General features: G+C 73.2%; 52 protein-coding genes and 2 riboswitches (2 of these 54 running past the window's edge). Of the genes, 25 read left to right on the top strand and 27 right to left on the bottom strand.

All coding sequences use genetic code 11. The features are described 5' to 3' along the window. The 3 genes from fliP to LPC08_RS21820 all read right to left on the bottom strand — a co-directional run. A protein-coding gene (gene fliP, locus LPC08_RS21830) for a flagellar type III secretion system pore protein FliP (protein ID WP_370643263.1) crosses the window boundary here: on the bottom strand, nucleotides 1-205 show its start. The gene continues 548 nt to the left of window position 1, outside the view; the window shows 205 of its 753 coding nt (coding positions 1-205); the start codon lies at nucleotides 203-205; the stop codon falls past the left edge of the window. Then, nucleotides 193-441 carry a flagellar biosynthetic protein FliO gene (locus LPC08_RS21825; RefSeq protein ID WP_230450335.1) on the bottom strand — a complete coding sequence of 83 codons (249 nt, stop codon included), beginning with the start codon at nucleotides 439-441 and terminating at the stop codon, nucleotides 193-195. The genes fliP and LPC08_RS21825 overlap by 13 nt, the downstream gene beginning before the upstream one ends. Before the next feature lie 63 nt (nucleotides 442-504). Further along, a complete protein-coding gene (locus LPC08_RS21820) occupies nucleotides 505-750 on the bottom strand; it encodes a hypothetical protein (RefSeq protein WP_230450334.1) in 246 nt (81 codons plus the stop codon). Between the two features lie 105 nt (nucleotides 751-855). On the opposite strand from LPC08_RS21820, the gene LPC08_RS21815 reads away from it, so the two are divergent. The 6 genes from LPC08_RS21815 to LPC08_RS21790 are packed head-to-tail and all read left to right on the top strand — an operon-like array spanning nucleotide 856 to nucleotide 4187. Then, nucleotides 856-1290, top strand: coding sequence for a flagellar basal body rod protein FlgB (locus LPC08_RS21815; RefSeq protein WP_230450333.1), 435 nt, complete (start codon nucleotides 856-858; stop codon nucleotides 1288-1290). Between the two features lie 48 nt (nucleotides 1291-1338). Then, nucleotides 1339-1746 (top strand): flagellar basal body rod protein FlgC, encoded by a 408-nt coding sequence (gene flgC / locus LPC08_RS21810; protein WP_230450332.1) that lies wholly within the window; start codon nucleotides 1339-1341, stop codon nucleotides 1744-1746. Then, nucleotides 1746-2042, top strand: a complete 297-nt coding sequence (gene fliE, locus LPC08_RS21805; RefSeq protein ID WP_230450331.1) for a flagellar hook-basal body complex protein FliE — start codon at nucleotides 1746-1748, stop codon at nucleotides 2040-2042. The genes flgC and fliE overlap by 1 nt, the downstream gene beginning before the upstream one ends. A 40-nt stretch (nucleotides 2043-2082) precedes the next feature. After that, nucleotides 2083-2358 (top strand): flagellar biosynthetic protein FliQ, encoded by a 276-nt coding sequence (locus tag LPC08_RS21800; protein ID WP_230450330.1) that lies wholly within the window; start codon nucleotides 2083-2085, stop codon nucleotides 2356-2358. Nucleotides 2359-2366: 8 nt separating this feature from the next. Further along, nucleotides 2367-3143: a flagellar biosynthetic protein FliR gene (locus LPC08_RS21795; RefSeq protein ID WP_230450329.1), complete on the top strand. Its 777-nt coding sequence runs from the start codon at nucleotides 2367-2369 to the stop codon at nucleotides 3141-3143. 3 nt (nucleotides 3144-3146) lie between these two features. Next, nucleotides 3147-4187, top strand: a complete 1041-nt coding sequence (locus LPC08_RS21790) for an EscU/YscU/HrcU family type III secretion system export apparatus switch protein (protein ID WP_230450328.1) — start codon at nucleotides 3147-3149, stop codon at nucleotides 4185-4187. Between the two features lie 195 nt (nucleotides 4188-4382). Here LPC08_RS21790 and LPC08_RS21785 read toward each other — a convergent pair whose 3' ends face one another. Continuing rightward, nucleotides 4383-4628 carry a hypothetical protein gene (locus LPC08_RS21785; protein ID WP_230450327.1) on the bottom strand — a complete coding sequence of 82 codons (246 nt, stop codon included), beginning with the start codon at nucleotides 4626-4628 and terminating at the stop codon, nucleotides 4383-4385. Between the two features lie 162 nt (nucleotides 4629-4790). Here LPC08_RS21785 and LPC08_RS21780 point away from each other — a divergent pair, with 162 nt between their 5' ends. Together LPC08_RS21780 and recA are read left to right on the top strand one after the other, a co-directional pair. After that, complete coding sequence (locus tag LPC08_RS21780; protein ID WP_230450326.1) at nucleotides 4791-6326, top strand: ATP-binding protein; 1536 nt, start codon at nucleotides 4791-4793, stop codon at nucleotides 6324-6326. A gap of 169 nt (nucleotides 6327-6495) precedes the next feature. Beyond that, entirely contained in the window at nucleotides 6496-7536 is a 1041-nt protein-coding gene (gene recA / locus LPC08_RS21775; protein WP_230450325.1) for a recombinase RecA, read from the top strand. A 473-nt stretch (nucleotides 7537-8009) separates the two neighbouring features. Here the strand turns inward: recA and LPC08_RS21770 are convergent, their stop codons facing one another. After that, a complete protein-coding gene (locus tag LPC08_RS21770; protein WP_230450324.1) occupies nucleotides 8010-9551 on the bottom strand; it encodes an acetolactate synthase large subunit in 1542 nt (513 codons plus the stop codon). A gap of 183 nt (nucleotides 9552-9734) precedes the next feature. On the opposite strand from LPC08_RS21770, the gene gabT reads away from it, so the two are divergent. Further along, nucleotides 9735-11102 carry a 4-aminobutyrate--2-oxoglutarate transaminase gene (gene gabT / locus LPC08_RS21765; protein ID WP_230450323.1) on the top strand — a complete coding sequence of 456 codons (1368 nt, stop codon included), beginning with the start codon at nucleotides 9735-9737 and terminating at the stop codon, nucleotides 11100-11102. Between the two features lie 55 nt (nucleotides 11103-11157). Then, the gene (def, locus tag LPC08_RS21760; RefSeq protein WP_230450322.1) at nucleotides 11158-11712 is read left to right on the top strand and encodes a peptide deformylase; all 555 of its coding nucleotides are present in this window, start codon (nucleotides 11158-11160) and stop codon (nucleotides 11710-11712) included. Nucleotides 11713-11749: 37 nt separating this feature from the next. Here def and LPC08_RS21755 read toward each other — a convergent pair whose 3' ends face one another. After that, nucleotides 11750-12265, bottom strand: coding sequence for a LysM and BON domain-containing protein (locus tag LPC08_RS21755; RefSeq protein ID WP_230450321.1), 516 nt, complete (start codon nucleotides 12263-12265; stop codon nucleotides 11750-11752). A 178-nt stretch (nucleotides 12266-12443) separates the two neighbouring features. Here LPC08_RS21755 and mobA point away from each other — a divergent pair, with 178 nt between their 5' ends. Then, complete coding sequence (gene mobA / locus LPC08_RS21750; RefSeq protein ID WP_230450320.1) at nucleotides 12444-13091, top strand: molybdenum cofactor guanylyltransferase MobA; 648 nt, start codon at nucleotides 12444-12446, stop codon at nucleotides 13089-13091. Between the two features lie 523 nt (nucleotides 13092-13614). On the opposite strand, the gene LPC08_RS21745 is transcribed toward mobA, so the two are convergent. After that, entirely contained in the window at nucleotides 13615-14502 is an 888-nt protein-coding gene (locus LPC08_RS21745) for a hypothetical protein (RefSeq protein WP_230450319.1), read from the bottom strand. Nucleotides 14503-14615: 113 nt separating this feature from the next. On the opposite strand from LPC08_RS21745, the gene LPC08_RS21740 reads away from it, so the two are divergent. Further along, complete coding sequence (locus tag LPC08_RS21740; RefSeq protein ID WP_230450318.1) at nucleotides 14616-15488, top strand: SDR family oxidoreductase; 873 nt, start codon at nucleotides 14616-14618, stop codon at nucleotides 15486-15488. 200 nt (nucleotides 15489-15688) lie between these two features. Here LPC08_RS21740 and LPC08_RS21735 read toward each other — a convergent pair whose 3' ends face one another. Together LPC08_RS21735 and LPC08_RS21730 are read right to left on the bottom strand one after the other, a co-directional pair. Continuing rightward, complete coding sequence (locus tag LPC08_RS21735) at nucleotides 15689-16012, bottom strand: hypothetical protein (RefSeq protein ID WP_230450317.1); 324 nt, start codon at nucleotides 16010-16012, stop codon at nucleotides 15689-15691. 618 nt (nucleotides 16013-16630) lie between these two features. Continuing rightward, on the bottom strand, nucleotides 16631-17557 hold the full coding sequence (locus LPC08_RS21730; protein ID WP_230450316.1) for a LysR family transcriptional regulator: 927 nt from the start codon (nucleotides 17555-17557) through the stop codon (nucleotides 16631-16633). Between the two features lie 133 nt (nucleotides 17558-17690). On the opposite strand from LPC08_RS21730, the gene LPC08_RS21725 reads away from it, so the two are divergent. Then, nucleotides 17691-18953, top strand: coding sequence for a M20/M25/M40 family metallo-hydrolase (locus tag LPC08_RS21725; RefSeq protein ID WP_230450315.1), 1263 nt, complete (start codon nucleotides 17691-17693; stop codon nucleotides 18951-18953). 384 nt (nucleotides 18954-19337) lie between these two features. Here the strand turns inward: LPC08_RS21725 and LPC08_RS21720 are convergent, their stop codons facing one another. Beyond that, a complete protein-coding gene (locus tag LPC08_RS21720) occupies nucleotides 19338-21011 on the bottom strand; it encodes a Na/Pi cotransporter family protein (RefSeq protein ID WP_230450314.1) in 1674 nt (557 codons plus the stop codon). Nucleotides 21012-21318: 307 nt separating this feature from the next. Here LPC08_RS21720 and LPC08_RS21715 point away from each other — a divergent pair, with 307 nt between their 5' ends. Next, nucleotides 21319-24453, top strand: coding sequence for a glycosyltransferase (locus tag LPC08_RS21715; protein WP_230450313.1), 3135 nt, complete (start codon nucleotides 21319-21321; stop codon nucleotides 24451-24453). 677 nt (nucleotides 24454-25130) lie between these two features. Here LPC08_RS21715 and LPC08_RS21710 read toward each other — a convergent pair. The 3 genes from LPC08_RS21710 to LPC08_RS21700 all read right to left on the bottom strand — a co-directional run bounded on the left by LPC08_RS21710 (nucleotide 25131) and on the right by LPC08_RS21700 (nucleotide 28773). Then, nucleotides 25131-27281, bottom strand: coding sequence for a malate synthase G (locus tag LPC08_RS21710; RefSeq protein WP_230450312.1), 2151 nt, complete (start codon nucleotides 27279-27281; stop codon nucleotides 25131-25133). A 183-nt stretch (nucleotides 27282-27464) separates the two neighbouring features. Beyond that, nucleotides 27465-28244: a 4-hydroxy-tetrahydrodipicolinate reductase gene (dapB, locus tag LPC08_RS21705; protein WP_230450311.1), complete on the bottom strand. Its 780-nt coding sequence runs from the start codon at nucleotides 28242-28244 to the stop codon at nucleotides 27465-27467. Between the two features lie 100 nt (nucleotides 28245-28344). Further along, entirely contained in the window at nucleotides 28345-28773 is a 429-nt protein-coding gene (locus tag LPC08_RS21700) for a PRC-barrel domain-containing protein (RefSeq protein ID WP_230450310.1), read from the bottom strand. 251 nt (nucleotides 28774-29024) lie between these two features. Here LPC08_RS21700 and LPC08_RS21695 point away from each other — a divergent pair, with 251 nt between their 5' ends. The 7 genes from LPC08_RS21695 (at nucleotide 29025) to LPC08_RS21665 (ending at nucleotide 36539) form a co-directional block, all read left to right on the top strand. Further along, on the top strand, nucleotides 29025-30176 hold the full coding sequence (locus LPC08_RS21695) for an extracellular solute-binding protein (protein WP_230450309.1): 1152 nt from the start codon (nucleotides 29025-29027) through the stop codon (nucleotides 30174-30176). A 62-nt stretch (nucleotides 30177-30238) separates the two neighbouring features. Beyond that, on the top strand, nucleotides 30239-31015 hold the full coding sequence (locus tag LPC08_RS21690) for an ABC transporter permease (protein WP_230450308.1): 777 nt from the start codon (nucleotides 30239-30241) through the stop codon (nucleotides 31013-31015). Next, a complete protein-coding gene (locus LPC08_RS21685; RefSeq protein WP_230450307.1) occupies nucleotides 31012-31887 on the top strand; it encodes an ABC transporter permease in 876 nt (291 codons plus the stop codon). Before LPC08_RS21690 ends, LPC08_RS21685 begins: the two co-directional genes overlap by 4 nt. 522 nt (nucleotides 31888-32409) lie before the next feature. Beyond that, nucleotides 32410-34278: a tRNA uridine-5-carboxymethylaminomethyl(34) synthesis enzyme MnmG gene (gene mnmG, locus LPC08_RS21680; protein WP_230450306.1), complete on the top strand. Its 1869-nt coding sequence runs from the start codon at nucleotides 32410-32412 to the stop codon at nucleotides 34276-34278. Next, the gene (gene rsmG / locus LPC08_RS21675; RefSeq protein WP_230450305.1) at nucleotides 34275-34868 is read left to right on the top strand and encodes a 16S rRNA (guanine(527)-N(7))-methyltransferase RsmG; all 594 of its coding nucleotides are present in this window, start codon (nucleotides 34275-34277) and stop codon (nucleotides 34866-34868) included. The genes mnmG and rsmG overlap by 4 nt, the downstream gene beginning before the upstream one ends. After that, on the top strand, nucleotides 34855-35703 hold the full coding sequence (locus LPC08_RS21670) for a ParA family protein (protein ID WP_304622039.1): 849 nt from the start codon (nucleotides 34855-34857) through the stop codon (nucleotides 35701-35703). The genes rsmG and LPC08_RS21670 overlap by 14 nt, the downstream gene beginning before the upstream one ends. Then, nucleotides 35700-36539 (top strand): ParB/RepB/Spo0J family partition protein, encoded by an 840-nt coding sequence (locus tag LPC08_RS21665; protein ID WP_230450304.1) that lies wholly within the window; start codon nucleotides 35700-35702, stop codon nucleotides 36537-36539. The genes LPC08_RS21670 and LPC08_RS21665 overlap by 4 nt, the downstream gene beginning before the upstream one ends. A gap of 41 nt (nucleotides 36540-36580) precedes the next feature. Here LPC08_RS21665 and LPC08_RS21660 read toward each other — a convergent pair whose 3' ends face one another. The 6 genes from LPC08_RS21660 to hemE form a co-directional block, all read right to left on the bottom strand. Continuing rightward, complete coding sequence (locus tag LPC08_RS21660) at nucleotides 36581-37231, bottom strand: DUF3060 domain-containing protein (protein ID WP_230450303.1); 651 nt, start codon at nucleotides 37229-37231, stop codon at nucleotides 36581-36583. A 61-nt stretch (nucleotides 37232-37292) separates the two neighbouring features. Beyond that, entirely contained in the window at nucleotides 37293-38330 is a 1038-nt protein-coding gene (gene holA, locus LPC08_RS21655) for a DNA polymerase III subunit delta (RefSeq protein WP_304622038.1), read from the bottom strand. 16 nt (nucleotides 38331-38346) lie between these two features. Beyond that, nucleotides 38347-38928 (bottom strand): LPS assembly lipoprotein LptE, encoded by a 582-nt coding sequence (gene lptE / locus LPC08_RS21650; RefSeq protein WP_230450302.1) that lies wholly within the window; start codon nucleotides 38926-38928, stop codon nucleotides 38347-38349. Next, nucleotides 38906-41554 (bottom strand): leucine--tRNA ligase, encoded by a 2649-nt coding sequence (leuS, locus tag LPC08_RS21645; protein ID WP_230450301.1) that lies wholly within the window; start codon nucleotides 41552-41554, stop codon nucleotides 38906-38908. Before leuS ends, lptE begins: the two co-directional genes overlap by 23 nt. Before the next feature lie 192 nt (nucleotides 41555-41746). Beyond that, nucleotides 41747-42385: a Maf family protein gene (locus tag LPC08_RS21640; protein WP_230450300.1), complete on the bottom strand. Its 639-nt coding sequence runs from the start codon at nucleotides 42383-42385 to the stop codon at nucleotides 41747-41749. 116 nt (nucleotides 42386-42501) lie between these two features. Continuing rightward, nucleotides 42502-43548, bottom strand: a complete 1047-nt coding sequence (gene hemE, locus LPC08_RS21635; RefSeq protein ID WP_230450299.1) for a uroporphyrinogen decarboxylase — start codon at nucleotides 43546-43548, stop codon at nucleotides 42502-42504. Between the two features lie 322 nt (nucleotides 43549-43870). Here hemE and LPC08_RS21630 point away from each other — a divergent pair, with 322 nt between their 5' ends. Then, a complete protein-coding gene (locus LPC08_RS21630) occupies nucleotides 43871-44785 on the top strand; it encodes a pyruvate, water dikinase regulatory protein (RefSeq protein WP_230450298.1) in 915 nt (304 codons plus the stop codon). A 100-nt stretch (nucleotides 44786-44885) separates the two neighbouring features. Next, nucleotides 44886-46490: a gamma-glutamyltransferase gene (locus LPC08_RS21625; protein ID WP_230450297.1), complete on the top strand. Its 1605-nt coding sequence runs from the start codon at nucleotides 44886-44888 to the stop codon at nucleotides 46488-46490. Nucleotides 46491-46689: 199 nt separating this feature from the next. Here the strand turns inward: LPC08_RS21625 and LPC08_RS21620 are convergent, their stop codons facing one another. Continuing rightward, the gene (locus LPC08_RS21620; RefSeq protein ID WP_230450296.1) at nucleotides 46690-46830 is read right to left on the bottom strand and encodes a hypothetical protein; all 141 of its coding nucleotides are present in this window, start codon (nucleotides 46828-46830) and stop codon (nucleotides 46690-46692) included. 263 nt (nucleotides 46831-47093) lie between these two features. Next, a riboswitch (glycine riboswitch) is annotated at nucleotides 47094-47195 on the top strand. A 3-nt stretch (nucleotides 47196-47198) separates the two neighbouring features. Further along, nucleotides 47199-47294: riboswitch (glycine riboswitch) on the top strand. A 57-nt stretch (nucleotides 47295-47351) separates the two neighbouring features. On the opposite strand from LPC08_RS21620, the gene LPC08_RS21615 reads away from it, so the two are divergent. Next, nucleotides 47352-48626 (top strand): D-amino acid dehydrogenase, encoded by a 1275-nt coding sequence (locus LPC08_RS21615; RefSeq protein WP_230450295.1) that lies wholly within the window; start codon nucleotides 47352-47354, stop codon nucleotides 48624-48626. A 477-nt stretch (nucleotides 48627-49103) separates the two neighbouring features. Here LPC08_RS21615 and LPC08_RS21610 read toward each other — a convergent pair whose 3' ends face one another. The 7 genes from LPC08_RS21610 to LPC08_RS21580 are packed head-to-tail and all read right to left on the bottom strand — an operon-like array spanning nucleotide 49104 to nucleotide 54637. Continuing rightward, nucleotides 49104-50744, bottom strand: a complete 1641-nt coding sequence (locus LPC08_RS21610) for a complex I subunit 5 family protein (RefSeq protein ID WP_230450294.1) — start codon at nucleotides 50742-50744, stop codon at nucleotides 49104-49106. Between the two features lie 34 nt (nucleotides 50745-50778). Next, a complete protein-coding gene (locus LPC08_RS21605; RefSeq protein ID WP_230450293.1) occupies nucleotides 50779-52299 on the bottom strand; it encodes a complex I subunit 5 family protein in 1521 nt (506 codons plus the stop codon). Then, a complete protein-coding gene (locus LPC08_RS21600; RefSeq protein WP_230450292.1) occupies nucleotides 52299-52616 on the bottom strand; it encodes an NADH-quinone oxidoreductase subunit K in 318 nt (105 codons plus the stop codon). The genes LPC08_RS21605 and LPC08_RS21600 overlap by 1 nt, the downstream gene beginning before the upstream one ends. Beyond that, complete coding sequence (locus LPC08_RS21595) at nucleotides 52613-53551, bottom strand: hydrogenase subunit MbhD domain-containing protein (protein ID WP_230450291.1); 939 nt, start codon at nucleotides 53549-53551, stop codon at nucleotides 52613-52615. Before LPC08_RS21595 ends, LPC08_RS21600 begins: the two co-directional genes overlap by 4 nt. Continuing rightward, a complete protein-coding gene (locus LPC08_RS21590; protein ID WP_230450290.1) occupies nucleotides 53548-53838 on the bottom strand; it encodes a monovalent cation/H(+) antiporter subunit G in 291 nt (96 codons plus the stop codon). The genes LPC08_RS21595 and LPC08_RS21590 overlap by 4 nt, the downstream gene beginning before the upstream one ends. A 9-nt stretch (nucleotides 53839-53847) precedes the next feature. Beyond that, a complete protein-coding gene (locus LPC08_RS21585; RefSeq protein WP_230450289.1) occupies nucleotides 53848-54135 on the bottom strand; it encodes a monovalent cation/H+ antiporter complex subunit F in 288 nt (95 codons plus the stop codon). Further along, the gene (locus LPC08_RS21580; protein WP_230450288.1) at nucleotides 54122-54637 is read right to left on the bottom strand and encodes a Na+/H+ antiporter subunit E; all 516 of its coding nucleotides are present in this window, start codon (nucleotides 54635-54637) and stop codon (nucleotides 54122-54124) included. Before LPC08_RS21580 ends, LPC08_RS21585 begins: the two co-directional genes overlap by 14 nt. A 299-nt stretch (nucleotides 54638-54936) precedes the next feature. Between LPC08_RS21580 and LPC08_RS21575 the strand changes: the two genes are divergently transcribed. Continuing rightward, on the top strand, nucleotides 54937-55066 hold the beginning of the coding sequence (locus tag LPC08_RS21575) for an efflux RND transporter periplasmic adaptor subunit (protein ID WP_230450287.1). Its footprint extends 851 nt past the window's final position; only the first 130 of its 981 coding nucleotides appear in the window; the start codon lies at nucleotides 54937-54939; the stop codon falls past the right edge of the window.

Genomic DNA, 55066 nt, shown 5'->3' with positions numbered 1-55066 from the left:
CCGTGGCCATCACCAGAAGCGAAGGAGCGAGCGAGAGCAGCCCGATCAACGCCGTCAGCTGCACCAGCCGCGCGGTGGCGCCGGGTTGCCCCGCCTGGCCGAGATCGAGCGACAGCGCCTGAGCCAGCGCCGCGGACGGCAACAGCAGCGCGGCCGCCAGCAGCAGCCCGGCGCCCAGCCAGCCGCCCCGCCTCACGGCAGCCACCCGACCACGGCATCATGCGCGCCGCCGGTCAGCAGCACCACCTCGCGCTGGTCCACCCGCACGAGGAGCAGGCGGCGGCGCGAATCCAGCGGCGCCACCTCCTGCACCGCCATGCGGCGCGTGGCGGCGGGCGGCGCCAGGCCGCTCCACCGCGCGCCGCGCGCCAGCAGCCAGAGGATGGCCAGCACGCCGGCGAGGCCAAGCGTGGCGAGCAGCCAGGGGGAAAGGGTATCCATGCGGTCGCGGCCTCCTGCCGGCGATGGGACCGGGCGTCTTGCCCGGGAAGCGGGACGGGTGGGTCAGGCGGGGGCCATGCGGGCCTCCAGCCCCTGCACCTGGCCGAGCAGCGTCGAGAGCTCGATGCAAAGGGCGCGGCCTTCCGCGGCGGGCAGGACGGCGACGGCGCTGCACAGCGCGGCCACCTCCCGCTCCAGCCCGCGGAGGTCGACGATCCGCCCGGCCTCCAGCAGGGCGGCGGCGACGGTCAGCGTGCCCTGCAGGCCCTGGATGGCGCGGCGGACCGCTTCGTGGTGCGGGGTGGGCATGGGCGCATGCTGCCGCAGGGCCGGTTACCGCGAGGTTTCCGCTGCGGCGGCGCAGCTGGCGGCGCCGTCAACGCGTCGTTCACCGGATGCGCGCAGGATGCGGGCATGGACGCGACACGGACGGCGGCGACACGGTTGAACGCGATGCGGGCGGGTGCCGGCGATCCGATGGCGCTGGCCGAGCAGCGGCTGCGCTGGATCGACCGGCGGCAGGAGGTGCTGGCGCAGAACGTCGCCCATGCCGACACGCCGGGCTATCGCCCGCGCGACGTGACGCCTTTCGCGACGCTGCTCGCGCAGGGGGCGGGCCCGTCGCTGTCGGTGACGGATACGCGGCACCTGCTGCCCGCCTCCGGCACGGGAGCGATGCGGGCCAGGGCCGAGCGCCGCGTGGCGGAGGTCGCGCCGGACGGCAACGCCGTCGCGCTGGACGAGCAGGCGCTGAAGATCGCCGACAACGAGACCGCGCACCAGCTCGCGAGCGGCCTGCACCGCCGCTACGTCGCCATGTTCCGCACCGCGCTCGGCCGCAACGGCTGATGCGTGGCATCCGGCCAAAGGCCACAACGCCCGACGGGGGAGACCGCCATGGATCTTGACCGTGCCCTTCGCATCTCGGCCTCCGGCATGGCCGCGCAATCGACGCGGCTGCGCGTGGTGGCGGAGAACCTCGCCAACCGCGACAGCACCGGGGAGACGCCGGGCGCCGATCCGTACCGGCGCAAGACCGTCAGCTTCGGCGAAAGGCTCGATCGCGCCAGCGGCACGCCGGAGGTGCGCGTGCGCCGCGTCGGCACCGATCCCGCCGCCTTCCCGGAACGCTACGAGCCCGCGCACCCCGCGGCCGATGCGCGCGGCTACGTCCGCACCCCCAACGTCGACAGCTTCGTGGAGATGATGGACATGCGCGAGGCCCAGCGCTCCTACGGCGCCAACCTGAGCGTGCTGGAAACCACGCGCGGCATGCTCGCCCGCACCATCGAGGCGCTGCGCTGATGCCGCTGCCGGTCGGGAACGCCAGCGCGGCGCTGGCCGCCTATCGCGCCACCGGGCAGTCCGCCACCGCCGGCGGCGGCGCGGAGTTCGGCTCGGTGCTGCAACGCGCCGTCGAGGGCGCGGTGGAGGCGGGGCACCGGGCGGACGCCACCTCCACCCAGGCGCTTTCGGGCCAGGGCAGCGTGACGGATGTGGTGCTGGCCGTCTCGCGCGCCGAGCTCGCCTTGCAGACCGCCGTCGCCGTGCGCGACCGCGTGGTCGCCGCCTATCAGGACGTGATGCGGATGCCGATCTGACAGCGGCCTTCCGCGCGCCTCGCCAGCAGGGAGAGGGGTGATGGAGAGTGACGTGCTGGGCGGCGCCCTGCGCGAATCCATGTGGCTGGCGGTGCAGCTCGCCGGGCCGCTGCTCGGCGCGATGCTGGTCGTGGGGCTGGCCGTCTCGCTGCTGCAGGCGCTGACCCAGGTGCAGGAGGCCTCGCTGGCCTTCCTGCCCAAGGTCGCGGTCTGCGGCGGCGCGCTGCTGTTGCTGTCGCCCTTCATGGCCGGTGCGCTGCGGGCCTATGCCAGCGGGCTGTTCGACCGGATGGTGGCGCTGGGCGGCGCCCCGTGAGCGGGGCCATGAGCGAGGCGGAGTTCCTCGCCGCCCTGCCGCAGCTCGCCTTCCACGCCGTCCTGCTGCTGGCGCGGCTGGGCGCGGCGGTGATGCTGCTGCCCGGCCTGGGCGAGGCGGAGGTCCCCGCGACGCTGCGCCTCTCCCTGGGCCTGGCGCTGGTGCCGCTCCTGCTGCCGGGCCTGTCGGCGGAGCTGCCGGCAGCGCCGGATGCGGTGCCGGCCATGGCGCGGCTGCTGGCGCTGGAGGTGCTGACGGGCATCTGGATCGGCGGGCTGGCACGGATCGTGGCGCTGGCGCTTTCCGTGGGGTTGCAGGCGGCGGCCAGCCTGATCGGCCTGGCCTCGGTGCTGGCGCCGGATTCCCAGATGGGCGCGCAGAGCGCGGCGCTGGGCCGGCTGGGCAGCCTGGCCGCGACGGTGCTGGTGCTGGGCAGCGGCCTCTACGCCCTGCCGCTGCAGGCGCTGGCGGAGAGCTACGCGGTGCTGCCGGCGGGCGCGCCATGGCCGGCGGGCCCGGCGGCGGAGGCGATGGTCGCCGCCGGTTCGGCGCTGCTGGAGATCGCCCTGCGCCTCGCCGCGCCCTTCGTGCTGGGTGCCCTGCTGGTGAACCTGGCGATGGGGCTGCTGTCGCGGGTGGCGCCGCAGGTGCAGATGCATGTGATCGGCGCACCGGGGCAGATCCTGGCCGGGCTGGCGCTGCTCGGCCTAATGGCGCCGCCGCTGCTGGCGGCGTTCCTGGAGGCGTTGCGCGCCGCCTGGACCGGGCTGCCGGGGCTGGGCTGAGCCATGGCCGGCGAAGGCGGCGAGGCCGAGGACCGCACGGAAGCTCCCACTCCGCGCCGGCTGGAGAAGGCGCGGGAGGAAGGGCAGGTCCCGCTGTCCCGGGAGGCGGTGGGCCTCGCGACGCTGCTGCTGGCCAGCGGGGCCGCCGCCCTCGCCCTGCCGGCGGCGGCGAGGGACCTGCTGGCGGTACTGCGCGGGCTGCTCTCCCGCGCCTCCGCCCTGGCGCCCGTCGACGCCTGGGGCCTGGCCGGCCCGGTGCTGCTGGCTCTGCTGCCGGTGGCCGGGGCGGTGACGGCCGGGGCGGTGGCGGCCACGCTGCTGCAGACGGGTGGGATGGTCAGCGGGAAGGGGCTGGCGCCGCAGCTCTCCCGCCTGTCGCCGCTGGCGGGGGCGAAGCGGATCCTCGGCCCCCAGGGCGCGGCCGAGCTGTTGCGCGCCGTGGTGAAGCTGGGCGCGGTGGCGGCGGCGCTGTGGCAGGCGACGGACGATCCCGCGACGCTGCGCGCGGTGCTGTCCCTGCCGCCCGGCGCGCTGCTGGAGGCGGCGGCGGGCCAGGCGGCGCGGATGGTGGGGGCGGTGCTGACGGCGATGGCGCTGCTGGCTGCGGCCGATCTCGGCTGGGTCCGGTTCCGCCACTGGCGGCAGCTGCGGATGAGCCGGCAGGAGCTGAAGGAGGAGAGCAAGGAGAGCGAGGGCGATCCGCATGTGAAGGCACGCCAGCGCCAGCTGCGGCAGCAGTCTTCGCGCCGCCGGATGATGGCCGCGGTGCCGAAGGCGACGGTGGTGGTCACCAACCCCACCCATTACGCCGTGGCCCTCGCCTACCAGGAGGGCGGCAACGCCCCCCGGGTGGTGGCGAAGGGGGTGGACGCGATGGCGGCCCGCATCCGGGAGGCGGCACGGGGGGCCGGCGTGCCGCTGGTGGCGAACCCGCCCCTGGCGCGCGCCCTGTACCGGCTGGAGCTGGAGACGGAGATCCCGGCGGAGCACTACGCGGCGGTGGCGGAGATCATCGCCTTCGTCTGGCGCCGCCGGCCGGGGTAGCCGCCGCCCCTGGCGGGCAAGAAAAAGCCCGCCCGGAGGACCGGGCGGGCGGGAGTTCGGGAAGCACCATCCGGGATGCTGGAGGGCTCGCTGCGGACGATGCGAAGCCCGGGCGCACCGCACAAGTGAATTCGGTGTCAGAACAAAATAAGAGATTCCGCCGCCGAATTGACGCTGCGGCGACGGGGCGGCGCCTCAGCGATAGCCGCCGCGGCGGATCGGCGGGCGGGGCTTGGGGCCCATCACCGCATCGATCTCCGCCTTGGCGCGGTTGAGCAGGTCACCTAGCGTCACGGTGGTCGAGTCCCGCGTCACCTCGCGCACGCCGCCCAGGCGGCTCGGGGGGCGGATCAGGACGGTGCAGCCGGCCTTGCCGTGATCGGTGACCTCGATCTGATGCATCCGATAGTCCCGGACCTGCACGGCAACGAATCGGGTCATCCCCGGCGCTCCTCTCCGTTCTCCAGGCCGAGGCCCGAGGTCCCGCCAACTTATGCTGCAATGCAGCATAAAGCAAATCCTCACTGGGCCCGCCTAACGTGGCGTCCGGTTGCCGCGGCCGGGACGGAACCGCACCATGGGGGAGGCAAGAGGGCGGTGCGCATGGTGCCATGGAGCACGTGGCGGCTGGGAGGCCGCCAGGAGCCGGCGGAAGCGGGCTTCAGCACCCTGTTCGAGGCGATCCGGGAACCGGCCGCGCTGCTCGACCCCGCCGGGCAGGTTGCCGCCACCAACCCCGCCTTACGTGAGCTGCTGGGCCCGGCCGTGCCGGTGACGCCCCCCTTTCCGCCGGAGCGCCTCTTCGCCCCGCCGGAGCGTCCGGGCGCCCTGGCCTGGCTGGCGGGCGGCGGCGTCACGCCCTTCGAGGCCTCGCTGAGCGGCCCCGACGGCAGCGAGGCGCCGCTGGTCGCGCCCCGCCTGCGTCAGCTTCCGGAAGGCGCACGCCTGCTGCTGCTGGAGGATCTGTCCGAGCGCCGGCGCTTCCGCCAGCGGGCGGAGGAGGGCGAGCGGCTGCGCGCCGTGGGGCAGCTCGCCGGCGGCATCGCGCACGACTTCAACAACCTGCTCTCCGTGATCGTCTCCGCGGCCGAGGCGGCGCGGCAGCAGGCGCCCGCCTTGCGCGGCGAGCTGGACCCGCTGCTGGAGGCCGCCGATCGCGGCGCCGGGCTGGTGCGGCGCCTGCTGGCCCTGGCCGGGCGGCAGTACCTGGAACCCCGCGTGGTGGTGCTGGACGAGGCGGTGATGGCGCTGGAACCGCTGCTGCGGCCGCTGCTCGGCCGTGGCATCCGGCTGGAGCTGCGGCCCGGGGCGCCGGGGCGCCGGGCCCTGGTGGATCCGGTGCAGCTGGACCAGGTCGTGCTGAACCTCGCCACCAATGCCCGGCAGGCGATGCCGGCCGGCGGGCGGCTGACCATCGCCACGGAGGCGCTGGTGGCCTTGCGGGAGGAGCCGGGCGTGCCGGACACCCTGCCGCCCGGACGCTGGTCGGTCCTCTCGGTCACCGATACCGGGCCGGGCATCCCGCCGGAGGTGCTGCCACGGGTCTTCGAGCCGTTCTTCACCACGCGCGGGGCGGAGGGTGGCACCGGGCTGGGTCTGGCGACGGTGCTGGGCATCGTGCGCCAGTCCCAGGGCGTGTTGCAGGTGGCCAGCCGGCCGGGCGAGGGCACCAGCTTCCGCATCCACCTGCCCCGCCACGAGGGGCCTGTCCCCGCGGTGGCCATGCCCCCCCCTCCCGCCCCGGCCCCGGTGGCGGAGGACCGGTCGCTGCCGGTGCTGCTGGTGGATGACGAGGTGCCGCTGCGCCGGCTGGTGGAGCGTGCCCTGACGCGGGCCGGCATGCTGGTCCATGGCGCCGGGGATGCGGAGGAGGCGCTGGCCCTGCTGGAAGATGGCCTCGTGCCGGCGGTGATGGTGACCGACGTCGCCATGCCCGGCCTCGACGGCACCGGCCTGGCGCGGGAGGCGCGTCGCCGCCTGCCGGGGCTGCGGGTCATTCTTGTCAGCGGCTATGCCGAGGCGGCCCTGGATGGGGGGGTGGAGCCCGGGACGGAGTTCCTGTCGAAGCCGTACCGGCCGCAGGACCTGATCGCCCTGATTCGCCGCGGGGCGGCCATGCCCGGTCCAGGGAATGGTTGAACTCCGACTCGAAAGTGAACATAATAGGAACTCGACAGGCTATGCAGCCGCAGGCCAGGACGTGCGGGCTGATTACAAGTCAAGCGCAGTCACCTAAAGTCGCAGAACGTCGAATACTTCGACCTTCGGTTGCAGGGACCGCCCCAGGACGGGGCGAACAGGGGGCAGGATGGAGAAGAACAAGGCGCTCGATGCGGCTCTGAGCCAGATCGAGCGGGCCTTCGGCAAGGGCTCGGTCATGCGGCTGGGCGCCAAGCAGGACATGGCCGACATCGAGGTCGTGTCCACCGGCTCCCTGGGCCTGGACATGGCGCTGGGCATCGGCGGCCTGCCGAAGGGCCGCATCGTCGAGATCTACGGTCCGGAATCCTCGGGCAAGACGACGCTGGCGCTGCACGCCATCGCCGAGGCGCAGCGCAAGGGCGGCACCTGCGCCTTCATCGACGCCGAGCACGCGCTCGACCCGGGCTATGCCAAGAAGCTCGGCGTGGACATCGACAACCTGCTGATCAGCCAGCCCGACGCGGGCGAGCAGGCGCTGGAGATCGCGGACACGCTGGTGCGCTCCGGCGCCATCGACGTGCTGGTGATCGACAGCGTCGCCGCGCTGGTGCCGCGGGCGGAGCTGGAGGGCGAGATGGGCGACAGCCATGTCGGCCTGCACGCCCGCCTGATGTCGCAGGCGCTGCGCAAGCTGACCGGCTCCATCAGCCGCTCGAACTGCATGATGATCTTCCTCAACCAGATCCGGCTGAAGATCGGCGTCATGTTCGGCAACCCGGAGACGACGACAGGCGGCAACGCGCTGAAGTTCTACGCCTCCGTGCGGATGGAGATCCGGCGCATCGGCCAGATCAAGGACCGCGACGAGGTGGTGGGCAACCAGACCCGCGTGAAGGTGGTGAAGAACAAGATGGCCCCGCCCTTCCGGCAGGTCGAGTTCGACATCCTCTATGGCGAGGGCATCTCCAAGGTGGGCGAGCTGATCGACCTCGGCGTGAAGGCCGGCGTGGTCGAGAAGTCCGGCGCCTGGTTCTCCGCCGACAGCCAGCGCATCGGCCAGGGCCGCGAGAACGCCAAGCAGTTCCTGCGCGACAACCCGGAACTGGCCGCCTCGATCGAGCAGCGCATCCGCGCCCAGGCCGGCCAGGTCACCGAGACGATGCTGACCAGCCCCGACGCGGACGATACCGCCGCCGCGGCGGAATGAGCGCCGCAGCGTAGCACCTACGGCCCTGGGGAAAGGCATCGCCTCTCCCCAGGGCTCCCGATCCGTTATGTCGTGACCCGTCGTGCTGCCGTGTTCGGGCGTCGGCACCGGGAGGGGACGCCGTCCCCTCCCAGACCCTCCCCTGCCGGGGCCACAAGCGGGCCCCGGACCCCGCTGGGAGTTTGGTGCTTCCGGTAGCGTCAGCCTCCGGGCTCAACCCTGACGGAACGCGGACAGGCGGGACTCTGAAAGAAACATCAAAGGCGTCAGCGAATGCTGTGGCCGGTCCCGCCGAGGAGCATGGCTCCTCGGCGCTGTGACCCCGTATCCGGCTGTCCCGCGGCAGCGCTGATCGGGTCCAGGGCCCGCAGGGTCCTGGCGGAGTGGGGGTACGGGGGCGAGGCAGAGCCTTGCCCCCGGGCCACGGGCTCTACGCCACCCCACCACGGACTCCGTGCATCCCGCCGTCCGTATCAGATCACCAGCTCGATCAGGAACGGCCCTTTCCGCCCTGTGCTCTGGGCGATCAGGTCGCCGCACTGTTCCAGGGTCGTCGCCTTGGCCGCTTCGACGCCCATCCCCTCGGCCAGCCTCACCCAGTCGAGGTCGGGGTTGCCGAGGTCCATCATGTCCATCGCCGTCCGGCCGGGATTGGCGCCGACGCCCTGGTACTCGCCCAGCAGGATCGCGTACTTCCGGTTCGCCAGCACCACCGTCGTCACGGGCAGCTTCTCGCGCGCCTGGGTCCAGAGCGATTGCAGCGTGTACATGCCGCTGCCGTCCGCCTGGAGGTTGATGACGCGGCGCGACCCGCCGGCGCCGATCGCCGCCCCGGTCGCCATCGGCATGCCGTCGCCGATGGCGCCGCCCGAGAGCATCAGCCAGTCATGCGGCGGCGCGGCCTGGGTTTCCTTGAAGAAGCCGCGGCCGAAGGAGACGCTCTCGTCCACGATGATGGCCTCCTCCGGCATCACCGCCGCGAGCGTCCGGGCCAGCCCCTCCGGCGTGGGCGCGCCGCGCGCCATCTCCGGGCGCGGGCCGGGGTCGGGGATGGCGGCCTCGGGGGCGCCCAGCGCCTCCACCAGGGCGCGCAGGGCGGCCTCGCCATCCTGCTCGAAGCGCGCCAGGACGTGGACCTGCGCCGTCTCGGGGTAGTGGACCGACGGCTTGCCGGGATAGGCGAAGAAGCCGACCGGGGCGCGGGCGTTCACCAGGATCAGGTGCTCCACCCAGGACAGCGCCTCGATCGCCACGTCCACCGGATAGGGCACGCGCTCCAGCGGCAGCCGCCCGCGGCCGCGCGGGTGACGGGCGTTGGAGCCCTCGGCCATGATCCGGTGCCCCGTCGCCTGCGCCGCGCGCCAGGCCAGCGCCTGCGCCCCCGGTCGGAGCGCCTTGCCGCCGAGCAGGATCAGCACGTTCCTCTTCTCCCGCAGCACCCGCGCCGCCTGCTGCACCGCCTTCGGGTCCAGCGGCGGGGGCGGCGGGACGGGCAGCGCCTCCGCCACCCTGCCATCCGGGTCCCAGGCGGTGTCGGCCGGCAGGATCAGCGTCGCCACCTGCCCGGGCGAGGTCCGTGCCGCCTGCACCGCCACCGCCGCGTCGCGCCCCACCTCGGACGACCGTGCCGCCGTGCGGGTCCAGGCGGAGACGGTGCGGGCCAGCGCCTCCGTATCCGCCGTCAGCGGCGCGTCGAAGGGGCGATGGTAGGTCGCCTGGTCCCCCACCACGTTGACGATCCCGGAGCGCCCGCGCCGGGCGTTGTGCAGGTTGCCCAGCCCGTTCGCGAGGCCCGGGCCGCAATGCAGCAGGGTGCAGGCGGGCTTCTCCGACATGCGCCAGTAGCCGTCGGCCATGCCGGTGACGACGTTCTCCTGCAATCCCAGCACGCAGCGCATCCCGGGGATGCGGTCCAGCGCCGCGACGAAGTGCATCTCGCTGGTGCCGGGGTTGGAGAAGCAGGTGTCCACCCCGCTGGCCAGAAGGGTGTGGACCAGGCTTTCGGCACCGTTCACCGCGTATCCTCCGCATCTCGTCCGGCCCCGCGCGTGGCGGCGGGTGCCCATGTCGGGCGCAGGTTGCGCGGGGCCGGTGCAGGCGACAAGCCGGGGGCCGGCCGCACGTCCCTGCCCCGGCCTTGCCCCCACCCGGCGGGAGGGCCATGGTCCCGCCATATCCCAGCCGCGGAGCAGGAGAGCATGGGCACCACCATCACCGGCGATCGCACAGGCCTTACTTCCGGGGGCGCAATTCCCGAAGGGCCGACGAACGCGGAGCTGCAATCCCGCCGGGAGAGCGCGGTGCCGCGCGGCGTCTCCACCCAGCTTCCCGTCTTCGCGGCCAAGGCGGAGAACGCGGAGATCACCGATGTCGAGGGCCGGCGCTACATCGACTTCGGCGCGGGCATCGCAGTGGTCAACACGGGCCACATGCACCCCAAGGTGAAGGCCGCCGTCGCGGCGCAGCTGGAGAGCTTCTCCCACACCTGCTTCCAGGTGACGCCCTACGAGAGCTACATCCGCCTCGCCGAGCGGCTGAACGGCATGGTCCCCGTGCGCGGGCCGGAGCGGAAGACCATCTTCCTCACCACCGGGGCCGAGGCGATCGAGAACGCGGTGAAGATCGCCCGCGCCGCCACCGGCCGGCCCGGGGTGATCGCCTTCTCCGGCGCCTTCCACGGCCGCACCCTGCTGGGCATGGCGCTGACCGGCAAGGTCGTGCCCTACAAGGCCGGCTTCGGCCCGATGCCCGCCGACATCTACCACCTGCCCTTCCCGGTCGCGTATCACGGCAAGGAGGTGGCGCAGACGCTGGAGGCGGTGGAAACCCTCTTCCGCGCCGATATCGACCCGAAGCGCATCGCCGCCATCATCATCGAACCGGTGCAGGGCGAGGGCGGCTTCTACGTCGCCCAGCCGGAGCTGCTCCAGGGCCTGCGCCGCATCTGCGACGAGCACGGCATCCTGATGATCGTGGACGAGGTGCAGACGGGCTTCGCCCGCACCGGGAAGATGTTCGCGCTCGAGCATGCCGGGGTGGAGGCGGACCTCGTCACCATGGCGAAGTCGCTGGCCGGCGGCTTCCCGCTCTCGGCCGTCACCGGCACGGCGAAGATCATGGACGCGCCCGGCCCTGGCGGGCTGGGCGGCACCTATGGCGGCTCGCCGCTCGGCTGCGCCGCCGGCAACGCCGTGCTGGACGTGATCGAGGAGGAAGGGCTCTGCGAGCGCTCCGAGCAGATCGGCGCGCTGATCAAGCGCCGGCTGGAGGAGCTGCGGCAGACCAACAGCCTCACCGGCATCATCGGCGACATCCGCGGGCTGGGCGCCATGGTGGCGATGGAACTGGTCTCCGGCGGCGACGCGGACAAGCCGGATCCGGACCTGACCCGTGCCCTGGTGGCGCGCGCCGCGCAGAAGGGGCTGGTGCTGCTCTCCTGCGGCGTGCGCGGCAACGTCATCCGCTTCCTGGTGCCGCTGACGGCGAGCGACGCGCTGCTGAACGAGGGGATGGACATCCTGGGCGAGTCGATGCGCGAGCTGGTGGCGGAGCGCGTCGGCGGCTGATGCCGGCCGGGCGCCGGCCACGGGGCCGGCGCCTCCCTCCGCGCGGGAGACGTTCATGACCATCCTGAAGATCGCCCGCATGGGGCACCCGGTGCTGCTGGAACGCTGCCGCCCGGTCGAGGACCCCGGCGCCCCGGAGATACGGCGCCTCGTGCGGGACATGTTCGAGACGATGGAGGACGCGCCCGGCGCCGGCCTCGCCGCCCCGCAGGTGCACGTGCCGCTGCGCCTCTTCGTCTTCCGCGTCCTGCCGGAGCGCAGCAGCGGCGCGGCGGACGACGTGCCCGTGGGCAACACCGTGCTGATCAACCCGGTGGTGGAGCCGGTGGGCGAGGAGACGCATCTGCGCTGGGAGGGTTGCCTCTCCATCCCCGGGCTGCGCGCCGCCGTGCCGCGCTTCCGCCGGGTGCGCTATTCGGGCGTGGATTGCGACGGCAACGCCGTCTCGGCCGAGGTGGAGGGCTTCCATGCCGGCGTCGTCCAGCATGAGAACGACCACCTGGACGGCATCCTCTACCCGATGCGGATGACCGATTTCGGGCTGATGGGCTTCAACGAGGAGGTGGCGCGCTACCTGGGCCAGCCCCTTCCTACAGCACCGTCACGCTGAGCGCCGGCCCCCGGGGCGGAGACCGGCGCGCGGCGGATCAGGCGGCCTTGGGCGGGATGCGCAGCACCTGGCCCGGGTAGATCTTGTCCGGATGCTCCAGCATCGGCCGGTTGGCCTCGAAGATCTGCTGATACTTGTTGGGGTCGCCGTAATAGCTCTTCGAGATGGCGGAGAGGGTGTCGCCCTTCTTCACCGTGTAGAAGGCGCTGCCAGCGGGCCCCTGTTCGCCCGTGGGCGCGCCGGCCGCCGGAGCAGCGGCGGGGGCCGCCTCCGGCGCGGCTCCGGCCGGGGCGGCGAGCTGGTCGTCGACCTTCGAGATGCCCTGCACGTTGCCGACGGCCAGCACGATCTTCTCGCGCACGTCGCCCGCCGGCGCCGTGCCCCGCAGGGTAACGGTGCCGCCCTCCACGCCGATCTCGATACCCTGCGTGGGCAGGCCCAGCTTCTCCAGCTCCGCCTTCAATGCCTCGGGGGTCGGGGCGGGCGTGGCGGCGGCGGCCCCGCCGACCCCCAGCGCCTTGCCCACACTCTCCAGGAACGAGAACAAGCCCATGATGTCTTCCTCCAGTCGATCGTCCCAGTGCCGGGATGCGCCCCGGCCGACGGGCAGGCAACGTCGCCTTCGGGACAGTGGTTGCCCGGTCCCATTCCCCCTCCCGGGCCCCTGTCCCGGCCGGCTGGCGCCGTGACGGAGCCCGATCGCAGGGATGGCTCCCCCGGCCGCGGCCGGCATGAATAGGCCGGCGGAAGGGCCGCCGACCCTCGGCGTGATCCTGGCCGGCGGCCTGGCGCGCCGGATGGGCGGCGGGGACAAGCCGCTGCGCCTGCTGGGCGGCCTTCCCTTGCTGGACCGGGTGGTCGCGGCGCTGCGCCCCCAGGTCACGGCCCTGTTGCTGAATGCCCATGGCGATCCGGCGCGCTTCGCCGCCTGGGGCCTGCCCGTCCGGGCGGACAGCCTGCCCGGCCACCTCGGCCCGCTGGCCGGCGTGCTGGCCGGGCTGGACTGGGCCGTGGCGGAGCGGCCGGAACTGCAGTGGGTTGTCACGGTGCCCGGCGACTCCCCCTTCCTGCCGCCGGATCTGGTGCCGCGCCTGCATGCCGCCCGGACGGCAGCCGGCCTCCCCCTCGCCTGCGCCGCCTCCGGCGGTGTCTCCCACCCTCCCGTGGCCCTCTGGCCCGTCGCCTTGCGAGAGGCCCTGCGCGCCGCCCTTGCCGCCGGCGAGCGCAAGGTCAGCCGATGGGCCGCCCAGCACGGCTGCGCCACCGCCGAATGGCCGGGCGGAGCCGCCGACCCCTTCTTCAACCCGAACACGCCGGATGAACTGGCCGAGGCGGAAGCCCGGCTCCGGAGGAGCCAGCCCGGCTGCGCGCCGCCTTGATGCCCGCGGCCCGGGGATTTCCCCTCCCCCGTAAACCCCGCCACCAGGGCTACAAGCTCGCCCGGACCTCGTTGGGTCAGGAGCGGGAAAGCCCGCGCCTTTCCCCCCATCATCGGATGGCAGGATGCCCTGATCTGTCGTGCTGTGGAGTTCCGGCGGAGGACCGGGAGGGGACGCCGTCCCCTCCCAGACCCTCCCCTGCCGGGGCCACAAGCGGGCCCCGGACCCCGCTGGGAGTTGGTTTTGTGCGGTGGGTGTCAGTCTGCGGGCTGAACCCTGACGGAGCGCGGACAGGCGGGACTCCGAAAAAGCTTCAAAGGCGTCAGTGAGTGCGGCGGCCGGTCCCGCCGAGGAGCCATGCTCCTCGGCGCATCGACCCCGTGTCCGGCTGTCCCGCGGCAGCACCCTCCGGGTCCAGGGCCCGCAGGGTCCTGGCGGAGTGGGGGTACGGGGGCGAGGCAGCGCCTTGCCCCCGGGCCACGGGCGCCACGCCGGCCAACGTCAACGCACCACGCCGCGCGGATCAGATCGCCGGTTGGCCCGCTCCGCGCCGGGCCGCGAGCAGGGCATCCGCCCCATAGGGAATCGCCGCGAAGTCCCGCAGCCGCTGCTCGACATTGGCGAAGGCCACGCGCTGGGCGGCCGGAGCGGGGGCTTCCGGGTTGTTGCGGCGATGTTCCAGCCAGCGTGCCACGGCGCCGGCGCCGCGGCGGTGGGCGGCGGCGATCAACCCGGCCTCGGTGAGCGGCACGGCGCGGCCGTCCGTTCCGATGACGGTGGTTCCCACGGCCGTCAGGGCGCCGTTGGCGGAAAGCTGGGCTGTCTTGCGTTGCAGATAGGCATCCATCGCCGCCTCCTGCGCCGAGGGGTTGGCGAGGAAGCTGGCCTCGCTGGTCACGCCCTGGCGGGCGGCGGCGGCGGTCCATCGGCCCTGCGCGTCCTGCCACCCGATGTCGCGCAGTGCGATCGGCAGCATCTGGTAGCGGCCCAGGGCGCCCGAGCGGGCGTTGCGCGCGGCGTAGCCCTGGTTGGGTTCCCGCCCGCTCTCCAACAGGGCGATGCGCGCCCGGAGCACGGAATCCCCGGTGTCCGCCTGCCCTGGAGGCCGTGCGGCGGGGCGCGGAACGGCCAGGGCGACCCGTCGCGCCGGGGTGGCGGTGCCCCGCGCCTCCTGCGCCAGCAGGGCCGCGGCGGGGCCGCCGGCCCGGGGCGCGGCGGGCTGCGCCGGGGTGCCGGCGGCGGCCACGGGGCCGTTCCGCGGCGCGGTCCGGGCCAGGGCCGGCATGGCGAAGGGCAGCTGGGCGCGGGCCAAGCTGTTCTTGAAGTCGGCCGTCTTGGCCACCGGCTTGCGCGCCTGGGCCACGGCCGAGGCCGGAACCTGGCCCGCACGGCCATCCGCCTGCACCGCCATGCCGTCGCCTCCTTGCCGTTCCGCTCGGCATCATGATCCGTTCCGGTTGACCAAGGGTGAAGCCCGCGGTGCGCTGGGCCGTTTCCATGCGGTCAGCCGAGGATCGGACCGTCATGCCGGAGCGCAACAAGACGCTGCAGCCCCCCCAGAGCCAGGACCACCAGCCCGGCATCGAGGCGGAGATGCGCCCCCGGCCGGAATCGGCGATGCGGGACTGGAAGCCTTCGGCGAAGCTGGAGGGCAAGGCGGCGCTGGTGACGGGGGGAGATTCCGGCATCGGCCGCGCGGTTGCCATCGGCTTCGCGAAGGAAGGCGCGGACATCGTCATCCTCTACAAGGAGGAGACGCAGGACGCGGCCGAGACGAAGCGGCTGATCGAGGCGGAGGGCCGGCGCTGCCTGGCCATCGCGGGCGACGTGGGCGATGCCGCCTTCATGTCCGGTGCCATCGGCCGCGCGGCCGAGTTCCTGGGCGGCCGGATCGACGTGCTGGTCAACAACGCCGCCGAGCAGCACGAGTGCGAGGACATCGCGGAGATCGACGAGGCGCTGGTCGAGCGCACCTTCCGCACCAACATCCTCGGCTATATCTGGGCGGCGAAGTACGTGGTGCCGCACATGCCGAAGGGCGGGGCGATCATCAACACCACCTCTGTCACGGCCTATCGCGGCAGCCCCCATCTGGTGGACTATGCCTCGACCAAGGGAGCCATCGTCGCCTTCACGCGCAGCCTCTCCGGCCAGCTTTGGGAGTCCCGGAAGATCCGGGTCAATGCCGTGGCGCCCGGGCCGATCTGGACACCGCTGATCCCCGCCTCCTTCGACGAGGAGCGGACGGCAAGCCACGGTTCCAGCGCAAGGATGGGGCGCGCGGGCCAGCCGGACGAGGTCGCGCCCTCCTACATCTTCCTCGCCTCAGATCTCGACAGTTCCTACATCAGCGGGCAGGTCCTGCATCCCAATGGCGGCGAGGTGGTGAACGGCTGATCCCGCCGCTCCCGACGATCAGGACCCCGGGGATGGCGCCATCCCCGGGGCCGTTTGCGGCCGGACGAGCCCTTCAACCGAGGGCGAGGAGACGGCCCATGGGCCGTTCCCGCGCTGGCCGATCGCCTGCTCCGGCGAGCCAGGAGGACAGGAGCGTGCACCAGAGCGGGCCGTCCCTCGTCGCCGCGGTTTGCATCGGCTCAGCCGAGCCGGGCGGCCCGGCGATAAGCCGGCACGCCCCCCGTCGCCGAGGCCGAGTTGCTCCAGTCGGTGGCCTGGCCACGGTTCGCGTGGGACGTCGGCACCACCGTGCCGAAGGCGCTGCCCACGGCCGAGGCGGAACGGCTGTCATCGGCCGGCGAGGCACCCGTGCTGTTCTGGGTGACCGGCACCGCCGCCACGAAGGGGCTCCCGGTGGCGGAAGCGGAGTTGGAGTGGTCCAGGACGTCATGGGCCTGCGCCGTGGCGGCACCCAGCGTCAGGGCCAGGGCGGCGGCGGTCAGGGAAGCTGTGAAGCGGGACATCGTTCCGGTCCTTGAGGCGACGAGCCCGATTGCCCGTCGGTGACGGCGATATGCTCCCACCCAACCATCTCTGGAATTGCTGAAAATCCGATCAAAATTGTCGGTATATCTGATGAGCCACGTCGCCCCGCCCACCCAGCGCCCCGGTTGTCCCTGCCAAGGCCGGTGGCGTCGTGCGGACGGCGCCATGCCCTGATCAGCGCCTGCGTAGCACCGGTTCCCCGGGGGCAAGGCGCTGCCTCGCCCCCGATACCCCCACTCCGCCAGGACCCTGCGGGCCCTGGACCCGATGAGTGCTACCGCGGGACAGCCTGATACGGGGTCACAGCGCCGAGGAGCATGGCTCCTCGGCGGGTACGGCCTCTACCCTCACTGAAAGCCTACGAAGTTCTTCTGGAGTCCCGCCTGTCCGCGCGCCGTCAGGGCTGAGCCCGGAGGCTGGCGGCAGCCCTGTAGAGCCAGACTCCCAGCGGGGACCGGGGCCCGCTTGTGGCCCCGGCAGGGGAGGGTCTGGGACGGGGATCGACGCACGGCGTCGATGCCGCAGGCCGGCGTCCCCTCCCGGTCCGCCGCCGGACCAAGACAGCACCACGGGGTCGGGTCATCCCGCCTTCGGGATCACGCTCCCTCACCACGTGGCCGCAGCCCCTCGATCAGGGGTCGCTGGGCTGCCACCTCCTCGGCCAGGAAGTCCAGCAGCACCCGCACCCTTGGCGCATGACGCAGGTCCGGGTGCGTCAGCAGCCAGAGGTCGGCGGCATGGGCAGGTTCCGGCGGCGAGAGCCGGCGCAGCGTGGCACGCGAATCGCCCACGAAGCAGGGCAGGTGGCCGATCCCCAGCCCGGCCTCCATCGCCTGCGTCGCCCCCAGCACGGAGTTCACCTTGCAGGCGATCCTCTCCGCCGCGACGCTGCGGCGCAGGTCACGCATCGGCGCCAGCGCCGCCATCGTGTCGCCCAGCGCGACCCAATCCGCCTCTGCCGCGAGGTCGCGCCCGTCCGCCCCCGCCGGGAACGCCCCGGCAGGGCCATAGAGCGCCCAGGCAATGCGGGCCACCCGACGGCCGACCAGGGTCTCGGGCGGGGCTTCGGTGGCACGGATCGCCACGTCGGCATCGCGCCGGGACAGGTTCAGCTCCGTGTTGCCGACCGCCAGGTCCAGCCGGACCAGCGGGCAGCGCCGGCGGAAGCGGGCCAGCATCGGCATCAGCAGGTCCGCCAGCAGGCTGTCGCTGGTGGTCACGCGCAGCTCGCCCGACGGCTCCGGCTCGCGGCCGGCCAGCCGCCGGGTGACGTCGGTGATGTCCTGATCCACCCGCGCCGCCAGCGCCGCCACCTCCTCGCCCGCCTGGGTCAGCGCGTAGCCGCCGCGATGGCGCTCGAAGAGCGGGGTGCCGATGGCCTCCTCGATCTGCTTCAGCCGGCGGAAGACGGTGGAATGGTTCACCCCCAGCCGCGCCGCGGCGGCCGGCAGGCCACGCGTCTCGGCGACGGCCAGGATCAGCCGGAAGTCGTCCCAGGCCAGCGCCCTGGCGGCTTCGGTCATGCGGCCCCTCCCCGGATGGCCGCATTGTCCACGGCGCCGCGATGGTAGGAAGGGCTGCCCCCGCCCGCGGCGCTTGACCCGGCAGGGACGCCGGAACAGCTTCCGCGCCGCTCAACGGAAGGACCCCCCGACCATGGATGACGCGACCACGCGCAGCCGCCTCGCCGCCCCGCTGGCCGAGGCCGACGCGACCCGGGAGGCGGCGGCACTGCTGGGCGGCGACACCTTCCGGCGCGTCGCCGATTTCATCCGCGACGACCACGACCGCATCGTCGAGGACATCGTCCGCATCACCCAGATCCCCTCCCCGCCCTTCGGCGAGGCGGAGCGCGGCCGTGCCTATGCGGAGATGCTGCGCGCGCACGGGCTGACCGAGGTGGAGACGGATGCGGAGGGCAACGTCACCGGCCTGCGCCCCGGCACCGACCCCGCCGCCGGGCTGGTCGCCGTCTGCTCCCATCTCGATACGGTCTTCCCCGCCGGCACGGACGTGACGGTGCGGCGCGAGGGCACGAAGCTCATGGCCCCGGGCGTGGGCGACAACAGCCGCAGCCTCGCCGTGCTGCTCGCCTTCGTGCGCGCGCTGGACGCGGCGGGGGTGCGGACACGGGCCGGGCTGCTGATCACCGCCTCGGTCGGCGAGGAGGGACAGGGCGACCTGCGCGGGGTGAAGCACCTGTTCCGGGAGAACCGGCACCGCGACGCGATCGCCGCCTTCGTCGCCATCGACGGGCTGGAGACGGCGCGGCTCGTCACCGGGGCGGTCGGCAGCAAGCGCTACCGCGTCGCCTTCCGCGGCCCTGGCGGGCATTCCTTCGGCGCCTTCGGGCTGGTGAACCCTGCTTTCGCCCTGGCCCGCGCCGCGGACGGCCTGTCGCGCATCCAGGTGCCCGCGCAGCCGAAAACCACCTACTCGATCGGGCGGATCGGCGGCGGCACCTCGATCAACGCCATCCCGGAGGAAGCGTGGATGGAGGTGGACCTGCGTTCGGAATCGGCGGCCGAGCTGGCGCGGCTGGAGGAGCAGTTCCTGGCCATCCTGCCGGCAGCGGTGGCGGACGAGAACGCCGCCCGCAGCACGCGCGAGGGCAGCATCACGGTGGAGGCGAAGCCCATTGGCGACCGCCCCGCCGGCACCACCGCGCCAGATTCCCGCATCGCCCGCCTGGCCGCCGCGGTGATCGCCGCGCGCGGCTTCGCGCCCGTGCTGGAAGCGTCCTCCACGGACAGCAACATCCCCATCAGCCTGGGAATCCCCGCCGTCACCGTCGCCTCCGGCTGCCACGGCGACCGGGCGCACTCCCTGGAGGAGTGGATCGACGTGGACCCGGCGGTCAGCGCCCCAGGCATCGCCACCGCCCTCGGCGTGGTGATGGCCGTCGCCGGCGTGGCCTGATGCGCTGATGCCTGCCGGATTGGCGCCCGTGGCCCGGGGGCAAGGCTCTGCCTCGCCCCCGTACCCCCACTCCGCCAGGACCCTGCGGGCCCTGGACCCGATCGGCGCTGCCGCGGGACAGCCTGATACGGGGTCGAGGCGCCGAGGAGCCATGCTCCTCGGCGGGTACGTGGTCCGCGCTCGCGGACGCCTTTGGAGCTTTTCCAGAGTCCCGCTTGTCCACGTTCCGTCAAGGTCCAGCCCGCAGACTGACGCCCACCGCGTAGAGCCAGACTCCCAGCGGGGTCCGGGGCCCGCTTGTGGCCCCGGCCGGGGAGGGTCTGGGAGGGGACGGCGTCCCCTCCCGGTCCCACGCCGGGGCGCCGGGGCGACCGCCGCGCCGGGCTACCCGATGCTTGCCGCGCGCAGGCGGGTCGTCCGCAGCTCGCCCTGGCGTTCCAGCAACGGGTAGGCGACGGTGGCGAAGTGGGCGGCGATCCGCTTCAGGTCGCGGATCACGTCCAGCGCCAGGCTCGCGGTGGCGGAGGGTTCGGCCCCCGTCTCGGCCAGGTGGTCGGCGGCCTCGCGCTCGGCCTCGCGCCAGGACTCCTTTTCCCGCACCAGTTGCCGGGCAGCCTCGGTGTCTTCCAGCATGAAGACGGCGACGGCAAGGCGGAGCTGACCGACCAGCCGCTCATGCAAGGCGGCAAGGCGCGCGGCCTCGTCCGGGGACAGCGGGATGCCGCGCCGGGCGCGGCGGGTGGCGTGCCGGATCAGGCCGCGGTCCACGGCGTCGCCTGCATGCTCCAGCGCGATGGCGAAGTGGCGGATCTCGGCCAGACGCTGCGCCTCGTTCTCCGGCATCGACTCCCGCGGCAGGCGGGCGAGGTAGGCGTGCACGGCGCCGTGCAGCCGGTCCACCACGTCGTCCAGGGCGCCGGCCGACTTGGCGGCATCGCGGTCGCCCCGCTGCAGCGCCTCGGAGGAGGCGCGGAGCATCGCCTCCACCGTATCGGCCACGCGCAGCACCTCCCGCGAGGCATTGGCCAGGGCAACGGCGGGGGTGGCCAGCGACGCATCGTCCAGGTAGCGCGCGGCGCCGGCATCCGCCTCGGGCGCGAGGGCAGGAAGGAGCCGGCGCAGCAGCGCGGCCAGCGGGTCCAGCAACGGCAGGAAGAGCACGGCCAGCGCCAGGTTGAAGCCCAGATGGGCGTTGGCGACCATCTGGGCCGGGCTGCCATGCAGGTGGCTCAGCGCCCCGGCCAGCCAGGGCAGCAGCGCCAGGGTCAGGGCGACGCCGACAGCGCGGTTCAGCAGGTTGCCCACCGGCAGGCGCAGCCGGGCAGGGTCCGGCGTGCCGCGACCGGCATGGCGCACGGCCAGCAGCGGCGGGACCGCCCCGCCCAGATTGGCCCCCGCGACCATGGCCAGGCTCGTCTCCGGCGACAGGACCCCCGTGGACGCCAGCGAGCCCACCAGCAGCACCGCCGCCAGGGAGGAATGGGTCGCCCAGGCCAGGCCGGCGACCAGCAGCAGCGCGATGAACGGCGCGCCGTCCAGCAGAGGCAGCAGGGCGCGCAGCGTGCCGGATTCCTCGACCGGCTGGATCGTCACGATCATCAGGTGCAGGGCGGTCAGCATCAGGCCCAGCCCGACCCCCGCCCGCCCCAGATCCCGAGTGCGGGCGCGCCGGCCGCGGCGCATGGCGGCCCAGCCCAGCAGGATCAGGGCGGGGGCCAGGGTGCTGACGTCGAAGGACAGGGCCTGGACGATCAGGGCGGTGCCGACATTCGCCCCCAGCATCGCGGCCAGGGCCATGGTGAGCCCCAGCGCACCGGCGGCGTGCAGCCCGCCGACCATCAGCCCGGCGGCAGTGGAGGATTGCAGCGCGGTCGTTGCCGCCAGCCCGGCGGCGAAGGCGCGCCAGCGGTCGCGTAGCGCCCGGCCCAGCCCCTCGCGCAGCGCGGCGCCATAGGCCCGCTCGACGCCCCGCTGGATCAGGCTGAGACCATAGAGCAACAGGGCCGCCTCGCCCGCCAGTTCGATCAGCAGCCGGAATGCGCCCAAGGTCTCGTTCACCTCCCATTTCCTGGAACGGCTGTTCCAGCCAGCATGGCTGCTGGAGCAAAACAACGCCAGTATCCAACATAGGTCACCCCGCAGGGGCTCGCGAGAGGCGCTCCCCCAGCCCGGCGCGAGTGAAGACCCCGCCTGCCCGCCACCGGGCGGTGGGCCCGCGAAGCACGAGAAGGTGTGGCGTCACCCGTTACCGCCCGTCCTTGTTAAGGCCGGTTCGGAGCGGTATCGCACCAGCTCATGCGTTTCGGATGCCTGCCGTGCGTTGCAGCCCTAGGACGCGCAGGATGGGGTGGGAACCGGCTATCCGATGACCGAAGCGTGGTGCGACAAGATCCTGCTGGCGATTCCGTCGATCAACGGCGGCGCCCTGCTCGCCCGCATGCTGCCGACCTTGCGGTTCAAGCCGTCCAATGTCGTCGTCCTCGACCAGGGTAGCACGGACGACACCGCGCGCGTCTGCGCGGAGGCGGGGGTGGAGCTGGTGCAGCTGGGGCAGCCGCACAGCTATACCCAGGGCTGCAACATCGCGGCGCGCCTCGCCCGCGAGCGCAGCTTCCCCTTCGTCTGCGTCGCCAACAACGACATCACCTTCCGCACCGACGTGCTGGCCGAGCTCCTGGCGGAGATGGAGCGCGACCCGCGGCTGGGCATCGTCACGCCGTCGCAGGTGATCATCGACGAGACGCTGGACGAGCCGGTGCTCTCCGTCCGCGTCTCCTGGAACCTGGAACAGGTCGCCTTCCTGCACGACGTGCAGCCGGTGGACGGGGCGGTGCGGCGGCTGGAGGCGGATTTCTGCGAGCTGACCTGCGCGCTGGTGCGCCTTTCCGCGATCGAGGAGATCGGCTTCCTCGACGACGAGTACGGCTTCTACCACGAGGATGCGGATTTCGGCTTCCGCCTGCGCCGGGCAGGCTATGGCTGTGCCTACCTCCCCGCCTCGCAGATCGAGCACTACTCCAGTTCGACGATGAACCGCGAGAAGCTCGACAGGAAGACGCGCTACATCGAGAGGAACAAGCGCTACTTCGCGCGCAAGCACCTCGGCTACGCCGTCCGCCACACGCCCGCGCAGGATCGGGCGGGACGCGGGCACGACGCGCTGGACCACGCGCTGCACGCCTATCTGCGGCACTACGGCATGATCGAGGCGGAGGCGCCGGAGCTGCTGGTCTCGCCCGTGCCCGTGGCCTCGCCCGGCTACCTCCTCACCACCTATGAGGGCGACCGCATTCCCGGGCGCTGGATCGACCAGGGACAGGCCTGCCGCGCCGTCTTCGCCACCTCCGAGACCATGCGCCGGGCCTTCGCTGCGCAGGGCCTGGCGGACTGCCTCCGCCTGCCGCTGGGGATCGAGCCGGATATCTTCCACCCCTGGGGCCCGGCCCGCCGCCTGCATCAGGCGCCGTCCTACCTCGCCTTCGTCCACGGGCAGCAGAGCGGGCCGCTGCGCGCGCTCCTGGAGGCCTGGCAGCGCTTCGTCGCCGGCGGCCGGGACGCGCGCCTGGTGCTGCTCGGCCAGGGGCTGCGCGACGTGCTCGGCCACCCGCCGGATGTCGCCCTCCGCGCCGGGCCGGTGGAGATCGCGCGCCACGAAGCGGCACGTGTCGAGGTGCACGACCTGCTCGCGCCGCTGCCGGCCGAGACGCTCGCGCCCCTCTACCGCGGCGTGGAGTTCACGATCCTCGCCGCCCGCGGCAAGGCGGCCAGCCTCGCGGCGCTGCAATCCCTGGCCTGCGGCGTGCCCTGCCTCGTCGGCCAGAAGGGGCCGGTGTCGGAGCTTGCGGTCGGCGGCGCGCTGGGCTTCGCCGAGGCGCCGGCCGATGCGGGCCGGCTCCTCGCGTGCCTGGAGGACAGCCTTCGCCTCGACGCCGCCGGCCGCGCCGCGCTGGCCGAGGCGGGCTTCTACCGCGTGCGCAACGCCGCCACCCTGCGCCACACCACCATGGGCCTCTACGAGGCGCTCACCCGGCTGCAGGACCAGGACCCCGCGCCGGTGCTGGGACGGCTGGAGGCCGGCCCCCCGGCGACCCAGGCGGTCGCCGCGGGTCCCGCGGCGGTGCAGCTTCCGCCTTCCGTGGGGCGCCGCCTCGGGCCCATCGCGGCGCGGCGCGTCCGCACCATGGGCCGGCTGGTGTCGCAGTTCGGCGAGGTCTGGCAGGAGCGCGGCCTCGGCTTCGCCGGCCGTCAGGTCGCCGGGGAACTGGGCGCCTTCCTCACCCACCGCTCGGGGCAGGTCCTGCGCCTGGGCCGCTCGCTATCGGCACGGCTGCAGCCGGCCCGGCAGCTGGCGGCACCCTTGCGGCCCGGTCGCGCGCCACTGCCGGATTCCGCGCTGCTGATCGGCTACATCGACGCGCAACTCGGGCTGGGCCAGTCGCTGCGCGGCCTCGCCCTCGCCCTGTCGCGGACGGAGACGCAGTTCAGCATCTACCCCTTCGGCATCGGGGTCGAGGGGCGCCGCACCGTCCCCTACATGACGGAGCGCTACGACGAGACGAAGACGCATGCCGTCAACGTCATCGAGGTGATGCCGGACGAGCTGCCGAACGTCTTCCGCCATGTCAGCGCGGATCATTTCGCCCGCAGCCACAACATCCTGCGCACCTACTGGGAGCTGAGCCGCGCGCCGGAGGCCTGGCGGACGCCGCTGGAGCGGATCGACGAGATCTGGGCACCCAATGCCTTCGTGGCCGAAAGCTTCCGCACCATCTTCGACCGGCCGATCACCGTCGTCCCGCCCTGTGTCGAGCGGCCCGCGCCGCAGCTCGACGGGCGCCGTCACTTCGGCCTGGAGGAGGGGCAGTTCCACTTCCTCTTCTCCTTCGACTACTTCTCCTTCCCGCAGCGCAAGAACCCGCTTGGCGTCGTGCGCGCCTTCCGCAGGGCCTTCCCCGACCCGGCCACCCCCGTCCGGCTGATCATCAAGACGACCGGCCATCCGGACCATTTCCCGAAGGTGCGGCGGCAGCTGCGCGCGGCGGCGCAGTATGACGGGCGCATCGAGATCATCGACGAATCCCTGACGCGGGACGAGATGCTGTCCCTGATTGCGGCCACCGACTGCTACGTCTCGCTGCACCGGGCGGAGGGCTTCGGCTTCGGCATGGTCGAGGCCATGGCACTCGGCAAGGTGGTGATCGGGACGGATTATTCCGGCAGCACCGACTTCCTCTCGGAACGGACCGGCTATCCCGTCCCCTACAGCCTGCGCCCGCTGGCCGATGACGACTACGTCCACGCCGCCGGCCAGGTCTGGGCGGAGCCGGACGAGGCTGCCAGCGTCGAGGCCATGCGCCGCGTCTTCGGGCATCGCGACGAGGCCGCCGCCCGTGCCCGCGCAGGCCGGTTGCTGGTGGAGGAGCGTTACGGCCCCGGGAATGTCGGCCGGATCGCGGCGCACCGGCTGCGGGAAATCTTCGCCGCAAGGGGAGTCGGCTGAACGCCCAGGGAGCCACGGAACCCGCAGCGGCTGCCAGAGGAGACGGGCTTCACCACGAGCATGAGCTTCAGGCTGCCAGGCGATCCGCTGCACCCCGGCACGATCCGCCTCTTCAACCCGCCCCGCGCGAGGCGCTGAACGGCGTCGACGCCGCGCAGGACTTCGGCGTCGCTCTGTTGCTGTCCCACGGCGACTGGCAGTTCTGATACGGATGGCGCGATGCCTTGATCCGTGCCGGCGTGGTGCTGATTGCCCGGGGGCAAGGCTCTGCCTCGCCCCCGTACCCCCACTCCGCCAGGACCCTGCGGGCCCTGGACCCGATCAGCGCTGCCGCGGGACAGCTTGAGACAGGGTCGAGGCGCCGAGGAGCATGGCTCCTCGGCGGGTACGGCCTCCGCACTCGCGGACGCCCTCTGAAGCTTTTCCAGAGTCCCGCCGGTCCGTGTTCCGTCAGGGTTCAGCCCGCAGGCTGACGGCAGCCCTGTAGAGCCAACTCCCAGCGGGGTCCGGGGCCCGCTTGTGGCCCCGGCAGGGGAGGGTCTGGGAGGGGACGGCGTCCCCTCCCGGTCCGCAGCTGGAACACCACAGCACAACGGGGCAGGTCATCCCGCCGACGGTGCGCACCCAGAGACAGGGTCCGGGCGGCGTGCCGCGGCCCGCCCGCCGGCCCTCTCGCGCTACGCCGCCTTCGCCTCGCGGCGGCGCTCGGTCAGGATGAACTCGGTGTAGCCGTTGGGCTGGGCCGCGCCCTTGAAGACCAAGTCGCAGGCCGCCTTGAAGGCCGGTCCATCGAAGCCCGGCGCCATGGGGGTATAGTTCGGGTCGCCCGCGTTCTGGCGGTCCACCACCCCGGCCATGCGCTTCATCGTCTCCATCACCATCCCTTCGGTGGCGATGCCGTGGCGCAGCCAGTTGGCGATGTGCTGGGCGGAGATGCGCAGGGTCGCGCGGTCCTCCATCAGGCCCACGTCATGGATGTCGGGCACCTTGGAGCAGCCCACGCCCTGGTCCACCCAGCGCACGACATAGCCGAGGATGCCCTGGGCGTTGTTGTCCAGCTCCGCCTGCACATCGGCGGGGGCCCAGTTGGTGCTCGCCGCCAGGGGGACGGTCAGGATGTCCTCCAGCCGGCCGCGGCGGCCGCCGGCCGCGATCTCCTCCTGCCGCGCCGCCACGTCCACCTGATGGTAGTGCAGCGCATGCAGCGTGGCGGCGGTCGGAGAGGGCACCCAGGCGGTGTTGGCGCCGGCCTTCGGGTGGCCGACCTTCTGTGCCAGCATGTCCGCCATGGCGTCGGGCGCGGCCCACATGCCCTTGCCGATCTGCGCCTTGCCGCGCAGCCCGCATTCCAGGCCGGTGTCGACGTTGTTCTCCTCGTAGGCCTTGATCCAGGGCTGCGCCTTCATGTCGTTCTTGCGCACCATGGGGCCGGCTTCCATGGAGGTGTGGATCTCGTCGCCGGTGCGGTCGAGGAAGCCCGTGTTGATGAACACCACCCGCTCCCGTGCCGCGGCGATGCAGGCCTTGAGGTTGACGGTGGTCCGCCGCTCCTCGTCCATGATGCCCATCTTGAGCGTGTTGCGCGCCAAGCCCAGCACGTCCTCGACGCGGCCGAACAGCTCCACCGCCCAGGCCACCTCGTCCGGCCCGTGCATCTTGGGCTTGACGATGTAGACGGAGCCGGCGCGGGAGTTCAGGTGCTTCCCGTTCGGCCCGATGTCGTGCAGCGCGATCAGCGAGGTGACCATCGCGTCCAGGATCGTCTCCGGGACGGGGTTGCCCTCGAAGGTCACGGCATCGGTCATCATGTGGTGGCCGACATTGCGCACCAGCATCATGGAGCGGCCCGGCAGGGTCAGCGTGCCGCCGTCGGGCTTCGTCCAGGACCGGTCGGGGTTGAGCCTGCGGGTGACCATCTTGCCACCCTTCTCGAAACTCTCGACCAGGTCGCCCTTCATCAGGCCGAGCCAGTTGCGGTAGACCAGCACCTTGTCGGCGGCATCCACGGCGGCGACGGAATCCTCGCAATCCTGGATGGTGGAGAGCGCGCTCTCCAGCACGAGGTCGGAGATGCCGGCCGCGTCGTCCTTGCCGATCGCGCTGCCGCGGTCGAAGACGATCTCCAGGTGCAACCCGTTCTTGCGCAGCAGCACGGCCGACGGGTCCGCCGCCTCGCCCGAATAGCCGACGAACTGCGCCGGGTCGCGCAGCGCGGTCGCGGCGCCGCCCTTCAGCGTCACCGCCAGCGCCCCGTCCTTCACCGCGTAGCCCGTCGCATCGGCGTGGCTGCCCTGGGCCAGCGGCGCCGCCTCGTCCAGCGCGGCGCGGGCGCGGGCGATCACCTTGGCGCCGCGCGCGGGATCGTAGCCCTTGGCCTTCGGCCCCTCCTGCGGGATGGCGTCGGTGCCGTAGAGCGCGTCGTACAGGCTGCCCCAGCGGGCATTGGCGGCGTTCAGCGCATAGCGGGCGTTGTTCACCGGCACGACGAGCTGCGGCCCGGCGATGGAAGCGATCTCCGGGTCCACGTTCTGCGTGGCCACCACCACTTCGCCCGGCGGATCGCGCAGGTAGCCGATCTCGCGCAGGAAGGCCTCGTAGGCAGCGGCCTCCACCGGGCGCTGGGGGTGTTCGCGGTGCCACAGGTCGATCTGCGCCTGCAGCCCGTCGCGCTGCTGCAACAGCGCCGCGTTGCGCGGGGCGAGGTCGAGCAGGATCTTCTCCATCCCGGACCAGAATGCCTCGGGCGAGACACCCGTGCCGGGGATCGCCTCGCGCTCGACAAAGGCCTGCAGCTCCGGAGCCACCTTCAGCGCCACGCCCAATGCCATCGTCCCGCTCCTCCGTGAGCCCGTAACATCCCGCGCAATACCCGCCTTCCCGCCAGGCGGCAAAGGGGCACCGCGCCATCCGGCACCATGTTTGCCGGATACCGGACCGGCCGGCCATGGTTCGGATCGTGGCCGGCCAAGCGGTCCACCTCCCCCGGCCGGGCCGCCGGGGATGGCCCCGTCCTAGCCCGCGGCCGTCCCGAGCACGTCCTGCATGTCGTAGAGCCCCGGCGGGCGCCCCAGTGCCCACAGGGCGGCACGCACGGCACCGGTGGCATAGACGCGGCGGTCGAAGGAGCGGTGCGTCAGGGCGATGTGTTCGGAGCCGGCGGCGAAGAGGAGGGTGTGCTCGCCCACCACCTGCCCGCCGCGCAGGGCGGCGAAGCCGATGGCGCCCGTCCTGCGGGCTCCGGCATGGCCGTCGCGGCCGCTCTCCACCCCCGCCTGCTCCAGCGTGGTGCCGCGGCCGCGGGCCACGGCACGGCCCAGGGCCAGGGCGGTACCGGAGGGTGCGTCCACCTTCTGGCGGTGGTGCATCTCCACGATCTCGGCATCGTACTGCTCGGGCGGCAGGGCTGCGGCCATGCGCTGGGCCAGGGCGAAGAGCAGGTTCACGCCAGGTGCGAAATTGGCCGCATAGACCAGGGGAATGCGCCGTGCCGCGGCGGCCACCGCCTCCTCCTGGGCGGCGGACAGGCCCGAGGTACCCAGGATCAGAGGCTTGCCGGCGCGTGCGGCGGCCTCGGCATGGCCGGCAGCCGCGGAGGCATGGGTGAAGTCGATGGCGACGTCACAGGCGGCCAGCAGCGCGGGGACATCGGGGAAGACCGGATAGCCGGTCCCACCGGGGTTGCTGGCGCGCAGCGTCCCGCCGGCCAGGGTGGCCCCCGCCGCGGTCATCTCCTCCGCCAGGAGCCGGCCCATGCGGCCGGCGATGCCCAGGATGCCGATGCGTGCGGCCATATCTTGTTCCCCTCGCTGTCAGGAGGGTTCCTGCCCCAGGCCGCAGGCAGCGAAAAGGGGGCGGGATCGCTCCCGCGCCCTCATCGGCCTGCCCGAGGGATCAGATGCCGGCGTTCCAGTAAGGCGCCTTGTAGTAGTCGTAGACACGACGCCCATAGCTGTCGTCGTTGAGGTCCACGTTCTCATCCACGCCGTAGGACGGTGCCCCCTCCAGCTGCTCGCGTGTCATGTCGACGACATAGCCGCCCTGCTGCACGTCATAGCTCAGGGTGGCCCAGGGCAGCGGATGGTACTTCTCGCCGATGCCCAGGAAGCCGCCGAAGCTCATCACCGCGAAAGCGACCTTGCCGCTGACCTTGTCGAGCATGATGTCCTCGACCGTGCCAAGGCGCTCGCCTTCGCGGTTGTACACGGCGGTGCCCTCCACCTTGTCGGCGGAGATCAGGCGGCGGCTCTCCGTGTTCTCCGGGTCGCCGGACGGCGTCACCATGGCGTCCGCGCCCATGTAGCTGCCAGTGGTCGCGCTCATCGCTCACTCCCTCGCTGCCGTTTCGGAATGGCCCGGACACAGCTTCACCGGCCGACCGGGACCTCGCGGATAAAACACCTGGCCCCCTCTCCGGGTTGCCTGTTCCGGCGCGGCGGAACCCCCGGACGGGCATGGTCCTGCCCCCCGTCGGCAGGCTCGCGACTCTGCCCCGTGATTGCAACGTTCCTGTCAGAAAACGGACTTGCGGAACGGATATTTCGCCGGCACGCTTTCCCGAAGGGAGAAACGCCATGCGCCGCCGTTCGCTGCTCGCCGCCGCGAGCCTGCCCCTTGCCGCCACCCTGTCGCCCGCCCTCGCCCAGCAGCGCACCACGCTGACGGTGATGACCGCCGGCGACCAGAACATGGTGGACTACATCACCGACTATCTGGGCCCGATGTTCCAGCGCCAGAATCCGGGCGTGACCGTGCGCGCCGTGGGCACCGGCCCGGGCGATGCCGGCAGCCAGCGCATCTGGGAGCGGCTGGAGGCGCAGAAGCGCGCCGGCGCGGCGGCCAGCGACGTGGACGTGGCGGTGGTGCACCAGTCGATGAGCGGGCGGATGGTCGCTGAGGGGCTGCTCGCGCGCTATCGCGGCGATCTCGGCACGGGCAACCTGACCACGGCGGCGGTGGCCGGCAACGCACTGGGCCAGAACGTCGACGGCTATGTCATGCCGATGTTCAACAGCCAGATCGCCATCGCCTACAACCCGCAGCGCGTGCCGGAGCCGCCCCGCACCTACGCCGCACTGGAGGAGTGGGTGAAGGCGCATCCGAAGCGCTTCGGCTACAACGGCATCCGTGGCGGCATGGCGGGCGTCGGCTTCGTCTTCGGCTGGGCCTATGCCTTCGGCCCCGACCAGAAGCGGCTGATCGAGGGGCCCTTCGACGCGGAGGGCGTCGCGGCGCTGACGCCGGCCTTGCAGCGGCTGAAGGCGTTCAACGCCAACGCCGTCATCACCCCGGGCAATGCGGGCACGCTGGACGCGATGAACCGCGGCGAGATCGACATGGGCCCGGTCTGGATGGACATGTTCTACACCTGGCAGGCGGAAGGGCGGCTGAACCCCGCCTTCCGCCTCGTGCTGCCGGAAAGCGGCATGCCCGGCCAGCCGATGTACTACGTCATCCCCAAGGACGCGGCGCATGCCGAGCTGGCGCGGAAGTTCATCGAGCTGGCGACCAGCCCGCCGGTGCAGGCCGAGGGCATCGTGAAGCGCTTCAACTGGCTGCCCGGGATCGACGCGCAGCATGTGCGCGCGCAGCTCGACCAGGCGACCTGGGACCGGCTGTTCCGCGACGTCGGCCCGGAGGCGCTGGCCAGGGGCGCCCGGCCGATGCCGCAGGCGGACTACTTCAAGGCGATCCAGGAGGCCTATGAGCGGGTGGTGCTGAACTGAGCGCCACGCCGAAGCGCGGCAGGCCCGTCCTGCCGCTGCTCCTCGTCGCGCCGGCGCTGGCCATGGTGGCCGGCTTCTTCCTGCTGCCGCTCGCCATGTCCGCCTGGGGGGCCTTCGCGTCTCCGGCCGGCCCGACGCTGGCGAACTTCGTCCGCGCCTGGGAGCTGTACCGCGCCGACGTGCTGGTGACGCTCGCCATCGCCGGCTCCGCCACCGTGCTGATCGGGATCGGCGCCTGCGCCATCGGCGGCTACCTCACCCTCGGACGCTGCGCCCCGGCGCGGGCGGCGCTGGCCTGGCTCTACCGCTGGCCGCTCTTCATCCCCTTCGTGGTGGCGGCGCAGTGCATGCGCGGCTTCCTCGGGCAGAACGGGCTGATGAACGGCGCGCTGATCGCGGCGGGGCTGATGCCGGAAGCCTGGGCGACCTCCTTCCTCGACTGGCGCGGCATCGTGCTGACCTTCGTGTGGAAGCAGATGCCCTTCGCCACCCTGCTGGTGGCCGGCGCCATGGCCGCGCTGGACCAGCGGCAGGTCCAGGCGGCGCAGGGGCTGGGCGCCGGGCGGTGGCGCGTCTTCGCCGCCGTGGTGCTGCCGCAGGTGCGGCGCAGCCTGGGGGTGGCGCTGATCCTCTCCTTCGTCACCATGATGGGCGTGCTCTCCGTGCCGCTGATGATCAGCGGGCAGAGCCCCTCGATGCTGACCGTGCCGATGGCGTGGCGGATCAACTCGCTGGGCGACTACGCCACGGCCAACGCGCTCGGCGTGATCGCCTGCCTGATGACCGGGGCGGTCGCCTGGATCTGGCTGCGCCAGAGCCTGAAGGAGCGCGCGGCATGAGCGCGGCCCCCTCTTCCAGCCCCCTGCCGCGCGCGGCGGTCCCCGCGCGCTGGCTGGCGAACCCCGGCACCGGCTGGTGGCGCTGGCTGCCGCGCGCCGTACTGCTGGGCGCCTTCGCCTTCGCCATCTTCGGGCCGCTGGCCAACCTCGTGCTCTGGAGCCTGGCGGAGGCCTGGTACTGGCCGAACCGCCTCCCCTCCGCCTGGGGTTTCCGCTACTGGCAGCGCGTCTTCCGGCCGGAGGGACAGGCGATGGAGAGCCTGTGGCTCTCCGTCTGGATCGCGGCGCTGACGACGCTCCTCTGCCTCGCCGTCTCCGTCCCCGCCGCCTGGGCGCTGGCGCGGGCAAGGCTGCCGGCGCGAGCGCTGATCATGCTGGCCTTCCTGCTGCCCCAGGCCTTCCCCAGCCTGCCCGTCACCATCAACGTGGCCCAGGTCTTCTTCGCCCTCGGCCTGAACGGCACCGTCCTGGGCGTGGTGCTGGTGCATGCCGCCCACGGCCTCGTCTACTCCGTCTGGATCGCGACCGCCGCCTTCGCCGCGGTGGACGAGCGGCTGGTGATGGCCGTGCGCAGCCTGGGCGGCTCGCCGCTGCGCGCCGCCTGGTCCGTCACCCTGCCTCTGGCCGCGCCGGGCATCGCCGCCAGCGCCGTCTTCGTCTTCCTCGAAAGCCTGGACGAGTTCACCGCCTCCTTCTTCGTCGGCGCGCCGGAGGTGCAGACCCTGCCCCTCCTGCTCTATTCGGCGGCCGCTGGCGGCAACATGCAGGTGGCGGCCATCACCGCCCTGATCCTCCTGGTGCCCAGCGTGCTGTTCATGCTGGCCGTGCAACGCTTCCTGCGCGCCGACGTGCTGGCGGGGGTCGGGAAGTAGCAACCTCCTCCGGACGGCCGCCCGTATCATACCGGCAGCGGGATGCGTAGATCCGTGCCGGCGCGGGGTGCGCCCGTGGCCCGGGGGCAAGGCTCTGCCTCGCCCCCGTACCCCCACTCCGCCAGGACCCTGCGGGCCCTGGACCCGATCGGCGCTGCCGCGGGACAGCCTGATACGGGGTCACAGCGCCGAGGAGCCATGCTCCTCGGCGGGTACGGCCCCCGCACTCGCTGACGCCTACAACTTTTTTCTGGAGTCCCACCTGTCCGCGCTCTGTCAGGGTTCAGCCCCCAGGCGGATGCCCATCGCCTCGAGCCAACTCCCAGCGGGCCACCGTGGCGTCGGCCCTGGCAGCCTTCGACCCGTCGTCGGGTAGCCCTCCGTCCGGGTATTCCCTGTGGGTCCGGCAGAGGGGCCCGGGGGAACGTGGCGTGTCCCCGGGAGTGGGCTGCCGCAGAAATCGCGACCCGGCATCCTCGTGCTGTCTCTGGCATCGTGCCGCAGCGGGGCTATACCGCGCCCATGAGTGACAGGTTCTGGGACGTCGTGGTGGTCGGCGGCGGCCATGCCGGCACGGAGGCCGCCGCGTCGGCGGCCCGGTGCGGTGCGCGCACGCTGCTGCTGACGCACCGCTGTGACCGCATCGGCGAGATGTCGTGCAACCCGGCCATCGGCGGCGTGGGCAAGGGGCATCTGGTGCGCGAGGTGGATGCCTTGGACGGCATCATGGCCCGCGCCGCCGATGCTGCCGGCATCCACTTCAAGGTGCTGAACGCCAGCAAGGGACCCGCCGTGCGCGGCCCGCGCCTGCAGGCCGACCGCGCCCTGTATCGCGCCGCCGTGCAACGCCTGCTGGCGGATACGCCGGGCCTGACCATCCGCGAGGCGGCGGTGGAGGGGATCGAGCGCGGTGCGGACGGGGGCATCGCCGCCGTGTGCCTGGATGGTGGCGAGCGGCTGGGCTGCGGTGCGCTGGTCGTCACCGCCGGCACCTTCCTGCGCGGCGAGATCCATGTCGGCCCGCATCGCGAAAGGGCGGGACGGGTCGGCGACCCGGCATCGGTCGGGCTGGCCCTTGCGCTCGCGGGCCTGGGCCTGCCCATAGCCCGGCTGAAGACCGGCACGCCGGCGCGGCTGGATGGCCGGACCATCGACTGGGCCTCGCTGGAGCGCCAGGAGGGCGATGCGGAGCCCGAGCCGCTCTCCTGGCTGACCGACCGGATCACCAATCCGCAGGTTGCCTGCGGCATCACCGCGACCACGGAGCGGACCCACGCGGTGATCCGCGCCAACCTGCACCAGGCGCCGATCCATTCCGGTCAGATCACCGGACGCGGGCCGCGCTACTGCCCCTCCATCGAGGACAAGGTCGTGCGCTTCGCGGAGCGCGAGCGGCACCAGATCTTCCTGGAGCCGGAGGGGCTGGATGATCACACCGTCTACCCGAACGGCATCTCCACCAGCCTGCCGGCCGAGGTGCAGGCGGCGATGATCGCGACCATCCCCGGGCTGGAGCGCGCCGTCATCCTGCGCCCCGGCTACGCCGTCGAATACGACCACATCGATCCCCGGGCGCTGCGCCCCACGCTGGAGGCGAAGGCGGTGCCGCGCCTCTTCCTCGCCGGTCAGGTGAACGGCACCACGGGCTATGAGGAGGCCGCGGCCCAGGGCCTGCTGGCGGGGGTGAACGCCGCGCGACTGGCCGGAGGCTGCACGGAGGAGCGGGTGCTTCTGCGTGGCGAGGCCTATCTCGGCGTGCTCGTGGACGACCTCGTCACCCAGGGCGTCAGCGAGCCCTACCGCATGCTGACGGCGCGGGCCGAGCACCGGCTGTCGCTGCGGGCCGACAATGCCGGCCTGCGCCTGACGACGATCGGCGAGGGGTGGGGCTGCGTCGGAGCGGAGCGGGCAGCCCGCCATCGCGCCTTCTCCGCCGCCGTCGCGGACGCCCTGGCCCGTGCCAGGGCGGAGGAGGCGACGCCCGACCAGTTGGCCGCACAGGGCGTCGCCGTGAACCGCGACGGCAAGCGCCGTAACGTGCTGGAGGTCCTGGCCCTGCCGATGGCCGATGCCGCAGCCGCCTTCCCCTGGCTTCGCGGCCTGCCGCGCGGCGTCCTGGCGCAGGTGGAGGCGGAGGCGCTGTATGCCCCCTACCTCCGCCGCCAGGAGGCGGAACGGCACCTGCTGGAGCGGGAGGAGCGGCTGGGCATCCCGCGCGGCTTCGACTTCGCTGCCGTGGCCGGCCTCTCCACCGAGATGCGGCAGCGTCTTTCCGCGGCGCAGCCGGCCACGCTGGGCGGGGCGGGACGCGTGCCGGGCGTCACCCCGGCCGGCATCGCGGCCCTGGCCGGGCATCTCCGCCGCATGGCCCCGGCACACCAATCCGCATGACCCCCGTTTCACGTGAAACGGCCGGGCGGCTCGACGCCTACGCCGCGCTGCTGCTGCGCTGGAATGCCCGCATCAACCTGATCGCCCCCGGCGATGCCGCCCAGTTCCGCCAGCGCCACGTCGAGGATTCGTTGCAGCTCCTGCCGCTGCTGCCGGCCGGGACGGCGCCGGGGACGGATATCGGCAGCGGTGGCGGCCTGCCCGGAATGGTCCTGGCGCTGGCCGATCCGCGGCGGCCCTGGCACCTGGTGGAGGCCGACCGACGAAAGGCGGCCTTCCTGCAGACCGTGGCGGGCGAGCTGGAAGCGGCGAATGTCAGCGTCCATGCCCGGCGCATCGAGGATGTCTCGCTGCCGCCGCTGGGCGTGCTGACGGCGCGAGCCCTGGCGCCGCTCGATATCCTGCTCGGCCATGCCGCGCGCCTGCTGGCGCCGGGTGGCACCGCCCTCTTCCCCAAGGGCCGCACCGCGGAGGCCGAGTTGACCCAGGCCGCCGCGACGTGGACCATGACGACGGAGCGGTTCCCCAGCCGGACCGACCCGTCCGCGACCCTCCTCCGAATCACCGGGATACGACGTGTCGGGCCCTGAACCTCGCCCCAACCCCGCGCCGGGACCGCTGCCCGGACGACGGATCGCCCTCGCCAACCAGAAGGGCGGCGTCGGCAAGACCACCACCGCGGTGAACCTCGCCACCGCCCTCGCAGCAGCGGAGCGGGTGCTGGTGATCGACCTGGACCCCCAGGGCAACGCCTCCACCGGCCTCGGCGTGGCGCGGAACCAGCGCGGCGCGGGCAGCTACGCGCTGCTGACCGGGGAGCGGCCCCTGGCGGAGCTGGTGCGTCCGACCGTGGTGCCCAACCTCTCCCTGCTCGCCGCGGATGCCGACCTGGCCGGGGCGGAGATCGAGCTGGTCGACGTGGAACATCGTGAGCATCGCCTCTCCGATGCGCTGTCCAAGGGTGCGGAGGCGCTGGCCGGCTATGACCGCGTGCTGATCGACTGCCCGCCCTCCCTGGGCCTGCTGACGCTGAATGCCCTGGTCGCCTCGCAGTCCGTGCTGGTGCCGCTGCAGGCGGAGTTCTTCGCGCTCGAGGGCGTGTCGCAGATCTCGCGGACGCTGGAACGCGTCCGCCGCACCCTGAACCCCGCGCTGGAACTGGAGGGCATCGTGCTGACCATGGTGGACCGACGGAACAACCTGTCGGAGCTGGTGACCGCCGATGTCCGGGCCTTCTTCAAGGACAAGGTGTTCGAGACGACCATCCCGCGCAACGTGCGGGTGAGCGAGGCACCGTCGCATGGGCAGCCGGTGATCCTCTACGACGTGCGCTCCGCCGGCGCCCAGGCCTATATCCGCCTCGCCGCGGAGCTGCGGAAGCGTGAGCGGAGGCAGAAGCGGGCGGCCAAGGGGAACCGGGCATGAGCCGCAAGCCCTCCCGCCTCGGCATGGGCCTTTCCGCCCTGCTGGGGGACGCCCCGGTGACGGCCGCGGCGGAGACCCAGCGCAACCTGCCGATCGAGGCGCTGGAGCCCGGCCCCTTCCAGCCGCGCGGCCCGATGGAGCCCGAGGCGCTGGCCGAGCTCACCGCCTCGATCCGCGAGCATGGCGTCCTGCAGCCGATCCTGGTGCGGCCGAAGCCCGGCGCGCCGGGAACCTGGCAGATCGTCGGCGGCGAGCGGCGCTGGCGCGCGGCGCAGCAGGCGCGGCTGCACGACGTGCCCGTGGTCATCCGCGAGCTGGACGACCGGGCCGCCATGGCCGCCGGGCTGGTGGAGAACCTGCAGCGGGAGGATCTGAACCCGCTGGAGGAAGCCCAGGGCTACCGCCGGCTGACGGAGGAGTTCGGCCTGCGGCAGGATGCCCTGGGCCAGGTCGTCGGCAAGAGCCGCAGCCACGTCGCCAACACGCTGCGGCTGCTGAACCTGCCGCCGAAGGTCCGCGACCTGCTCTCCCGCGGCAGCCTGACCGCCGGCCACGCCCGTGCCCTGCTGACGGCGGAGAATCCCCAGAAGCTGGCGGAGATGGTGATCACGCGCGGGCTGAACGTGCGCCAGACGGAAGCACTGGCCGCCGCCGCCGGCCGTCCGCTGGCACCGCGCGCAAGCGATCCGGAGACACGGGCGCTGGAGCGGGATCTGTCAGAGCGGCTGGGGACAAAGGTCGCCATCCAACGCTCCGGCAAGGGCGGCCGGCTGGTGCTGTCCTGGCGCGACCTGGACCAGTTGGACGGACTGCTGCAGCTGCTGACGCCGAGATAACGCCTGGATGGCAGGCGAGGCACGCGCCGACCTTTCGGGCCTCAGCCGGCGCGGCGCACGTCCATCGCCTGCCCCTGCCCATCGATCACCGGTTCCGGTCCCGGTGCGCTCAGCCGCCACAGCAGGCGCAGGGCGTTCCCCCGCAGCGTCACCTTCGCTCCGGGCTCCAGCTCCGCCCGCACCTCGCTGGACTGCCCCTCCACCCGCAGGGAGCGGCAGCCGCCGCGCAGCTCCACGTCGAGGCGGTTGCCGCGGACCGTGACATCGCGGCCGGCGCAATCGCTCTGTTGCCGCAGCCCGTCCCCGGCGATGGACAGGGGCGGGCCGCCCCGGGGCATGGCCGCATCCGGGCCCGAGGCCTCGATGCGGCTGTCCTGCCCTTCCACCAGCTGCCGCCCGATCGCCTCGCCCGGCAGGGTCCGATAGGCGATACGGTTTCCGTCCCCACGGACCTCCACGTCCGCCCCGTCCGCCAGCTCCGCCTCGATCCGGTTGCGCTGGCCTTCGACGTTGAGGGAGCGGCAGCCTTGCCGCAGGGTCAGGCGGTTCCCGTCGCCGCGGACCAGCACGTCCCGTCCGGCGCAATCCTGCTCCGCCTCCTGCCCGTTGCCGCGCAGCTCCAGCGTCTGGGCCGTGGCCGGGGCGGCCGCCAGGACCGCCAGAAGCGTCAGCATGCCGCCATACCGGGTCATCGCTTGCCCCCTCCCGCCACGTAACGGGAAGGACGCGCCACCGGCCGTGCGGTTGCGCCGCCTATCGGCGGGCGGCGGCGCGCGCGGTCCGGGCCAGGGCGAGCAGCGCCTCGCGGGCCACGGCGCGGTCCGGCACGGGACGGCCCGTGCCCCCGCTCTTCACCCGGACCTCCGCCCGCAACAGGGATGCCCCCGCCTCGGCCAGGGCGGCCGGGCGCCAGAGGGCCAGGGCCCGCTCGAAGGCCGGCTTGTCGCGGAAGAAGACCGGCGGCCGCAATGCCTGCATGGCGGTGCCGGGCGGCTGCCCCTGGGCCACCGCCAGGGCCGCCAGATGCAGGCGCTGGACATGGCGCAGCGCGGCGCGGATGGCGGCCACGGGGTGGGTTCCCTCGGCCAGGGCCTGGTCGATGCCGCGATCCGCCCGCGGCAGGTCGCCGGCCGTCGCGGCCATCAGCGCCGCACCGATATCGGCATCGCCGCCCTCGTCGAGGCAGGCGAGCACGTCCTCCTCCCCCACCGTCCCTCCCGGGCCGGCATAGAGCGCCAGGGTCTCCAGGCTGCGCCGGAGCAGGCCGCGATCCTCGTCCAGGTTCTCCGCCAGCCAGTCCAGCGCGGCGGGCTCGGCGGTCACGCCCTGCTCGCGCAGGATGGCGGCAATGCTGGCGGACAGTTCTGACCCCCGCTCCCGCCAGCACTCGACCGAGGCGACCGGCCCGGCCCCCTCGACGACGGCACGCAGGCGGGAGGAGCGCGGCAGTTCGCCGGCCTCCAGCAACACCAGCGCCTCGCCCGGGGAGGACAGCATCTCGCGCACGGCGGGGGCCAGGGCGTCGGTGGCGTCGCGCACCCGCACGACGCGGCGGCCGCCGGTCAGGGAAAGGGCGGCCGCCTCGCCGGCCAGGGCACCGCCGCGGCCGGCCTGCTCGCGGCTCAGCTCGGCGAGGCGGAAGGGATCGTCCCCCTCCCCCAGCACGGCCCGGCGCAGCGCCTCGGAACGCTCGCGCACCAGCCCGGCATCCTCGCCATGCAGCAGCACCAGGCGCACCGGCCCGGGATCGCGCAGGAAGGCGGCGAGGCGCCGGGGCTCGACCTTGGGCATGGGGCAGCCCCGCCGGTCAGGCGGCGGTGCGGTTGGCCAGGGCGATGGCGACCTTCTCGACGATGCCCGAGGCCACCTCGTCCACCAGACGGCGCTGGGCGGCGTTGAAGCTCATATCCGCCGCGAAGAACTGGTTGTCCGGCAGGTTCCAGGCATCGAAGCTCCGCTCCGTGCCGCTGGCGACCTGCACCGGCGGCGTGGCGGTGGTGTAGAGCGACCAGGGGGCCGTGGCGCTGGCACGGCTGCGGGTCGGCGTGCCGTCGCGGCGGAAGCCCTCCTGCTCGACGCCGAGCTGCACGCTGACCCGCAGGTCGTAGCGGGCCGGCACGCCGGCGCCGCCGGTCTTCTCCAGCTGCTGCTGCAGCGAGCGTCGCAGAAGCTGCCCGATGCGGTCGGGGATCACCCCGACGCGCACCGCCGCCAGTTCCTCGGCCGTGGCGGTGCCCACCGCCGGGCGGGCGGGACCGCCGGGGGCGTAGAGCGGCTGGAAGCCGCAGCCGCCCAGCGCCGCCGCGACGCCGCCCAGCAGCCCGCCGCGCAGCACGCCGCGCCGGGAGGGGCCGCCGGGCCGGGCCTCAGACGACGAAGTTGACGACACGGCCGGGCACATGGATGCGCTTGCGGATGGGCTTGCCGGCGATGGCACGCTGCACGTTCTCCTCCGCTTCGGCGGCCGCCAGGATGTCGGCCTCCGGGGCCCCCACGGGGACCTCGATGGTGGCGCGCAGCTTACCCAGAACCTGCACGGCGATCTTCACCGTATCGGCGACCAGCAGCGCGGGGTCGGCCTCCGGCCAGGGCAGCTCGGCCACCAGCCGCGCCTCTCCCTCCGGGCCGTGACGGGGACGCAGCAGGGACCATAGCTCCTCCGCCAGATGCGGCATCATGGGCGCGGCGAGGCGGAGCAGCGTCTCCAGCGCCTCGCGGCGGGCGGCACCCGTCGCGGGGGCCGTGTCCGACGCCTCGCCGATGGCATTGGCCAGGCCGTGGATGCGCGCCACCGCGACGTTGAAGGCGAAGGTCTCCAGCGCGGTCGAGACGGCGGCGATGGCGCCGTGCGTCTCCCGCCGCAGCGCCAGCGCCGCGCGGTCGCGGGCAGGGTCCAGCCCGGCCAGCAGCCGCTCCGTCTCGTCGGGCGAGGGCAGGCCGTCCAGCGCGGCGGTGGTCAGGCGATGCAGGCGCTGCACGAAGCGGTGGGCGCCGGCGACCCCGGCCTCCGACCACTCCATGTCGCGCTCCGGCGGGTTGTCGGAGAGGATGAACCACCGCGCCGTGTCCGCGCCGTAGCGGCCGATGATGGCGCCCGGATCGACGGTGTTGTTCTTCGACTTCGACATCTTCTCGCCGCGGCCGATGGCCACGGCCTCGCCGGTCGCCTTCGCCGTGGCGGTGCCGTCGGGGGCGACCTCCACCTCCTCCGGATACAGCCAGCGGCCGTCGGCGGCGCGGTAGGAGGCGTGGGTCACCATGCCCTGGGTGAAGAGACCGGCGAAGGGCTCCGGCGTCGCCAGCTTGCCCATGCCGTGCAGCGCGCGGGTGAAGAAGCGCGAGTAGAGCAGGTGCAGGATCGCGTGCTCGATCCCGCCGATATACTGGTCCACCGGCAGCCAGTGGTTCACCGCCTCCGCCACCAGCGGCGTGCCCGCGTGCGGCGCGGTGAAGCGGGCGAAGTACCAGGAGCTGTCGACGAAGGTGTCGAAGGTGTCCGTCTCCCGCCGCGCCGCGGCGCCGCAGCGCGGGCAGGCGACGTGCTTCCAGCTCGGGTGGTGGTCCAGCGGGTTGCCGGGCTTCGAGAAGTCCACGTCCTCCGGCAGCGTCACCGGAAGCTGGTTCTTCGGCACCGGCACCACGCCGCAGGCGTCGCAGTGGATGGCCGGGATCGGGCAGCCCCAGTAGCGCTGGCGGGAAACGCCCCAGTCGCGCAGGCGCCAGTTCACCACGCCCTGGCCGGCGCCCTTCGCCTCCAGCGCCTCGATGGCCTTCCGCTTGCCCACCTTCGTGTCCAGCCCATCGAGGAAGCCGGAGTTGAACAGCGTGCCGTCCTCGGTGAAGGCGGTGTCGCCGATGGCGAAGGTCGCGGCGTCGGCCCCGGGCGGCAGCACCACGGGCGGCACCGGCAGCCCGTACTTGCGCGCGAAGTCCAGGTCGCGCTGGTCGCCCGACGGGCAGGCGAAGATCGCGCCCGTGCCGTATTCCATCAGCACGAAGTTCGCGATCCACACCGGGAAGGTCGCGCCCTCGAGGAAGGGGTGCGCGACGCGGAAGCCCGTGTCGAAGCCGCGCTTCTCCGCCTGCTCGATCGCGGCCTCCGAGGTGCCCATGGCGCGGCACTCGGCCACGAAGGCCGCGGCGGCCGGGTCGCGCGCGGCGGCGGCGGTCGCCAACGGGTGCTCGGCGGCGACGGCCAGGAAGGACATGCCGAACAGCGTGTCGGGGCGGGTGGTGAAGACCTCCACCTCCGACATCTGTCCCGTTGGCCCATCCACGGCCTGCGTCAGCGGGAAGCGCACCCGCGCGCCCTCGCTGCGGCCGATCCAGTTGGCCTGCATCAGCTTCACGCGCTCGGGCCAGCGGTCCAGCCCGTCCAGCGCCGCCAGCAGCTCGGGCGCGTATTTCGTGATCGACAGGAACCACTGGTTCAGCGACTTCTTCTCGACCAGCGCGCCGGAACGCCAGCCGCGCCCGTCGATCACCTGCTCGTTGGCCAGCACGGTGCCGTCCACCGGGTCCCAGTTGACCCAGCTCTCCTTGCGCTCGACCAGCCCGGCCTGCCAGAAATCGAGGAACAGCGCCTGCTGCTGGCCGTAGTAGGAGGGGTCGCAGGTGGCGAACTCCCGGTCCCACTCGATGGACAGGCCCATGCGCTTCAGCTCGGCGCGCATGTTGGCGATGTTCTGGTAGGTCCAGGCCGCCGGATGCACCCCGCGTTCCCGCGCCGCATTCTCCGCCGGCAGGCCGAAGGCGTCCCAGCCCATCGGGTGCATCACCGCATGGCCGGTGGCCCGCTTGTGCCGCGCCACGACGTCGCCCAGCGTGTAGTTGCGCACGTGCCCCATGTGGATCTTCCCCGAGGGATAGGGGAACATCTCCAGCACGTAGCTCTTGGGCCTGCTGCCATCGGGCACGTCCGGCACGGCGAAGCAGCCGCGCGCCTCCCATTCGGCCTGCCAGCGCGGCTCGGCCATGGCGAAATCATATCGGGCGGGCGGGGAGACGTCGTTCATCAGCCGTGTGTCATCAGCAAGCGGGGCCCGCAGGATTAGGCCGCGCGCGCGCGGCTGGGAAGCGGAGATGGCGGGCAGGTGGCGCGCTTGCGGCGCAGGGTGGCGCGGACGCCCATGGCCCGACGGGGGCGTTCCCTCCCCCGGACCGCGGCCCGGGGGCCACGGAGCCGACCGCCATGGGGCCTCGCGCGCTCAGCGCGGCAGGACGCCGTGCTGGCGCAGGAAGCCCAGCAGCGGCAGCAGCGGCAGTCCGAGCACGGCGCTGTGCTCGCCCTCGACCCGGTCGAAGAGCTGCACGCCGGGTCCTTCCAGCCGGTAGGCACCGACGCAGGACAGGAGGGCGTCTCCCTCGGCGGCCAGGTAGGCGTCCAGGACGGCGTCGGAGACGTCGCGCATGGTCAGACGCGGGGTGGCCACGTGCTGCCAGACACGGCGGCCGCCACGCCAGCACAGCACCGCCGTGTGCAGGCGGTGGGTGCGCCCGCGCAGCTGGGTGAGGTGGGCGCGTGCGGCGGCCAGGTCGGCAGGCTTGTCGAACCAGCGCTCGCGGCCGTCGATCTCGCAGGTCAGGAGCTGGTCGCAGCCGATCACCAGCGCGTCCGCGCCGCCGTGCCGCTCCAGCCGGCCGGCGATGCGGGCGGCCTTGGCCTCGGCCAGGAGCAGGGCGGCCTCGGCGGGCGGGTAGTCCTCCGCCTGGGCGCTTTCCTTGATGGTGGCCTCGTCCACGGCGGCCGGCATCGCGTCGAAGCGCAGGCCGGCGGCGCGCAGCATCGCGATGCGGGCCGGCGAGGCACTGGCCAGGACCAGCGCCGGGGTTTCCGCCTGCAGCATGGCTCAGGCGCCCGCCCGGTGGCCGCCGCCCGGCCACGGTCTGCCAGGCGGGCCGGGCCGGCGGGTCACCAGGGGGAGATCGGGCATCGGATGGACTCCTGGAATGAGCAGAGGCGTCAGCCGGTCCGCACCAGCCGGACCAGCGCCGCCACATGCTCGGGCGGAGTCGGCGGCACGATCCCGTGGCCCAGGTTGAAGATGAAGGGCCGTCCCCGCATGGCGGCCAGAAGGGAGCGTGCCTCCGCCTCCAGCGCGGCGCCGCCGCTGACCAGGGCCTGCGGGTCGAGGTTGCCTTGCAGGGCGATGCCCTGCGGCACGTTGGCGGCCGCCCAGCGCGGGTCCATCGCCGTGTCCATCCCGACCGCCTGCACCCCCACCCTCTGCGCGTATTCCACCAGCAGCGGCCCGGCGAGCCGGGGAAAGCCGATCAGCGGGAAATCGTGCGGCAGCTGCTTGCGGAGCCGCCGCACCAGCTCGGCGGTGGGCTCGATCACCCAGCGGCGGAACTGGGAGGGGGGCAGGAGTCCCGCCCAGCTGTCGAACAGCATCAGCGCCTCCGCACCGGCCGCGACCTGGGCGAGGAGGTATTCCGCCGTGGCGTCGGTCAGGCTGCGGATGAGCCGGCCGAACAGGGCCGGGTCGCCATAGGCCATGCGTCGGGCGTGGGCGAACTCGCCGCCGCCGCGCCCCTCCACCATGTAGCAGGCGACGGTCCAGGGGCTGCCGGCAAAGCCGATCAGGGCGGTCCGCTGGTGCTGGACATCGAGGAAGCTGCGGACTCGCGCCACGGTCTCCAGGATGGGGGCCGCCCGTTCCGCCACGCCCGCCGTCCAGAGCCCGTTGATCGCCGCGGCGTCGCGCAGCGGCTCCAGCAGGGGCCCCTCGCCCTCGGCGAAGCGCAGGGGCTGCCCCATGGCCCAGGGCACCATCAGGATGTCGCTGAACAGGATGGCGGCGTCGAAGCCGTAGCGGCGCAGGGGCTGGAGAGTCACCTCCGCCGCCAGCTCCGGGTTGGTGCAGAGGGAGATGAAATCCCCTGCCTGGGCCCGCACGTCCCGGTACTCCGGCAGGTAGCGTCCGGCCTGGCGCATCAGCCAGATGGGGGGCGGCCAGACGGCTTCCCCGGCCAGGGTGCGCAGGAAGGGCTTGTCCGCTTGGTCCATGGCGTCTCTTTCACTCGAAAAGAATGAGTCAGAGAAGGGTTGTGGTGGCTGGTGGATGCCTGTGGATAACCGGGACACAGCGGTTCCACAGGCGGAGGGGCAGGTTATCCACAGATTCCAGAGGGCCGTGACTCGGTGAGTCGGGGCGAGTCGGCCGGAGTCGCCCCCGAGTCACGACCCCCTCCTGACTCATCCTTCCCCGATGGGACGGCCTGTGACTCGGCATCCCCGACTCTCCCAGGGGGTCCGGAGTCAGGCCGGAGTTATCCCCGACTCCCAGGCCAATCCCCGCTATTCTCCCCTGACCTCCGAGGAGCCTGACATGCCGGTGCGTTCGCTGAACCTTCATCTCGTCTCCGACAGCACTGGCGAAACGCTGAACTCCCTGGCCCGGGCGACCCTGGCCCGGTTCGAGGACCCGCACGCCGTCCAGCACCGCTGGTTCCTGGTGCGGTCACGCTTCCAGTTGGAGCAGGTGCTGGAAGGCATCCAGGCCGAGCCGGGCCCCGTGCTCTACACCATCGCCGACCGGTCCATCCGGCACAGCCTGGAGGAGTTCTGCGCCCGGCTGGGGGTGAAGTCCCTGTCCGTGCTGGACCCGACCCTGGATCTGCTGCAGCAGGAGATCGGCGAGAGCGCCAAGGAGAAGCGCGCCGCCCAGCACGTGCTGGACGCCGACTATTTCCGCCGGATCGACGCCATGCACTACGTGCTGGCCCATGACGACGGCCAGGGAACGGCGGGGATCCACGAGGCGGATGTCTGCCTCGTCGGCGTCTCCCGCAGCAGCAAGACGCCGACCTGCTTCTACCTGGCCAACCGCGGCATCAAGGCGGCCAACGTACCGATCGTGCCCGGGGCGCCGCTGCCGGCGGAGCTGGACAACCCGCCCTGCCCGGTCATCGGCCTGACCATCGACGTGAATGCGCTGATCGAGATCCGCCGCCACCGCCTGCGCATGATCGGCGGCGCCGGGGTGCGGCAGGATACGACGGACTACGTGGACCAGGATTCCGTGAAGGCGGAGATCCTGGCCGCCCGGCGCCTCTGCACCAGCCGCGGCTGGCCGGTGATCGACGTGACCAAGCGCAGCATCGAGGAAACCGCCGCCACCGTGCTGCAGCTGAAGGAGGCCTGGCACCTGCGCGCCCGGCGGTCCGCCCCGCCGCCCGCCACGGAGGAGCCGCAGGCCCCGCGCGATCCGGCCGCGGTGGTGTTCGGCGCCCCGCAGCAGTAGCGGGGCGCTGCCCTTTGGCGGCCGTGCGTCCCGGGCGGGGTTGCGGACCGGGCGATCCGGGCGGAGCCTCAGGCCCCGACGCTTCGGGGAGACGAGGATCATGACTGCTCTGGCCGACTACGTTCCGGCGCCGCATGTCTCGCAGCACTGGCAGGTGACCAAGCCCGCGGCGCGGGGGCGGAAGGGCATCGTGGCCAGCCAGTCGCGCTCCGCCGCCGAGGCGGGGGTGGCGGTGCTGGAGGCAGGCGGCAACGCGGCAGATGCCGCCGTGGCCGCGGCCTTCGCCCTGGCGACCGCCGAGCCCTGGAACAGCGGCCTGGGCGGCATCGGCTTCGCGGTGGTGCACCCGGCCGGGGCGCGCGAGGCCCAGGTGGTGGATTTCGGGCCCGTGGCGCCGAAGGGCGTCGATCCTTCCGCCTTCCCGCTGACCGGCAAGTGGAAGCAGGACCTCTTCGCCTGGCCGGAGGTGGTGGGCGACCGCAACATCCACGGGCCGCTGACCTTCGTCATCCCCTCCTCGGTGGCCGGCTACGACCTGCTGCGCCAGCGCTTCGGCACAGGCATGCCGGTGCGCGACCTGCTGGCGCCGGCGGTGGCGCTGGCACGGCGCGGGCTGGCGCAAGACTGGTTCACCCTGCTGAAGGTGGCGAACTCCGCCAAGGTGCTGCGGCTCTACCCCGAAAGCGCGCGGATCTACCTGCCGGACGGCCTGCCGCCCATCCCGCCCTACCAGGGCAATCCGGGCTTCCTGCCGCAGGGCCGGCTGGCGGCGACGCTGGAGCGGCTGCAGGAGGCGGGGCTGCGCGACTTCTATGAGGGCGGGGTGGCGGCCGACCTCGCGGCCGACATCGCGGCGATGGGCGGCTGGGTGACCGCGGAGGATCTCGCGGGCTACCGCGCCGAGGTACGGCCAGCCGTGCCGATCGACTGGCGCGGCACCCACACCATCCACTCCGCCGGCGGCCTGACCGCCGCCCCGACCCTGGCGGCGGTGGTGCGCGCCATGGCCGCCGTGGCCCCGGGCGCCGCGCCGGACGCCGCTTGGTACCACGCCCTGGCGCGCGCGATGCGCGAGGCCTATGCCGAACGCTTGGCAGGGCTGGGCGCCGATGCCGTGCCCACGCCCGAGCCGGCTGAGACCTGCACGACGCACCTGACCGTCGTCGATGGGGAGGGGATGATGGTCTCCGTCACCACCACCCTGCTTTCCTCCATGGGCAGCCGCGTGGTGCTGCCGGCGACCGGGGTGCTGATGAACAACGGGGTGATGTGGTTCGACCCTGCCCCGGGCAGCCCCAACGCCATCCGTCCCGGCGCGCGGCCGCTCTGCAACATGTGCCCCGTTACCGTCTCGGCGAAGGATGGCGCGGGACCGATCCTGGCGGCGGGCGCCTCCGGCGGGCGTCGCATCCTGGCGAGCGTCTACCAGATGCTGGCCTATACGCTGGATTTCGGCCTGTCGCCGGAAGACGCGGCGGCGCAGCCGCGCATCGACGTCTCCGGGTCGGAAGGTGCCACCGCCGACCGCCGGCTGGACGCGGCGACACGCGAGGGGCTGGCGGCGGATGGGACCCTTGTGGAGGTGGAGCATGCCGTGCTGCCGGTGAACTTCGCCTGCCCGAACCTGGTCCGGCGCGTGGGCGAGGATGCCATCGGGATCAGCGACGTGATGTCGCCCTGGTCAGCCGCCGTCGCCGCGCGCTGACGGTGCTGGCATCAGCGCGTGCGGCTTCCGTCATGTCCGCGCGCGTTCCACCGAGCGGTTCGCTGGCCGACGGATGCTGCGCTCGACCGATCCAGCGTGACGGACGATGGGCTGCGACGCCGCCAGGGAGGAAAGGCCCTGCCCCCCTTCCGGCGGCGCCGCTGCCTTCATGGCAGGCTGGCGGAGAGTGTCACGCGCCTCAGTTGGGCTTCACCCGGTCGACGGCACGGTCGACGGCACGGCCGGCGCTCTCCACGGGCCCGCTGGGCGGGTCGACGGTGTCGCGCACCCGTTCGCCGAAGGTACGGTCGCTCCCCGTGCAGGCGGCCAGGCCACCCATCACCAGGAGGGCTGCCAGCAGGGACTTGATGACGCGTATGTCTGGGCCTTTCGGGTCCGTTGTCTGCGCGTAACCCGGCATGCCGGGACGGGTTGCAGGCATCGCGGGCGCGACATGCAGCCCTGGCATTCGTCTGTGACCGGATTGCACTAAACCCCGGCATTCGGCATGACAACACGGCGGTTACAGCCCGGAACGGGCTGGCCTGCCCGCGAGATTTGCGTTGACGCCACCGGGGGAGGAGCGCAAAAGCCCGGCATCCGCTGAACAACGCGGGAGAGTGTCGACCGGTTCATCGGACCGGTTGGCCGCCGACGGAGCAACCCCCCAGGAAACTCTCAGGCACCCGGAACCGCGTTGCGAGGATGATCTGGAGAGAGGCGCCGCGTGGCGTCCACCGAAGGGGTCCCCTTGGCGTCCGCCCGGATGCCGTGGGGGGTAAGCTCTCAGGTGCAGGGACAGATGGGGGCAGGGAGGCCGGGAGCGCCTCCGCTGCGAGCCCTCATGTCCTGGAGCGTGCCATGAGCACCGTCGCCGTCATCGGATCCGGCATCACCGGCGTCACCACCGCGCATGCGCTGCTGCAGCGTGGCCACGACGTGGTCGTCCTCGACCGCCATCGCTATGCCGCGATGGAGACCTCCTTCGCCAATGGCGGCCAGCTCTCCGCCTGCAACGCCGAGGTCTGGAACAGCACCGCTACCATCCTCAAGGGGATGAAGTGGATGCTGAAGGCGGATGCGCCCCTGCTGCTGAACCCGAAGCCCTCCGCGCACAAGTATTCCTGGCTGGGCGAGTTCGTCTCCCACATCCGGAACTATCGCGCCAACACCATCGCCACGACGAAGCTGGCGATCGAGGCGCGCAAGTACCTCTTCTCCATCGCCGAGGAGGAGGGCTTCGGCTTCGACGTCGAGCATCGCGGCATCCTGCACGTCTACCGCGACAAGGCGGGCTTCGACGCCGCCGCGCGGGTGAACGGCCTGCTGACCGAAGGCGGGCTGGACCGCCGCGCGGTGACGCCGGAGGAGATGCGCGCCATCGAGCCGACGTTGCACGGCAGCTGGTACGGCGGCTTCTTCACGCCGTCCGATTCCACCGGCGACATCCACAAGTACACGCGCGGCCTGGCCGATGCCTGCCTGCGCCGCGGCGCGCGCTTCCTGTTCGGGGCCGACGTCACCGGCATCAGCCACGCCGAAGGCGGCATCACCATCGCCTGGAAGCCGGCCGGCCAAGCCGCCGCCGTGGCCGAGACGCTGCGCGCCGATGCCGTGGTGATCTGCGCCGGCGTCGCCAGCCGCCGCTTCGCCGCAATGCTGGGCGACCGCATCAACGTCTATCCGGTGAAGGGCTACTCCATCACCGTGCACCTGGACGACGCCCGCAGCCAGGCGGCGGCGCCGCATGTCAGCCTGCTGGACGACGCGACCAAGATCGTCACCAGCCGGCTCGGCCGTGACCGCTTCCGCGTCGCCGGCACGGCGGAGTTCAACGGCGAGAACCGCGACATCCGCATGGACCGCATCCGCCCGCTGGTGAAGTGGACGGAGGAACTGTTCCCGGAGGTCAGCACCGCGCGCTGCGTGCCCTGGGCCGGGCTGCGGCCGATGACGCCGAACCTGATGCCCCGCATCGGTGCCGGCAGCCGGCCGGGCGTGTTCTACAACACCGGCCACGGCCACCTGGGCTGGACCCTCTCCGCCGCCACGGCGCAAATGGTGGCCGACGCCATCCCCGGCGGCGACGCCCGGCCCATGGCCGCCCCAGTGGTCCCGTTCGCCCGCGCCGCCTGACGCGGGAGCGCACGGGGGGCTGCTGTCCTGGCCCGTGGCGCTGTGGTGTTCGGGCGTCGGACCGGGAGGGGACGCCGTCCCCTCCCAGACCCTCCCCTGCCGGGGCCACAAGCGGGCCCCGGTCCCCGCTGGGAGTTGGTTCTGTGCGGTGGGCGTCAGCCTGCGGGCTGAACCCTGACGGAACACGGACAGGCGGGACTCCGAGAAAGCTTCAGAGAGCGTCCGCGATTGCGGCGGCCGGTCCCGCCGAGGAGCCCAGCTCCTCGGCGCCGTGACCCCGTCGCAGTCATCTGCGCGGCAGCGCTGATCGGGTCCAGGGCCCGCAGGGTCCTGGCGGAGTGGGGGTACGGGGGCGAGGCAGCGCCTTGCCCCCGGGCCACGGGCGCCCGTCCGGCAGCGGCCGGCCCACATCACGCCGCGCGCCGCAGCCCGCGAGCTGAGAGGCCACCATCCCGGCTGGATCCGCGGAACGGCGGGCTACGACGGCAGTCCGGCGAGCATCGTTGCGACCAGTGCCGCCGCGACGGCCAGCAGTGCGATCCCAGCCATGGTCCATTCGCGCAGCCGGGCCTCCAGCCGCACCAGCGGCCCGGCGCCCCGGGCGGCGAAGCCCCAGGCTTGCAGGCCCAGCAGGACCACGTCGCCTTCCGGCACGGCGGGCAGCCGGTCGCTCCGGCGGCGCAGCCCGGCGAAGAGCACGGCGCCCAGCAGCACGGGCCAGGCGGAATCCCACAGCGCCGGCAAGGCCAGCGCCTCGGCCACCGGGCCGGGGTAGAACCACCAGGGCACCAGCAGGGCGCTGGCCAGCATCAGGGCCCATGGGGCGAGCATCCCGGCGGGCGGCGGAGCGGAGGGTGCGGGGGCGCGCATGACCTCCGCCAGCAGGCGCATGAGGTGCAGCATCAGCAGCGCCGTGCCCGCGGCGGAGAGGGTGGCGAGGACGCCCACCGGCCCGTAGCCGAGCGCCGGCTTCACCGCGAGCTTGGCCAGCGCGCCACCGGTCAGCGGCAGCCCGGCCATGCCCAGGGCCACCACCGCCACCGGCAGCAGGACGGGCCAGGGGTGCCGCCCGGCCCAGGCGGCGGCGATCTCGACCGAGAGGAACAGCGCCCCCTTCGCCAGCAGGTGGTGCAGGCCGTAATAGGCGGCGAGGAAGGCGGTGCCCGGGGCCGCCGCCTGCATCCCCGTCCCGAGCACGGCGATGGCCACGCCCATCTGGCTGACGGTGGAATAGGCCAGCACCGTCTTGGGGTTCCGTTGCGTCACGCCCAGGGCGACGCCGTAGAAGGCGGTCAGCAGCCCCGCCGCGGCCAGGGCCTGTCCCCAGGCGTCCGCCCAGCCGGCGGCCCCGCCGGCGCCGTCCAGCGGCAGGAAGCGGATCAGCCCGATGATGCCCGCCTTGACGATGGCGCCGCTCAGCACCGCCGAGGCGGGCATCGGCGCCGCCGGATGCGCCACCGGCAGCCAGACATGCAGCGGCACCAGGCCGGCCTTCAGCCCGAAGCCCGCCACCAGCAGCCCGAGGGTCAGCCCCCGGACCGGCGAGCCCGGCAGGGTGGCAACGAGCCCGCCGATCGCCAGGCTGCCGTCCGGCGCGGCGGCGGCCAGCAGCACGAAGCCGCCCAGCAGCGCGATCTCCCCCAGCACGGCCAGGACCAGGTAGATCGCCGCGGCGCGGTAGGCCCGGGGCGTCGCGTCATGCGCCACCAGCCCATAGGCGGCGAGGCTGACGAAGGCGAAGGCGAGGTAGAAGGTGATCAGGTCGCCGGCGACGAAGACGCCCAGGTTGCCGAGCAGGGTCAGCAGCCACCACACGGCGAAGGGCCCGTTGCGTGCCTGGCCGCGGAGATAGGCGGCGGCATAGGCGCCCGCCGCGCTCCAGAGCAGGGCCGCGCCGCCCAGCAGCAGCGCGCCGGGCCGGTCCAGGGCGAGGTGCATGCCCGCCCGGGCGGGCGGCAGCAGGAGGGGCGGGGCGTCCGCGGCCAGCAGGGCGGCGGCCAGGGCCGGCAGCGGCGCCACCACCAGCCAGGCCAGCATCCCCTGCCGCCAGCGCGGCGCGACGCAGGCCAGCGCCATCCCCGCCGGAAGCAGCAGCATCAGGAGGAGCAGCACGCTCATCGCGGCCGCGCCGGGCCTCGCCGCGGCCCCCGTCTCACGGTCCCACCCCCGGCCCGGGCAGCCGGCCGATCCCCAGCAGCCCGAAGGAGGCCAGCGGCACGAAGCCCATGGCCACGGAGGCGAGGGCCAGGGCCAGCACCACCAGCTCGCGCAGGAGGCCGACCGGGCGGGCCTCCCCTCCCCCCCCGGCCATGGCGCGGCTCAGCACGAGGAAGACGTAGCCGCCGGTCAGCAGCCCTCCCGCCAGCAGCACCAGCGCCCACCACCACTGCCCGCTGCCGACCGCCGCCAGCAGCAGCAGCCACTTGGCCGCGAAGCCGCCGCTGGGCGGCAGCCCCATCAGCGACAGGCCGCTGAGGCCGAAGGCCAGGACGGTCATCGGCAATGCGCGGGCGGCGGCGCCCAGCCGCGTCATGTCGTCGTGCCCCAGCGCCTCCGCGATCAGCCCGGCGGCAAGGAACATCGAGGCCTTGGCGCAGGCATGCGAGACGAGCTGCAGCGCACCCCCGATCCAGGCCTCCTGACTCCCGGTCAGGGAGGCGCCGGCGACCAGCGGGAAGACCAGGAAGAGGTAGCCGATCTGCGCCACGGTGGAGTAGGCGACCACCAGCTTCAGCCGCGGCTGGCGCAGCGCCAGCACGCTGCCGACCAGGATCGCCGCCGCGCCCAGCAGCCCCAGCACCTGCGCCGCGGCCAGGCCGAGCAGCATCGGCATGGCGTCGAACCAGAGCCGCACGACCAGGAAGATCGGCGCCTTCACCACCAGGGCGGAGAGCAGGGCGCTGGCCGCCGCCGGCGCGCCGGCATGGGCGGGCGGCAGCCAGAGGTGCAGCGGGAACAGCGCCGCCTTGGCCAGCAGCCCCACCGTCATCAGCGCCGCGGCGCAGAGGCTGGCGGGGTTCGGCAGCACCCGCTGCCGCAGCAGGGCGATGTCGAGCGTGCCGTAGGCGCCGTAGAGCAGCGCCGTGCCCAGCAGGTAGAGCACGGAGCCGAGCAGCGCGAAGACCAGGTAGCGCAGCGCCGCCTCCAGCGTGGCCGCCCGGCCGTCCAGGCAGACCAGCGGCAGCGCGGCGAAGGTCAGCAGCTCCAGCGCGACGTAGAGGTTGAACAGGTCCTGGCCCAGGAAGGCGGCGTTCAGCGAGCCCCAGAGCCCGACCAGCAGCAGCCAGAACATCGCCGGGGCGCGCCGCTCCGGCCCGGATTCCGGGCTGTGCATCCCCGCCCCCAGCCAAGCGAAGGCGGCGACGGCGCAGACCACCAGGGCCGTGGTCAGCAGCAGCGCCGCCGAGAGCCCGTCTGCCCGCAGCGCGAGGCCCAGCGGCGGCGTCCAGCCGCCCACCACCTCCACCAGCGCGCGGCGGGTGACGAGCACCGTGCCGCCGATCGCCAGCGCCACGGCGAGGCAGGCGCCCAGCGCCAGCAGGGCGAGCCGCTCGGCCCGCCGCCCCTGCAGCACCAGCATCGCCAGCACGCCCAGGAAGGGCACGGCCAGGGCCAGCACCAGCAGGATGCCGCCGGGGGTGGAGGCGACGAGCGCCGCGGGCAGGGCCTGCATCAGGAGGCGTCCGGCTCCGCCGCCGCGGCGCCGCGGCGCCGTTCCTCCACCAGCCGCAGCAGCAAAGCCACGGCCAGGGCGGTGGCGGCGAAGGCGACGACGAGGCCGGTGATGACCATCGCCTGCGGCACCGGATCGCCGCCGAAGCCCGCGCCGGCGCCGCGCCGCGCCACCGTCCCGAAGAGCAGGAAGATGCCGCCGCCCAGCAGGTTGAAGGCCAGGATCCGGCGCAGCGGCCGCGGGTGCACGATCACCCCGTAGAGGCCGATCCCGACCAGCACGGCGCCCAGCAGCCCGAACAGGGTGGCACCCGTCATGGCCGCGGCTCCGGCGGGCGCTCCGCCGGTCCGGCGAGGAGCAGCGCCAGCAGCAGGGCGAGGGAGGGGGTCAGCAGGAACTCGACGACCAGGATCAGCGGCTTGGCCCCCCAGGCGGGGTAGGCGAGGAAGCCATCGGCAAGGCCGTAGCCCGCCAGCCCGACGGCGAAGAAGGCGGCCGGCCCGGCGGCCAGCACCCAGCGGGCGCGGCGGTCGGCCAGCGCCGGCAGTTCCGCCCGGCCGGCCATGACCGCCAGCAGCCCCATCGCCGCGAGGATGGTGCCGCCCTGGAAGGTGCCGCCCGGCGCCTCGGCGCTGACCCAGACGAGATGCACCCCGAGCAGCAGGCCCAGCGGCGGCAGCAGCCGCGCCAGCAGCCCCAGCGCCGGCTCCGCCGGGCCCGTGCGGTGCCAGGGCCGGCCCCCCCAGAACCCGTCCGGCGTCAGCGACCAGACCCCGGCCAGGGAGAGCAGCAGCACGACCTTCTCCAGCAGCGTGTCCAGGGCGCGGTAGCCGATCAGCACCGCCGTCACCGGATTGCCCAGGCCCAGCGCGGGCAGGCCCGCGGCGGCCGCGTCGGCCAGGCTCGGCGCCGGTTCCGGCAGGGAGAGGACCGCCGCCATCAGCCCCAGCGCCACGGCGGCACAGAGCAGGCCCGCGGCGAGGCGCTGCCCCCGGCCTGGCCAGGCCGGCGTCCCGGGGGAGCCGCGCAGCCGCGCCGCCGCGCGCAGCAGCAGGACGCCGGACAGGGTGCCGACCGCGGCCTCGGTCAGCGCCACGTCCACCGCGCCGAGCCGCACCCAGGCGAGCGCCAGAAGCAGCCCGCCGCTGAGGAAGGCCAGCACCGCGCGGCCTTCCTGGCGCACCGCGACGGAGCAGGCGGCCAAGCCGAGGATGGCGGCGCAGAGGACGGCATCCGGCAGCAGGGCGATCACGGCTCCTCCCTCTCGCGCGCAGCGCCGGCGATGAGCTGGGAGACGGTCGTCCCGGCCAGGAGGACCAGCCCCCAGATCAGCAGCAGCTTGAGGGCGGCGAGGAGGCCGCCCGCGCGCGGCAGCAGCCCCAGCACGATCAGGCCGAGTCCCAGCGTGTCCGCCTTGGTCAGCGCATGCAGCCGGGTCAGCGTGTCCGGGAAGCGCAGCAGCCCGATCGTGCCGACCGCGAGGAAGCCGAGCCCCGCCAGGATCGCCGCGGCGGACAGCAGGTCGAGGAGCAGGGCCATCCCCATTCCCTAGCCGGGCGGCCTGCGCCGGCCGCTCAGCACGAAGGCAACGGAGGCGAAGGGGGCCAGCAGCGCCAGCGCCAGGGCGACGTCCAGCACGCCCGGCACGGCATGCGCCGCGTCCAGCAGCAGCAGCGCCGCGATCACGCCGGAGCCGAGCAGCTGCATCCCCATCATCCGGTCGGCCGCGGCGCCGACGCGCAGCAGCGGCCACAGCCCGGCGAAGGTGATCAGCAGCGCCAGCACCGCCGCACCGGTCAGCAGCATGGCCGCCGGCCCGGCATCAGCGCCCGGCATCGGCCACCGCCGCGCGGAACAGCGCCTCGTCCTGCCGCCAGCCGTCGAGCACCGGCCGGTCGCAGCGGAGCGCGTGCAACAGGATACCGCCATCCGGCACCGCGCGCACCGGCAACGTCCCGGGCACGAGGCTGGCGGCGGCGCAGAAGACGGCGCGCGCCCCGCCATGCACGTCGAGCGGCGCCACCACGAAGCCGGGCCGCAGCGGCGGGCGCGGTTGGAGGGCGAGGCCCGCCACCTCGACGGCGCCGAGCACGGACTGCCTCGCCACATGCAGGACGTAGCGGACGAGCGCGGGCGCGTGCAGACGATGCAGGCCCGGTGGCAGCAGGAAGAGGCTGACCCAGGCCGCGGCGCACGAGGTCACGAGTCCCACCGCCAGCTCCGCCGGCGCCGCGCCGGCGATGACGATCCAGGCGGCCAGAAACGCGGTGGCACGCCACGGCAGGGCGGAGCGACGACGCCGGACCCGGGCCGCATCGACCGGGGCGGGGGAGTCCATGGCTTGCAACAAATCCGACGTTTACAGAACCGTGAGGTACACGATAAAGCCCCGTGGTGGAACAGTGCCGTGGCGTAATCACGTCGCCGAGTTTCCTGGCAGGTATACGACGTATGGCGGATGGACTGGATGAAGCGGGCAACCTCATGAACCGCTTTGCGTCGTCATACGTGCCGCGCCAGCAAGCAGCACCTCCGTCGCCCCTTCGCCCCTGGCTCCGGCGGGCCGCGGTCGCCCTGCTGCTTCCGCTGGGTGCCTGCGGCCCTGCCGAGCAGGCGGCGCCCGAGCCGCCGCGGCCGGTGCGCGTCGTCGTGGCGGCCGCCAGCGACGGCGGCGAGACGGTGACGCTGACCGGGCAGGTGGAGGCGATGGAGGAGGTCGCCCTCGCCTTCCGCATCAGCGGCCGGATCATCGACCGCCCCGTCAATG

It is taken from the genome of Roseomonas sp. OT10, assembly GCF_020991085.1.
GTDB lineage: Bacteria > Pseudomonadota > Alphaproteobacteria > Acetobacterales > Acetobacteraceae > Roseomonas > Roseomonas cutis.
Note: the sequence above shows the minus strand (reverse complement) of the source record. Positions and strands in the feature narration are given on the sequence as shown.

Bases quoted from the DNA above. Each gene is read 5' to 3' on its own strand.
- leuS (WP_230450301.1), bottom strand. From the start codon at position 41,554: ATGAACGACGTCTCCCCGCCCGCCCGATATGATTTCGCCATGGCCGAG.
- fliE (WP_230450331.1), top strand. From the start codon at position 1,746: ATGCCGCTGCCGGTCGGGAACGCCAGCGCGGCGCTGGCCGCCTATCGC.
- LPC08_RS21800 (WP_230450330.1), top strand. From the start codon at position 2,083: ATGGAGAGTGACGTGCTGGGCGGCGCCCTGCGCGAATCCATGTGGCTG.
- LPC08_RS21640 (WP_230450300.1), bottom strand. From the start codon at position 42,385: ATGCTGCAGGCGGAAACCCCGGCGCTGGTCCTGGCCAGTGCCTCGCCG.
- rsmG (WP_230450305.1), top strand. From the start codon at position 34,275: ATGACCCCCGTTTCACGTGAAACGGCCGGGCGGCTCGACGCCTACGCC.
- gabT (WP_230450323.1), top strand. From the start codon at position 9,735: ATGGGCACCACCATCACCGGCGATCGCACAGGCCTTACTTCCGGGGGC.
- LPC08_RS21660 (WP_230450303.1), bottom strand. From the start codon at position 37,231: ATGACCCGGTATGGCGGCATGCTGACGCTTCTGGCGGTCCTGGCGGCC.
- LPC08_RS21590 (WP_230450290.1), bottom strand. From the start codon at position 53,838: ATGGCCCTGCTCCTCGACCTGCTGTCCGCCGCGGCGATCCTGGCGGGG.
- LPC08_RS21710 (WP_230450312.1), bottom strand. From the start codon at position 27,281: ATGGCATTGGGCGTGGCGCTGAAGGTGGCTCCGGAGCTGCAGGCCTTT.
- flgC (WP_230450332.1), top strand. From the start codon at position 1,339: ATGGATCTTGACCGTGCCCTTCGCATCTCGGCCTCCGGCATGGCCGCG.
- dapB (WP_230450311.1), bottom strand. From the start codon at position 28,244: ATGGCCGCACGCATCGGCATCCTGGGCATCGCCGGCCGCATGGGCCGG.
- holA (WP_304622038.1), bottom strand. From the start codon at position 38,330: ATGCCCAAGGTCGAGCCCCGGCGCCTCGCCGCCTTCCTGCGCGATCCC.
- mnmG (WP_230450306.1), top strand. From the start codon at position 32,410: ATGAGTGACAGGTTCTGGGACGTCGTGGTGGTCGGCGGCGGCCATGCC.
- LPC08_RS21665 (WP_230450304.1), top strand. From the start codon at position 35,700: ATGAGCCGCAAGCCCTCCCGCCTCGGCATGGGCCTTTCCGCCCTGCTG.
- LPC08_RS21695 (WP_230450309.1), top strand. From the start codon at position 29,025: ATGCGCCGCCGTTCGCTGCTCGCCGCCGCGAGCCTGCCCCTTGCCGCC.
- LPC08_RS21735 (WP_230450317.1), bottom strand. From the start codon at position 16,012: ATGTCCCGCTTCACAGCTTCCCTGACCGCCGCCGCCCTGGCCCTGACG.
- LPC08_RS21610 (WP_230450294.1), bottom strand. From the start codon at position 50,744: ATGAGCGTGCTGCTCCTCCTGATGCTGCTGCTTCCGGCGGGGATGGCG.
- LPC08_RS21685 (WP_230450307.1), top strand. From the start codon at position 31,012: ATGAGCGCGGCCCCCTCTTCCAGCCCCCTGCCGCGCGCGGCGGTCCCC.
- LPC08_RS21755 (WP_230450321.1), bottom strand. From the start codon at position 12,265: ATGGGCTTGTTCTCGTTCCTGGAGAGTGTGGGCAAGGCGCTGGGGGTC.
- LPC08_RS21700 (WP_230450310.1), bottom strand. From the start codon at position 28,773: ATGAGCGCGACCACTGGCAGCTACATGGGCGCGGACGCCATGGTGACG.
- LPC08_RS21740 (WP_230450318.1), top strand. From the start codon at position 14,616: ATGCCGGAGCGCAACAAGACGCTGCAGCCCCCCCAGAGCCAGGACCAC.
- LPC08_RS21625 (WP_230450297.1), top strand. From the start codon at position 44,886: ATGACTGCTCTGGCCGACTACGTTCCGGCGCCGCATGTCTCGCAGCAC.
- LPC08_RS21630 (WP_230450298.1), top strand. From the start codon at position 43,871: ATGCCGGTGCGTTCGCTGAACCTTCATCTCGTCTCCGACAGCACTGGC.
- LPC08_RS21825 (WP_230450335.1), bottom strand. From the start codon at position 441: ATGGATACCCTTTCCCCCTGGCTGCTCGCCACGCTTGGCCTCGCCGGC.
- LPC08_RS21745 (WP_230450319.1), bottom strand. From the start codon at position 14,502: ATGGCGGTGCAGGCGGATGGCCGTGCGGGCCAGGTTCCGGCCTCGGCC.
- LPC08_RS21600 (WP_230450292.1), bottom strand. From the start codon at position 52,616: ATGACGGGTGCCACCCTGTTCGGGCTGCTGGGCGCCGTGCTGGTCGGG.
- LPC08_RS21820 (WP_230450334.1), bottom strand. From the start codon at position 750: ATGCCCACCCCGCACCACGAAGCGGTCCGCCGCGCCATCCAGGGCCTG.
- LPC08_RS21795 (WP_230450329.1), top strand. From the start codon at position 2,367: ATGAGCGAGGCGGAGTTCCTCGCCGCCCTGCCGCAGCTCGCCTTCCAC.
- LPC08_RS21585 (WP_230450289.1), bottom strand. From the start codon at position 54,135: ATGCCGGGCGCTGATGCCGGGCCGGCGGCCATGCTGCTGACCGGTGCG.
- LPC08_RS21730 (WP_230450316.1), bottom strand. From the start codon at position 17,557: ATGACCGAAGCCGCCAGGGCGCTGGCCTGGGACGACTTCCGGCTGATC.
- LPC08_RS21580 (WP_230450288.1), bottom strand. From the start codon at position 54,637: ATGGACTCCCCCGCCCCGGTCGATGCGGCCCGGGTCCGGCGTCGTCGC.
- LPC08_RS21785 (WP_230450327.1), bottom strand. From the start codon at position 4,628: ATGACCCGATTCGTTGCCGTGCAGGTCCGGGACTATCGGATGCATCAG.
- hemE (WP_230450299.1), bottom strand. From the start codon at position 43,548: ATGGACCAAGCGGACAAGCCCTTCCTGCGCACCCTGGCCGGGGAAGCC.
- LPC08_RS21815 (WP_230450333.1), top strand. From the start codon at position 856: ATGGACGCGACACGGACGGCGGCGACACGGTTGAACGCGATGCGGGCG.
- LPC08_RS21725 (WP_230450315.1), top strand. From the start codon at position 17,691: ATGGATGACGCGACCACGCGCAGCCGCCTCGCCGCCCCGCTGGCCGAG.
- LPC08_RS21690 (WP_230450308.1), top strand. From the start codon at position 30,239: ATGGTGGCCGGCTTCTTCCTGCTGCCGCTCGCCATGTCCGCCTGGGGG.
- LPC08_RS21615 (WP_230450295.1), top strand. From the start codon at position 47,352: ATGAGCACCGTCGCCGTCATCGGATCCGGCATCACCGGCGTCACCACC.
- recA (WP_230450325.1), top strand. From the start codon at position 6,496: ATGGAGAAGAACAAGGCGCTCGATGCGGCTCTGAGCCAGATCGAGCGG.
- mobA (WP_230450320.1), top strand. From the start codon at position 12,444: ATGAATAGGCCGGCGGAAGGGCCGCCGACCCTCGGCGTGATCCTGGCC.
- def (WP_230450322.1), top strand. From the start codon at position 11,158: ATGACCATCCTGAAGATCGCCCGCATGGGGCACCCGGTGCTGCTGGAA.
- LPC08_RS21780 (WP_230450326.1), top strand. From the start codon at position 4,791: ATGGTGCCATGGAGCACGTGGCGGCTGGGAGGCCGCCAGGAGCCGGCG.
- LPC08_RS21605 (WP_230450293.1), bottom strand. From the start codon at position 52,299: ATGCAGGCCCTGCCCGCGGCGCTCGTCGCCTCCACCCCCGGCGGCATC.
- LPC08_RS21715 (WP_230450313.1), top strand. From the start codon at position 21,319: ATGACCGAAGCGTGGTGCGACAAGATCCTGCTGGCGATTCCGTCGATC.
- LPC08_RS21790 (WP_230450328.1), top strand. From the start codon at position 3,147: ATGGCCGGCGAAGGCGGCGAGGCCGAGGACCGCACGGAAGCTCCCACT.
- LPC08_RS21620 (WP_230450296.1), bottom strand. From the start codon at position 46,830: ATGGGTGGCCTGGCCGCCTGCACGGGGAGCGACCGTACCTTCGGCGAA.